The sequence below is a fragment of the Curtobacterium sp. NPDC090223 genome, assembly GCF_044746585.1.
Taxonomy (GTDB): domain Bacteria; phylum Actinomycetota; class Actinomycetes; order Actinomycetales; family Microbacteriaceae; genus Curtobacterium.
Genome location: NZ_JBIVCN010000006.1, coordinates 227,477 through 285,147 on the forward strand (window position 1 = coordinate 227,477; position 57,671 = coordinate 285,147).

Annotated in this window: 47 protein-coding genes and 2 tRNA genes (2 of these 49 running past the window's edge); 27 read left to right on the forward strand and 22 right to left on the reverse strand. The window is 71.8% G+C overall.

Annotated features, from left to right (window positions below):
- The 4 genes from ACIPJY_RS16080 to ACIPJY_RS16095 form a co-directional block, all read right to left on the reverse strand.
- Positions 1-424, reverse strand: the beginning of a protein-coding gene (locus tag ACIPJY_RS16080; protein WP_400465730.1) for a carbohydrate-binding protein. The gene continues 869 nt to the left of window position 1, outside the view; only the first 424 of its 1,293 coding nucleotides appear in the window; it begins with the start codon at positions 422-424; its stop codon lies beyond the left edge, outside the window.
- A gap of 159 nt (positions 425-583) precedes the next feature.
- Complete coding sequence (locus ACIPJY_RS16085; protein ID WP_400465733.1) at positions 584-1,750, reverse strand: Mrp/NBP35 family ATP-binding protein; 1,167 nt, start codon at positions 1,748-1,750, stop codon at positions 584-586.
- Positions 1,743-2,285 (reverse strand): DUF1003 domain-containing protein, encoded by a 543-nt coding sequence (locus ACIPJY_RS16090; protein WP_400465736.1) that lies wholly within the window; start codon positions 2,283-2,285, stop codon positions 1,743-1,745. Before ACIPJY_RS16090 ends, ACIPJY_RS16085 begins: the two co-directional genes overlap by 8 nt.
- The gene (locus ACIPJY_RS16095) at positions 2,269-3,585 is read right to left on the reverse strand and encodes a magnesium transporter MgtE N-terminal domain-containing protein (RefSeq protein ID WP_400465739.1); all 1,317 of its coding nucleotides are present in this window, start codon (positions 3,583-3,585) and stop codon (positions 2,269-2,271) included. The genes ACIPJY_RS16090 and ACIPJY_RS16095 overlap by 17 nt, the downstream gene beginning before the upstream one ends.
- Positions 3,586-3,689: 104 nt before the next feature.
- Between ACIPJY_RS16095 and ACIPJY_RS16100 the strand changes: the two genes are divergently transcribed.
- Positions 3,690-4,604 carry a general stress protein gene (locus tag ACIPJY_RS16100; RefSeq protein ID WP_400465742.1) on the forward strand — a complete coding sequence of 305 codons (915 nt, stop codon included), beginning with the start codon at positions 3,690-3,692 and terminating at the stop codon, positions 4,602-4,604.
- A 317-nt stretch (positions 4,605-4,921) separates the two neighbouring features.
- Here the strand turns inward: ACIPJY_RS16100 and ACIPJY_RS16105 are convergent, their stop codons facing one another.
- Together ACIPJY_RS16105 and ACIPJY_RS16110 are read right to left on the reverse strand one after the other, a co-directional pair.
- The gene (locus ACIPJY_RS16105) at positions 4,922-5,413 is read right to left on the reverse strand and encodes a GNAT family N-acetyltransferase (RefSeq protein WP_400465743.1); all 492 of its coding nucleotides are present in this window, start codon (positions 5,411-5,413) and stop codon (positions 4,922-4,924) included.
- A 9-nt stretch (positions 5,414-5,422) separates the two neighbouring features.
- On the reverse strand, positions 5,423-6,907 hold the full coding sequence (locus ACIPJY_RS16110; protein WP_400465746.1) for an aminopeptidase P family protein: 1,485 nt from the start codon (positions 6,905-6,907) through the stop codon (positions 5,423-5,425).
- Between the two features lie 68 nt (positions 6,908-6,975).
- Here ACIPJY_RS16110 and ACIPJY_RS16115 point away from each other — a divergent pair, with 68 nt between their 5' ends.
- On the forward strand, positions 6,976-7,848 hold the full coding sequence (locus ACIPJY_RS16115; RefSeq protein ID WP_400465748.1) for a PHP domain-containing protein: 873 nt from the start codon (positions 6,976-6,978) through the stop codon (positions 7,846-7,848).
- Positions 7,849-7,932: 84 nt separating this feature from the next.
- Here ACIPJY_RS16115 and ACIPJY_RS16120 read toward each other — a convergent pair whose 3' ends face one another.
- The gene (locus ACIPJY_RS16120) at positions 7,933-9,435 is read right to left on the reverse strand and encodes a DEAD/DEAH box helicase (RefSeq protein ID WP_400465751.1); all 1,503 of its coding nucleotides are present in this window, start codon (positions 9,433-9,435) and stop codon (positions 7,933-7,935) included.
- Positions 9,436-9,518: 83 nt separating this feature from the next.
- On the opposite strand from ACIPJY_RS16120, the gene ACIPJY_RS16125 reads away from it, so the two are divergent.
- Positions 9,519-10,235, forward strand: coding sequence for a ferritin-like fold-containing protein (locus ACIPJY_RS16125; RefSeq protein ID WP_400465754.1), 717 nt, complete (start codon positions 9,519-9,521; stop codon positions 10,233-10,235).
- A 53-nt stretch (positions 10,236-10,288) separates the two neighbouring features.
- Here the strand turns inward: ACIPJY_RS16125 and ACIPJY_RS16130 are convergent, their stop codons facing one another.
- Positions 10,289-10,606 carry a hypothetical protein gene (locus ACIPJY_RS16130; RefSeq protein ID WP_400465757.1) on the reverse strand — a complete coding sequence of 106 codons (318 nt, stop codon included), beginning with the start codon at positions 10,604-10,606 and terminating at the stop codon, positions 10,289-10,291.
- Between the two features lie 7 nt (positions 10,607-10,613).
- Positions 10,614-10,835 (reverse strand): DUF3107 domain-containing protein, encoded by a 222-nt coding sequence (locus ACIPJY_RS16135; protein WP_400465759.1) that lies wholly within the window; start codon positions 10,833-10,835, stop codon positions 10,614-10,616.
- Positions 10,836-10,939: 104 nt separating this feature from the next.
- Here ACIPJY_RS16135 and ACIPJY_RS16140 point away from each other — a divergent pair, with 104 nt between their 5' ends.
- The gene (locus tag ACIPJY_RS16140; protein ID WP_400465762.1) at positions 10,940-14,095 is read left to right on the forward strand and encodes a PD-(D/E)XK nuclease family protein; all 3,156 of its coding nucleotides are present in this window, start codon (positions 10,940-10,942) and stop codon (positions 14,093-14,095) included.
- Positions 14,092-17,337, forward strand: coding sequence for an ATP-dependent DNA helicase (locus ACIPJY_RS16145; RefSeq protein WP_400465765.1), 3,246 nt, complete (start codon positions 14,092-14,094; stop codon positions 17,335-17,337). The genes ACIPJY_RS16140 and ACIPJY_RS16145 overlap by 4 nt, the downstream gene beginning before the upstream one ends.
- A gap of 61 nt (positions 17,338-17,398) precedes the next feature.
- On the opposite strand, the gene ACIPJY_RS16150 is transcribed toward ACIPJY_RS16145, so the two are convergent.
- Positions 17,399-18,397, reverse strand: a complete 999-nt coding sequence (locus tag ACIPJY_RS16150; RefSeq protein WP_400465767.1) for a phosphotransferase — start codon at positions 18,395-18,397, stop codon at positions 17,399-17,401.
- A gap of 82 nt (positions 18,398-18,479) precedes the next feature.
- Between ACIPJY_RS16150 and nudC the strand changes: the two genes are divergently transcribed.
- Together nudC and ACIPJY_RS16160 are read left to right on the forward strand one after the other, a co-directional pair.
- Positions 18,480-19,415: an NAD(+) diphosphatase gene (gene nudC / locus ACIPJY_RS16155; RefSeq protein ID WP_400465770.1), complete on the forward strand. Its 936-nt coding sequence runs from the start codon at positions 18,480-18,482 to the stop codon at positions 19,413-19,415.
- A complete protein-coding gene (locus ACIPJY_RS16160; protein WP_400465773.1) occupies positions 19,412-21,157 on the forward strand; it encodes an ATP-dependent helicase in 1,746 nt (581 codons plus the stop codon). The genes nudC and ACIPJY_RS16160 overlap by 4 nt, the downstream gene beginning before the upstream one ends.
- Here ACIPJY_RS16160 and ACIPJY_RS16165 read toward each other — a convergent pair.
- Positions 21,042-21,899 carry a TOMM precursor leader peptide-binding protein gene (locus ACIPJY_RS16165; RefSeq protein WP_400465776.1) on the reverse strand — a complete coding sequence of 286 codons (858 nt, stop codon included), beginning with the start codon at positions 21,897-21,899 and terminating at the stop codon, positions 21,042-21,044. The genes ACIPJY_RS16160 and ACIPJY_RS16165 overlap by 116 nt on opposite strands.
- Before the next feature lie 192 nt (positions 21,900-22,091).
- On the reverse strand, positions 22,092-23,480 hold the full coding sequence (locus ACIPJY_RS16170; protein ID WP_400465779.1) for a zinc-dependent metalloprotease: 1,389 nt from the start codon (positions 23,478-23,480) through the stop codon (positions 22,092-22,094).
- A 154-nt stretch (positions 23,481-23,634) separates the two neighbouring features.
- Between ACIPJY_RS16170 and ACIPJY_RS16175 the strand changes: the two genes are divergently transcribed.
- From ACIPJY_RS16175 to ACIPJY_RS16185, 3 genes are all read left to right on the forward strand, one after another.
- Positions 23,635-24,744, forward strand: coding sequence for a PDZ domain-containing protein (locus tag ACIPJY_RS16175; protein ID WP_400465782.1), 1,110 nt, complete (start codon positions 23,635-23,637; stop codon positions 24,742-24,744).
- A 194-nt stretch (positions 24,745-24,938) separates the two neighbouring features.
- A complete protein-coding gene (locus tag ACIPJY_RS16180) occupies positions 24,939-27,986 on the forward strand; it encodes a UPF0182 family protein (RefSeq protein WP_400465785.1) in 3,048 nt (1,015 codons plus the stop codon).
- Between the two features lie 61 nt (positions 27,987-28,047).
- Positions 28,048-28,124 (forward strand) — tRNA-Met (locus ACIPJY_RS16185).
- Between the two features lie 839 nt (positions 28,125-28,963).
- Here the strand turns inward: ACIPJY_RS16185 and ACIPJY_RS16190 are convergent.
- A complete protein-coding gene (locus ACIPJY_RS16190) occupies positions 28,964-29,902 on the reverse strand; it encodes an aldo/keto reductase (protein ID WP_400465788.1) in 939 nt (312 codons plus the stop codon).
- Between the two features lie 104 nt (positions 29,903-30,006).
- Between ACIPJY_RS16190 and ACIPJY_RS16195 the strand changes: the two genes are divergently transcribed.
- Positions 30,007-30,609, forward strand: coding sequence for a TetR family transcriptional regulator (locus tag ACIPJY_RS16195; RefSeq protein WP_400465791.1), 603 nt, complete (start codon positions 30,007-30,009; stop codon positions 30,607-30,609).
- Positions 30,610-30,647: 38 nt separating this feature from the next.
- Positions 30,648-31,451 (forward strand): carbon-nitrogen hydrolase family protein, encoded by an 804-nt coding sequence (locus tag ACIPJY_RS16200; RefSeq protein ID WP_400465794.1) that lies wholly within the window; start codon positions 30,648-30,650, stop codon positions 31,449-31,451.
- A 76-nt stretch (positions 31,452-31,527) separates the two neighbouring features.
- Here ACIPJY_RS16200 and ACIPJY_RS16205 read toward each other — a convergent pair whose 3' ends face one another.
- Positions 31,528-32,766, reverse strand: a complete 1,239-nt coding sequence (locus tag ACIPJY_RS16205) for an aminotransferase class I/II-fold pyridoxal phosphate-dependent enzyme (protein WP_400465797.1) — start codon at positions 32,764-32,766, stop codon at positions 31,528-31,530.
- Between the two features lie 182 nt (positions 32,767-32,948).
- Between ACIPJY_RS16205 and ACIPJY_RS16210 the strand changes: the two genes are divergently transcribed.
- From ACIPJY_RS16210 to ACIPJY_RS16230, 5 genes are all read left to right on the forward strand, one after another.
- Positions 32,949-35,021 (forward strand): S1C family serine protease, encoded by a 2,073-nt coding sequence (locus ACIPJY_RS16210; protein ID WP_400465800.1) that lies wholly within the window; start codon positions 32,949-32,951, stop codon positions 35,019-35,021.
- A gap of 627 nt (positions 35,022-35,648) precedes the next feature.
- Positions 35,649-36,692 carry a glycosyltransferase family 2 protein gene (locus ACIPJY_RS16215; protein ID WP_400465803.1) on the forward strand — a complete coding sequence of 348 codons (1,044 nt, stop codon included), beginning with the start codon at positions 35,649-35,651 and terminating at the stop codon, positions 36,690-36,692.
- A 5-nt stretch (positions 36,693-36,697) separates the two neighbouring features.
- A complete protein-coding gene (locus ACIPJY_RS16220; RefSeq protein ID WP_400465806.1) occupies positions 36,698-37,525 on the forward strand; it encodes a CDP-alcohol phosphatidyltransferase family protein in 828 nt (275 codons plus the stop codon).
- Positions 37,522-38,430: a glycosyltransferase family 2 protein gene (locus tag ACIPJY_RS16225; protein WP_400465809.1), complete on the forward strand. Its 909-nt coding sequence runs from the start codon at positions 37,522-37,524 to the stop codon at positions 38,428-38,430. The genes ACIPJY_RS16220 and ACIPJY_RS16225 overlap by 4 nt, the downstream gene beginning before the upstream one ends.
- 28 nt (positions 38,431-38,458) lie before the next feature.
- The gene (locus ACIPJY_RS16230; RefSeq protein ID WP_400465811.1) at positions 38,459-39,691 is read left to right on the forward strand and encodes a CDP-glycerol glycerophosphotransferase family protein; all 1,233 of its coding nucleotides are present in this window, start codon (positions 38,459-38,461) and stop codon (positions 39,689-39,691) included.
- A 13-nt stretch (positions 39,692-39,704) separates the two neighbouring features.
- On the opposite strand, the gene ACIPJY_RS16235 is transcribed toward ACIPJY_RS16230, so the two are convergent.
- The 4 genes from ACIPJY_RS16235 to ACIPJY_RS16250 form a co-directional block, all read right to left on the reverse strand.
- Positions 39,705-40,007, reverse strand: coding sequence for a hypothetical protein (locus tag ACIPJY_RS16235; protein WP_400465814.1), 303 nt, complete (start codon positions 40,005-40,007; stop codon positions 39,705-39,707).
- A gap of 115 nt (positions 40,008-40,122) precedes the next feature.
- On the reverse strand, positions 40,123-40,893 hold the full coding sequence (locus ACIPJY_RS16240) for an ABC transporter ATP-binding protein (protein WP_400465816.1): 771 nt from the start codon (positions 40,891-40,893) through the stop codon (positions 40,123-40,125).
- Positions 40,893-41,717: an ABC transporter permease gene (locus ACIPJY_RS16245; protein ID WP_400465818.1), complete on the reverse strand. Its 825-nt coding sequence runs from the start codon at positions 41,715-41,717 to the stop codon at positions 40,893-40,895. The genes ACIPJY_RS16240 and ACIPJY_RS16245 overlap by 1 nt, the downstream gene beginning before the upstream one ends.
- A gap of 41 nt (positions 41,718-41,758) precedes the next feature.
- Positions 41,759-42,454 (reverse strand): NTP transferase domain-containing protein, encoded by a 696-nt coding sequence (locus tag ACIPJY_RS16250; protein WP_123654074.1) that lies wholly within the window; start codon positions 42,452-42,454, stop codon positions 41,759-41,761.
- A 299-nt stretch (positions 42,455-42,753) separates the two neighbouring features.
- On the opposite strand from ACIPJY_RS16250, the gene ACIPJY_RS16255 reads away from it, so the two are divergent.
- The 3 genes from ACIPJY_RS16255 (at position 42,754) to ACIPJY_RS16265 (ending at position 46,131) form a co-directional block, all read left to right on the forward strand.
- Positions 42,754-44,145, forward strand: coding sequence for an ABC transporter ATP-binding protein (locus tag ACIPJY_RS16255; protein ID WP_400465821.1), 1,392 nt, complete (start codon positions 42,754-42,756; stop codon positions 44,143-44,145).
- Positions 44,121-45,695 (forward strand): ABC transporter permease, encoded by a 1,575-nt coding sequence (locus tag ACIPJY_RS16260; protein ID WP_400465824.1) that lies wholly within the window; start codon positions 44,121-44,123, stop codon positions 45,693-45,695. The genes ACIPJY_RS16255 and ACIPJY_RS16260 overlap by 25 nt, the downstream gene beginning before the upstream one ends.
- 172 nt (positions 45,696-45,867) lie before the next feature.
- Positions 45,868-46,131 carry a DUF3039 domain-containing protein gene (locus ACIPJY_RS16265; RefSeq protein WP_071299074.1) on the forward strand — a complete coding sequence of 88 codons (264 nt, stop codon included), beginning with the start codon at positions 45,868-45,870 and terminating at the stop codon, positions 46,129-46,131.
- A 4-nt stretch (positions 46,132-46,135) separates the two neighbouring features.
- Here the strand turns inward: ACIPJY_RS16265 and ACIPJY_RS16270 are convergent, their stop codons facing one another.
- Positions 46,136-47,428, reverse strand: a complete 1,293-nt coding sequence (locus tag ACIPJY_RS16270; RefSeq protein ID WP_400465827.1) for a nicotinate phosphoribosyltransferase — start codon at positions 47,426-47,428, stop codon at positions 46,136-46,138.
- Positions 47,429-47,502: 74 nt separating this feature from the next.
- Here ACIPJY_RS16270 and murI point away from each other — a divergent pair, with 74 nt between their 5' ends.
- The 3 genes from murI to rdgB are packed head-to-tail and all read left to right on the forward strand — an operon-like array spanning position 47,503 to position 49,756.
- Entirely contained in the window at positions 47,503-48,366 is an 864-nt protein-coding gene (gene murI / locus ACIPJY_RS16275; RefSeq protein WP_400465830.1) for a glutamate racemase, read from the forward strand.
- 50 nt (positions 48,367-48,416) lie between these two features.
- Positions 48,417-49,148 (forward strand): ribonuclease PH, encoded by a 732-nt coding sequence (rph, locus tag ACIPJY_RS16280; protein ID WP_400465833.1) that lies wholly within the window; start codon positions 48,417-48,419, stop codon positions 49,146-49,148.
- Entirely contained in the window at positions 49,145-49,756 is a 612-nt protein-coding gene (gene rdgB / locus ACIPJY_RS16285; RefSeq protein ID WP_400465836.1) for an RdgB/HAM1 family non-canonical purine NTP pyrophosphatase, read from the forward strand. Before rph ends, rdgB begins: the two co-directional genes overlap by 4 nt.
- 139 nt (positions 49,757-49,895) lie before the next feature.
- Here rdgB and ACIPJY_RS16290 read toward each other — a convergent pair whose 3' ends face one another.
- From ACIPJY_RS16290 to ACIPJY_RS16300, 3 genes are all read right to left on the reverse strand, one after another.
- Positions 49,896-50,567, reverse strand: coding sequence for a DedA family protein (locus ACIPJY_RS16290; RefSeq protein WP_400465839.1), 672 nt, complete (start codon positions 50,565-50,567; stop codon positions 49,896-49,898).
- A 129-nt stretch (positions 50,568-50,696) separates the two neighbouring features.
- Positions 50,697-50,777: transfer RNA gene (locus ACIPJY_RS16295), tRNA-Leu, on the reverse strand.
- A gap of 231 nt (positions 50,778-51,008) precedes the next feature.
- Positions 51,009-52,292 (reverse strand): MFS transporter, encoded by a 1,284-nt coding sequence (locus ACIPJY_RS16300; RefSeq protein WP_400465842.1) that lies wholly within the window; start codon positions 52,290-52,292, stop codon positions 51,009-51,011.
- 56 nt (positions 52,293-52,348) lie between these two features.
- On the opposite strand from ACIPJY_RS16300, the gene mnmA reads away from it, so the two are divergent.
- The 4 genes from mnmA to ACIPJY_RS16320 all read left to right on the forward strand — a co-directional run.
- Entirely contained in the window at positions 52,349-53,455 is a 1,107-nt protein-coding gene (gene mnmA / locus ACIPJY_RS16305; RefSeq protein WP_400465843.1) for a tRNA 2-thiouridine(34) synthase MnmA, read from the forward strand.
- A 36-nt stretch (positions 53,456-53,491) separates the two neighbouring features.
- A complete protein-coding gene (gene ligA, locus ACIPJY_RS16310; protein ID WP_400465846.1) occupies positions 53,492-55,843 on the forward strand; it encodes an NAD-dependent DNA ligase LigA in 2,352 nt (783 codons plus the stop codon).
- A 181-nt stretch (positions 55,844-56,024) separates the two neighbouring features.
- Positions 56,025-57,392 carry an alpha/beta hydrolase gene (locus ACIPJY_RS16315; RefSeq protein WP_400465849.1) on the forward strand — a complete coding sequence of 456 codons (1,368 nt, stop codon included), beginning with the start codon at positions 56,025-56,027 and terminating at the stop codon, positions 57,390-57,392.
- Positions 57,393-57,470: 78 nt separating this feature from the next.
- Positions 57,471-57,671 carry the beginning of a transglycosylase domain-containing protein gene (locus ACIPJY_RS16320; RefSeq protein WP_400465852.1) on the forward strand. Its footprint extends 2,079 nt past the window's final position, so only the first 201 of its 2,280 coding nucleotides appear in the window; it begins with the start codon at positions 57,471-57,473; its stop codon lies off the right edge, out of view.

Sequence of the window (57,671 nt, forward strand, 5' to 3'; positions counted from 1 at the left end):
TCACCGCGGTGTTCATCACGTTGGTGTTCCAGTCGAGGTTCACGGTGACGTCCTTGTACGGGCTGAACACCAGCCCGCTCGCGGTCCCGGTGCTGCCGTTGCCGGGCGTCGTGGTCCCGCCGCCCGTCCCGCCGCCGCCGGTGCCCCCGCCGGTGCAGGCACCGGCCGAGGTCCACGGCTGCCCGCTGCCCGTCGCACCGGAGTGCGTCGCGGGGTCGTCGCCCTGCGTCCACCAGTTCGCGGTGTAGTTGGTGCCGTTCTCGCTGACGGTGGTCCCGCCGGTGTAGGCGGTCCCCGACGCCCACGCGGTCGCGCAGGCGGTGGTGGTCGCCGCGGTGGCCGGGACGGCCGCGAGCGTTCCCCCGACGACCGCCGCTGTCATGGCGCCGATGACGCCGATCCGGATCCTGGTGTTCCTGTTCACCTGAGTGCTCCAGTTCTTCGGCCGACGTCGATGTCGGCACGGTGGAGCTCCTGCGCCCTGATTCCGCAGGAGCATTGTGGAATGTCCCTGCATATTGCTCTCGACAACAGCGCACGTCCATGAGGGGACGTACAGGAAGCGTGAACCGGAGCGTCTCGCTCAGGACAGCGAGAGCCCCAGCTTCCGGCCGGAGAGCCCGCGGCCGAGCGCCACGATGCGGTCCGCGATGCCCGTGAGTGCGAGCGCTGCCGGGTCGGTCGGGTCCGCGAGCACGACGGGCTCGCCGACGTCGCCGCCCTGCCGGAGCGGCACCGACAACGGCACGCTGCCGAGCACCGGCACGGGGGAGTCCTGCCCGCGGGACAGCCGGGCCGCGGTCTCCGCACCGCCGCCCTCGCCGAAGAGGTGCAGCACGCTGCCGTCGGGCTGCACGAGCCCGGCCATGTTCTCCACGACGCCGATGACCCGCTGCCCGGTCTGCCGTGCCACGGTCCCGCTGCGCTCGGCGACGTCGGCCGCAGCGGCCTGCGGGGTGGTGACGACCAGGACCTCCGCGTGCGGGAGCAGCTGCCCGACCGAGATCGCCACGTCGCCGGTGCCGGGCGGCATGTCGAGGAGCAGCACGTCGAGGTCGCCGAACCACACGTCGGTGAGGAACTGGTTCACGGTGCGGTGCAGCATCGGTCCGCGCCAGGACACCGCGGTGGAGGCGTCGTCGACGAACATCCCGATCGACACGACCTTCACGTCGTGGGCGACCGGCGGCAGGATCATGCTGTCCACCCGCGTCGGGCGCGGCGCGACCCCGTGCTCGTCCGTCAGTCCCATCAGCCCGGGGACGCTGAACCCGTGCACGTCGACGTCGACGATGCCGACCCGGAGCCCGCGACGGGCGAGGGCGACGGCGAGGTTCACCGTGACCGTGGACTTGCCGACGCCGCCCTTGCCGCTCGTCACCGCGATGACCCGCGTGAGCGAGTCCGGGGTGAACTGCACGCCCTTCGGCCGGCCTGCGCGGAGCCGCGCCGTCAGCGCCGCGCGGACGGCCGGGTCCATCACCGAGACGTCCACCGACACCGCGGACACCCCGTCCACGGAACCGGCGGCCGAGCGCACGTCGCGCTCGATCGTGTCGGCGGCCGGGCACCCGACGATCGTGAGCTGCAGGTCGACGCGCACCGAGCCTCCCGGCTGGACGTCGACACCACGGATCATGTCGAGCTCCGTGACGGGCCGGCGGATCTCCGGGTCGATGACGCGGTCGAGCGCAGCGAGGACCCGCGCGCCGAGCGCCGCGTCGTCCTCCGGGTGCGTGGCGTCAGCCACGGACGTCCACCGCGCGCTCCGGGTCGCCGTCGTCGATCGCGTCGCGACGGTCGAGTTCCTCGAGCAGCGAGCGCAGCTCTGCACGGATGAAGTCCTTCGACGCCATGTCCCGCATCGCCAGGCGGAGCGCGACGACCTCGCGGGCGAGGTACTCGGTGTCCGCCAGGTTCCGCTCGGCACGCTGCCGGTCCTGCTCGAACTGCACGCGGTCGCGGTCGTCCTGCCGGTTCTGCGCGAGCAGGATGAGCGGCGCCGCGTACGAGGCCTGCAGCGAGAGCACGAGCGTCAGCGCCGTGAAGCCGATCGCGGCGGAGTCGAACTGCAGCTGCCGGGGGGTGAAGACGTTCCACGCCATCCAGACGACGCAGAACAGGGTCAGACCGACCAGGAACCAGGGCGTTCCCATGGCGCGTGCGATGCCCTCGGTGGCGCGACCGAACGCGTCACCACGACCCGAGCGTCGACGAGTCGGCAGGACGCGCGTGCGCATGCCCTTGGGGGAGTCGAGCCGGGTGTTCTCATCCGTTCGTGCCACGTGTGGTCCTCCTCCCCGCGCTCACGGGGGTCCTACGGCTCTTGGTGCGGGGGCGTGCGGTGTCACCGTCGCCCTGACTTCGCCAGTCGTCCGGCAGGACGTGGTCGAGCACGTCGTCGATCGTCACCACCCCGACCAGACGGTGGGCGTCGTCGACCACGGGGACGGACACCAGGTTGTAGGTCGCCATCACGCGCGTGACCTCGGCGGCGCTGGCGTCGACGCGGACCGGCTCGGTCTGCTGGTCGATGAGCGTGCCGAGGCGCTCGTTCGGCGGGTAGCGGAGCATGCGCTGGAAGTGCACGAGCCCGAGGAACCGGCCGGTGGGCGGCTCGTAGGGCGGCAGCGTGACGCAGACGCTCGCACCGAGGGCCGGCGCGAGCTCGTGCCGCCGGATCAAGGCCAGGCCCTCGGCGACGGTGGCGTCCGCGGAGACGATCACCGGCTCGGTCGTCATCAGGCCACCGGCGGTGTCCGGCTCGTACTCGAGCAGCATGCGGACGTCCTGCGCCTCTTCCGGCTCCATGAGCTGCAGGAGCGCTTCGCTCCGTTCGTCGGAGAGCTCGGCGAGCAGGTCGGCGGCGTCGTCGGGCTGCATCTGGTCGAGGACGTCGGCGGCGCGGGCGTCCTCGAGCGAGGACAGGATCGCCACCCGCTCGGCGTCCGGCATCTCCTCGAGCACGTCGGCGAGCCGGTCGTCGGGGAGCTCCTCCGCCACCTCGAAGCGGCGCTCAGCGGGCAGGTCGAGCAGCGTCGACGCGAGGTCGGCCGGCACCAGGTCGGAGTACGCGGCGATGACGTGCTCGGCGGACTGCGACTCGCCGGGGAGCTCGTCCTCGGTGACCTCGTTCCACGTGGCGAACGTCGTCGGGCCCTTGCCGAACGGCGACGGCGTGGTCTTCGGCTTGCGGAGGAAGAGCTGCGACACCTCCCAGTCGCCCTGGCCGCGGTCCTCGATCGCGATGTCCTCGATCGTGGCGCGGATGCGGTCCTTCGTGATGAGCACCTTGCGTCCGAGCATCTCGGCGATCACCCGCACCTCGCCGCCGCGCTGCTCGAACCGACGCATGTTGACGAGCCCGGTCGTGATGACCTGCCCGGCACCGATCGAGGTGATCCGGCCGACGCTCACGAAGATGCGGCGCTTGCCCGGGACCTCGACGATCAACCCCACGACGTGCGGGGGATCGGCCCGGCGGTAGACGACGAGGACGTCCCGGACCCTGCCGACGCGATCGCCCGCGGGGTCGAAGACGGAGCACCCGGCGAGGCGGGCGACGAAGACCTTCGTGGCGCTCACACCCGCAAGCGTAGTCGGTCGTCCGGTCCGTTCCCTGGCGGCCGCCCGGTCTGTTCCCTGGCGGTTCTCGTGCGATCGCAAGGGGGACGGTGGATGATGACTGTGTGAGCACTCAGAGCCCCTTCCGCGGTCGCACGGCGCAGGTCTTCCCCACGCTGCCCCGCGGAGACGTCCTCGGCACCTTCGACAGCTACCCCGAAGCGCAGGCGGTGGTGGCGAAGCTCGCCGAGTCCGACTTCCCGGTGAACAAGCTCTCGATCGTCGGCAACGACCTGAAGACCGTCGAGCGTGTCACCGGCAAGATGACCTACGGCCGCGCGGCGTTGGCCGGTGCGCTGTCCGGGCTGTGGCTCGGCATCTTCTTCGGCATCGTGCTGACCCTGTTCTCGCCGACCGCCGGTGGGCTCATCCTGGCCGCCGCGATCATCGGTGCGGCGTTCGGCATGCTCTACGGCATCGTCTCGTTCGCCATCACCAAGCGGCAGCGGGACTTCACGAGCGTGCACCAGGTGCTCGCCACGAACTACCAGATCATCGTCGACCCGCAGCTCGTCGGGCAGGCGCAGCGGATCCTGGGGCAATCCGGTGCGACGCCGCACGCCGCGTGGAACCCCGGGCAGCAGTCCGGTGCACCTGGCGCACCCGGCGCCCCGTTCCAGGGTCCGCCGCAGCAGCCGTGGCGTCCGGGGCCGCCGCAGGGATCGCCGTACGGCGGGCACTCCACACCCCACAACCAGCCCGGAGGCCCGGCGCAGTCCGGTCCCGCCGCTCCGGCCACGGGTACGCAGCCGCGGTACGGCACGAACGACGGTCCGCGGTACGGCGAGGTCGCGCAGCCGGGCGACGCCGGCCAGCCGGCCGCGCCGCCGCAGCAGCCGCAGCCGGCGGCGCCGTCCGGCGCTCCCGCAGCACCCCGGGCCGACGAGCCACCGCGCTACGGCGAGCGGATCCCGGGTGCGACGCCCCCGGGCGCCCCGTCGTCCCCGGACGCCCCGTCGTCCCCCGACGACAAGCGCTGACGCCACGCTGAGATCGCACTTCGTGTCGTGTGCCCTGCCGGGTGCCGACACGGAGTGCGATCTCACGTGGGGCGCGGGGCGCGGCGCGGCGCGGCGCGCGGGGCGCGGCGCGGCGCGCGGGGCGCGGCGCGCGGGGCGCGGCGCGGCGCGGCGCGGCGCGCGGGGCGCGGCGCGCGGGGCGCGGGCGCGGCGCGGCCGGTCGTCCCCTCGACGTGACACGACTTGCCGTGCGCGATCGTCGAGGTGCGACGAGTGATGCGTGCGGGCGGCCGAGATGCCGCAATTCTGGAACCTGGGAGGGCCGCGGCCGCTCCGCGCTACAAGACCTTGGAGTAGCAGGCGGAGAGCGGGGCGCCGACGTACGGGCCGAAGTTCGCGATGCGCGTGAACCCCTCGCGCTCGTAGAACCGGATGGCGCGCTTCTGCTCCGTGCCGGTCTCCAGCACGAGCGCCGGTGACCCGAGGTCGAGCGCGGCCTCTTCGAGACGCCGGAGGATCCCGGTCGCCACACCCGCACCGCGGGACTCCCGCCGCACGTACATCCGCTTGATCTCGGTCACGCCGTCATCGACGACGCGCAGGCCCCCGCACCCGAGCGGCGTGCCGTCGGCATCACGTGCGACGAAGAACACCGCGATCGACTCCGCGGTCGGCTTCGCACCCGGCTCGGTGTCGCCACCGTAGGTGCTGTCGATCTCGATGCGCTGGGCAGCCCGCAGCCGCATGGCGTCGGGGGAGTCGAAGTGCTCGACGTCGATCGCGATCTGCTGCGGAGAGGTGCTCTGCGGTGTCGCCTCGGGTGTGCTCACCCGCTCAGGCTAGCGCCCGGTGCGGGCGATCCACCCCTCCACTTCCGAGGGGGTCCGGGGGATGCCGATCGACAGGTTCTCGGCGCCGTCCGCGGTCACGAGGATGTCGTCCTCGATGCGGACACCGATGCCGCGGAAGTCCTCCGGGACGGTGAGGTCGTCCTGCTGGAAGTACAGGCCGGGCTCGATCGTGAACACCATGCCCGGCTCGATGACGCCGTCGATGTACATCTCACGCCGCGCCTTCGCGCAGTCGTGGACGTCGAGACCCAGGTGGTGGCTCGTGCCGTGGACCATGTAGCGGCGGTGGAACTGGTTGTCCGGCTGCAGCGATTCCTCGGCGGAGACCGGCAGGAAGCCCCACTCGGCCGTCTTCCGCGCGATGACCTCCATCGCGGTGGCGTGCACCTGGCGGAAGGTGATGCCCGGCTTGACGATCGCGAAGGCGGCGTCGGCGGCTTCGAGGACGGCCTCGTAGACGAGGCGCTGCACGTCGGTGAACGTGCCGCTGACCGGCAGGGTGCGGGTGATGTCCGCCGTGTAGAACGAGTCGACCTCGACGCCGGCGTCGATGAGGATCAGGTCACCGGGCTGCACGGCGCCGTCGTTCCGGGTCCAGTGCAGGATGCAGGCGTGGTGCCCGGACGCGGCGATGGTGTCGTACCCGACGGTGTTGCCGTCGGCGCGCGCACGGCGGTTGAACGTGCCCTCGACGATGCGCTCCCCGCGGGGGTGGGCGAGCACCGCGTCGAAGTCGGCGATGACGTCGTCGAACCCGTGCTTGGTGGCGTCGACGGCCTTGCGCAGCTCGTTGACCTCGAACGGGTCCTTCACGAGGCGGAGCTCGGAGAGGTCGCGGGCCAGGACGTCGTCGGAGGCGGGAACTTCGTCAGACGCAGCCAGACCGCCGACGGGTGAGCCGATCCGGTCGTCGAGCGCCCGGGTGAGGTCGACATCGGCGTCGCGGACCACGAGCACGGTGTCGTCGAGGGCGTCGGCGACACCGGCGAAGTCGCCGAGGTCGGCCGTCGCGATGCCGAGGTCGGCTGCGACCTCGGCCAGGGAGGGACGCGGCCCGACCCAGAACTCGCCGATCTCGGGGTTCGCGTAGAACTCCTCGGAGTCGCGGCCGGCGGTGGCGCGGAAGTAGAGCGTGGCGTCGTGCCCGGAGCCGTTCGGGGTCATCACGAGGACGGAGCCGACGACCGTGTCGGTGCCCCAGCCCGTGAGGTGGGCGAACGCCGAGTGCGGGCGGAACGGGTAGTCGCAGTCGTTCGAGCGGACCTTCGCCTGCCCGGCCGGCACCACGATCGTGCGGCCCGGGTGGAGCTCGGAGATGCGGGCCCGACGCGCGGCGGCGAACGTCGCTTGCTCGCGGGCAGCGGGGACGGGACGGTCCCGCTCGGCCCACTGGGACCCGATGAAGTCCTTGAAGGTCGAGGAGCCGGGGGTGGTGGAGCGGTTGCTCGTCGCGCGGGGAGTCGTGTCGGCCATGCCCCCATCATCGCACCGCGCCAGCGCCCCGGCCTGTGCACCCGCTCACCTGTGGATAGCATTGGGCCGTGCCCGACCCGTTCATCGACCTGCACGCGCACTCGAGTGTCTCCGACGGCACCGAGCCGCCCGCCGCGCTCGTCCGGGCCGCAGCCGCCGCCGGCCTCGACGCCGTCGCGCTGACCGACCACGACACCACGTCGGGCTGGGCCGAGGCGTCGGCCGCCGCACGCGAGCTGCCCCTCACCCTGGTGCCCGGGCTCGAGCTGAGCACCCGCGTCGGCTACCGGAGCGTGCACGTCCTCGGGTACCTCGTCGACCCGGACGACCCCGCCCTCGTCGCCGAGACCACCCGCATCCGCGACGGCCGGCTCTCCCGAGCGCGCCGCATGGTCGAGCGCATCGGGCAGGACCACCCGATCACCTGGGACGACGTCATCGCGCAGGCCAGCCCCGGCGCGACGATCGGCCGTCCGCACATCGCCGACGCGCTCGTCGCCCGCGGCCTCGAGTCCGACCGCAGCGCCGCGTTCCGGGGCATCCTGCACCCGGCGTCCGGCTACTACGAACCGCACGAGGCGCCGACACCGCTCCGGGGCGTCGAGCTCATCCGGGGCGCCGGCGGCGTGCCAGTGATCGCGCACCCGGCCGCGACGTCGCGGGGCATCGTCATCGACGAGCCGGCCCTGCGCGAACTCGTCGACGCCGGGCTCGGCGGCCTCGAGGTCGACCACCGCGAGAACCTCGCCCACGGCAAGCGCACCCTGCTCGAGTGGGCGGACCGCTACGGCCTGTTCGTCACGGGCTCCAGCGACTACCACGGCACCGGCAAGCCGAACCGGCTCGGCGAACACCGCACGGCCCGTGGCGCCTTCGACGCGATCCTCGGTCAGGCCACCGGCAGCACGCCGGTCGTCGGCCCGGGCTCGCGCCTCGCCTGACCTGTCACCGCCGCGACCGGGCAGACGTCGTGGGGACGACGAAGGGCCCGTCGCGTCAGCGACGGGCCCTTCGTCCTGGAGGCGTTACTCGCCGTCCGACGCCGGCTGCGGTGCCGAGGCGGTCGCCTCGCCACCGGTGCCGGCCCCGCGACGACGGCGCCGGCGACGGCGCTTGGTGGCGGAGCCGTCACCGTCCGTGCTGTCCGGACCGGTGCTCTCGGCCTTCGGCGCGGAGTCCGCAGCCTGCGCTGCGGAGCGATCCGGGCCTCCGGTGCGGGTGCGACGACGCGGACGCGAGTCGCTGGACTCGCCGGGACCGTCGGACTCGCGCGCCGCACGCGGCTGTCGGGGCGGACGCGCACTGCTGCGCTCCGGCGTACCCGCCGTGGCGGCGTGCGACGAGGAGCCGGGGAGACGGCCCTTCGTGCCCTTCGGGATGTCGAGCTCCTCGAAGAGGTGCGGCGACGACGAGTAGGTCTCGACGGGCTCGGGGATGCCGAACTCGAGGGCCTTGTCGATGAGCGTCCACTTGTGCAGGTCGTCCCAGTCCACGAACGTGACCGCGATGCCCGTCTTGCCCGCGCGGCCGGTACGACCGGCGCGGTGCAGGTACGTGTCCGGGTCGTCTGGGATGGTGTGGTTGATCACGTGCGTGACGTCGTCCACGTCGATGCCGCGCGCCGCGACGTCGGTGGCGATGAGCACGTCGCGCTTGCCGGCCTTGAACGCCGCCATCGCGCGCTCGCGCTGCTCCTGGTTGAGGTCGCCGTGCACCGCTGCGGCGTTGAACCCGCGGTCCTTCAGCTCTTCGACCAGCTTGGCGGCCGCACGCTTGGTGCGCGTGAAGATCACCGTCTTGCCGCGGCCGTTGGCCTGCAGGATGCGGGCGATGACCTCGTCCTTGTCGAGCGAGTGCGCGCGGTAGATGAGGTGCTTGATGTTGGCCTGCATGAGGCCCTCGTCCGGGTCCGTGGCGCGGATGTGCACCGGACGCGTCATGAAGCGACGGGCGAGCGCGACGATCGGCGCCGGCATGGTCGCCGAGAACAGCATCGTGTGGCGCACGTCGGGCACGGCCTGGAAGATCCGCTCGATGTCCGAGAGGAACCCGAGGTCGAGCATGCGGTCGGCCTCGTCGAGGACGACCTCTTGCACGTGGGAGAGGTCGAGCAGTCGCTGCCGCTGCAGGTCGATGAGGCGCCCAGGGGTGCCGACGACGATCTGCGCGCCGGCCTTGAGCTGCTCGATCTGGCCCTCGTACGCCTTGCCGCCGTAGATCGAGACGATCGTGGTCGGGCGGTTCGAGGTCGCGAGTTCGAGGTCCTCGGTCACCTGCACCGCGAGTTCACGGGTCGGGACGACCACGAGGGCCTTCACGCCGTGCGCGGGGTCGGCGCCGAGGCGCTGGATGAGGGGGAGACCGAACCCGAAGGTCTTGCCGGTCCCCGTCTTGGCCTGGCCGATGATGTCCTGGCCGGTGAGGGCGAGCGGGATCGTCTGCTCCTGGATCGGGAAGGGCTCGATGATGCCCTTGCCGGCGAGCGCATCGACGATGTCCTGCTCGATGTTGAGGTCTGAGAAAGTCAAAAAGGTCACCCTGTCCTATCGGGGAGTCCGAACCAGTCTACCGGCGCGCGGAGCGGGCGGGTCGTTCCCCCTATGCTGGAGGCGTGGTGTCGTGGTGGAACCGGAAGCGCGCGGCGCAGCTCGCAGCAGCATGGCTCGCGTCGCGGAACCCGAAGAACGCCGCCCAGGTGGAGCGTCTGCAGCTCGACGACGTCAGCCCCGAGCTCGACGTCTACCTCGGGCAGGCCGCCTACCTGCAGCTCTCGCTGTACGAGACGATGGGGCGCGCAGGGGCATCGGCGCCGACCCTCTCCGGACGGCTGGTGACGGGCGTGCTCGCGACGACCGCGCTCGATCGGCACCGGTCGATCGTCGCCGAGATCGAGCGGACCGGGGCCGACCCCGCCGAGCTGATGGCCCCGCACCGGGAAGCCATCGACCTGTTCCTCGAGCGGACGAGCGGTGCCGACTGGTACGAGTCGATGCTGACGGGCTACGTCACCGCCGGCATCCTGAACGACCTCTTCGCGAACCTGCTCCGGTCGCTGCCGAACGACGTGCAGCAGCGGCTGCAGGGCGTGTTCGACGCACGAGAGGAAACGGCCGTCGTCGAGGAGCTCAGCGCCCGGATCGAGGAAGAGCCGCAGGTCTCGTCGCGCCTGGCGATGTGGGGCCGGCGGCTCGTCGGGGACACGCTGCTCGTGGCCCGGTCGGCGCTGGCGTCCCACGCACGACAGGACCAGTCACGGCTCGAGCCGGTCTGGACCGAGCTGATCGCGACGCACACCCGGCGGATGGACGCACTCGGCCTGACGGCCTGAGCGGGGTGACGGCCTGAGCGGCTCGTCCCACGCGGGCCGGTCGGCCCGATGGGTCAGGCGCCGCGTGCCGCTCCGGCGCCGCCGCGGTTCTTGACGCTCTCGTAGAAGGCCGCGTCGTTCGCGGTGCGACGCCGGCCGAGCAGCCACTCCGCCAGGAGCGCGACGACCCCGGCACCGACGAGTGCGACGACCCAGATCCAGGTGGCGTCGTACTGCCAGCCGGCCCAGGTCAGGACCTCCCAGAGGACGGCTGCGGTGATGCCGCCGGCCGTCGGACCGAGGAGCTGTCCGCGCGTGGAGCGCCAGGGCAGCAGGACGTGTGCGATGGCGCCACAGATCACGCCGCCGAGGACAGCGAAGAGGAGTTCCACGCCGGTGTTACGCGACGAAGCCGATGCGGCGGGCCTCTTCGGAGCCGAACTCGACGTAGGCCAGCGCTGCGGCGGCGACCACGTACTTGCGGCCCTTCTCGTCCTGCAGCGCGAGGTGCGTCTGGGATCCGAGCGCCTCGGAGACGGCCTTCTCGATCTCCTCCGCGGTCTGCTTCGTCTCGAAGGCGATCTCGCGCGGGCTGTTGATGATGCCGATCTTGATGTCCACGTGGCCACCATATCCGAGCGGTGTCCGCCGAGACCGTCCGTTCGCCTTGGGCGCACGGCCCGTCGGTCGCCCGGGATGTCGGTCGCGCTCGGTACGGTACGCAGGTGCCCACGACCACGCTGACGCCAGCACCCGCGCCGACGCACGTGTCCCGTGCGCTCGTCGCGGATCCCGGACAGCAGGCCGTGCTCGACCTGGCCGACGGGGTGCACGCCGCCGTGTTCGGCGCACCGGGCACCGGCAAGACCTCGACGCTCGCCCGCCTGGTCGCCGCTCGGCTCCGGCGTCCCGACGCGATCACCCCGGACGGCCACGCGACGGTGCTCGCACTGACGTCCTCGCGCACCGCCGCGACCGCGCTCCGCGACCACCTCGCCGCGACCGTCGAGCGGGTCACACCGGGTGCCCTCGCCCGGACCGTGAACTCCCTGGCGTTCCAGATCGTCGCCTTCGCGGCCGCCGCGCAGGGCCAGCCCGCACCGACGCTCCTCACCGGCGGCGAGCAGGACCGCATCCTCGCCGACCTGCTCGCCGGCCACGAGACCGACGGCACCGGGCCGGACTGGCCGCAGCCGATCACCGCAGTCGTCCGGGAACGCGCCGGGTTCCGGACCGCGCTCCGCGACGTCATGATGCGCGCGGTGGCCGCCGGCGTCGAACCGGACGACATGCGCGAACTCGCGGATGAAAGAGGCCGGCCGGAGTGGCGGGCGGTCGGCGACCTCGTCGACGAGTACCGGGGAGCGCTGACGGCCTTCCGGACGACGAGCCTCGACGCCGCCGAGCTCGTGGCGTTCGCCACCGCCGCCGTCCTCCGCGGGGAGCTCCCGCCCGCGGTGGCCGCCCTGCGCCTCGTGGTCGTGGACGACACGCAGGAACTCGTCGAGGGGGAGATCGCACTCCTCGGCGCCCTGGCCCGTTCCGGCGTCCAGGTCGTGGCCTTCGGCGACCCGGACATCGCCGCGTCCGCCTTCCGCGGTGCCGAACCGGACGTCCTCGGCCGCCTCGCGTCCCGGCTCGGCGTCGCCCGGGTGCAGGACGTCGTGCTCGGGACCGTGCACCGGCACCCGGCGCCGATCCGGGCGCTGGTCAGCGGGATCACCGGGCGCGTCGGTGCCGCGGCCGCCGGACGCCAGCGGACCGCCGTCGCCCGCGACACCGACGGTCGGCCGGACTCCGTGCTGCACCTCGAGGGCGGCAGCCGGTCCGCGCTCGTGGTCGCCGTCGCTCGTCGGCTGCGCGAGCACCACCTGATGGACGGGGTCCCGTGGCACCGGATGGTGGTCGTGACCCGCAGCGGTGCGGCGATCCCGGAACTCGTCCGAGCGCTCTCCGTCGCCGAGGTCCCCGCCACCGCCGGCGCCGCACCGACCCGGCCCCGTGACGACTCCGCAGCAAGGTCGTTGATCGACGCCGCGGCGGTCTCGCTCGGGGTGCTGCCGCTCGACGCCGACCTCGCGACCGCGTTCGCGACCGGTCCCCTCGGCGGACTCGACACGCTCGCGATGCGGCGGCTCCGGCTCGCCCTGCGGCGCGAGGAACTCGCCGGCGGCGGCACCCGGACGGCCGACGAACTGCTCGTCGACGCGCTCGGCGCACCGGAGCGGCTCGCCACCGTCGACGCCGCGTTCGCCCGACGTGCCACCCGGCTCGCACGGAGTCTCGTCCAGGCCCGCACCGACGCCGACGCCGGTGCCAGCATCGAGGAGATCCTCTGGGGCCTCTGGGAGCGCAGCGGTCTCGCCGGGGTGTGGGGCGGACAGTCTCTCGCCGGCGGTGTCGGCGCCGGAGAGGCCGACCGACACCTCGACGCCGTGGTCGGGTTGTTCACGGCGGCGAAGCGGTTCGTCGAGCGCACGCCGGACGCCCCGGCGCGGGTGTTCGTCGACGACCTGCTCGGAGCGGACCTGCCCGAGGACAGCATCGGCCCCGACCGGACGGCCGGGCGTGTCCGGGTGCTGACGCCGTCCGCGACGATCGGTCTGGAGTGCGACGTCGTCGTGGTCCTCGGCCTGCAGGACGGCGTGTGGCCGAACACCCGGGTGCGTGGCAGCCTCCTCGACCCCGACGGACTCGTCCGTGCGGCCGAGGGCACCGACCAGGCGGTGGTGGACGACCGCGCCGCCGTGATCGCCGACGAGCTCCGGCTGTTCGCCAGGGCGGTGTCCCGCGCCACCACCCAGGTCGTCATCGCCACGATCGCCAACGACGACGAGGCACCGTCGCCGTTCGTCCGGCTCGTGCCCGTGCCGCCGGACCGCCAGCCCACCGCGCACCCGCTGTCCCTCCGCGGGCTCGCGGGCTCGCTCCGACGACGGGTGGTCGCGACGGGTGACCACGAGGCCGCGTCCGCACTCGCGCGGCTCGCCGAGGCCGAGCTCCCCGGGGCGTCCCCCGACGACTGGTACGGCACCGCGGAACCGACGACCGAGGACCCGCTCGTCGACCTCACGGTGGACGCCGTCGAGGACCCGGTCAGCGGCGAGCTCGTGCCGCCGACCGTCGGGGTGTCGCCGTCGCGGATCGGCACCTTCGAGGAGTGCCCCGTGCACTGGTTCGTGCAGACGTTCGGCGGCGGGGCACCGAGCCCGGCGATGGGCATCGGGACGATCGTGCACGAGGCCATGGAGCACGCGACCGAGATCGACGTCGAGTCGCTCTGGGAACGGGTGGAGTCCCGATGGGGCGAGCTGACGTTCGAGTCCCCGTGGATCGGCGACCGGGAACGCGCCAGGACCCGCCGGATGATCGAGGGACTGAGCGACTACCTGCGCACGTTCGCCAGCGCCGGACGACAGCTGCTCGGCGCCGAGACGTCGTTCGCGCTCGTCACCGGCCCGGCACGCGTGCGGGGCAGCATCGACCGGATCGAGATCGACCCGGACGGCCGTGTCAGCGTCGTCGACCTGAAGACCGGTCGGGGCATGCCGAGCGAGAAGAACGACATGCCGGAGCACCCGCAGCTCGGCGCCTACCAGCTCGCGGTGGAGGACGGCGCGGTCGAGGGCGTTCCGGCCGGGTCGCCGATGACCGATGCCCGGCTCGTGTTCGTGCAGAACCCGAAGGGCGGGCACGCGTACTCGGAGCGGACCCAGCACGCGTTCGATCCCGATGCGCGCGAGGCCTACCGGGAACGCCTGCACGAGGTGGCACGCGGCATGGCCGGACGCACCTTCGTCGCGAACGTGGACGACCACTGCGAGAAGGCCCGGACCGGTGTCGAGTGCCGCATCCACGTCGTCGGAGAGGTGACCTGGTGACCGACGAACTCCTCGAGGACGACGTCCTCGTCCGACACGGCGCCGACGCGATCGCCGACGCCCTCGGCCGTCCGCGTCCCACCGAGCAGCAGCGCGCCGTGATCGAGTCGCCCCTCGCCCCGGCGCTCGTCGTCGCCGGAGCCGGCAGCGGGAAGACCGAGACGATGGCGTCCCGGGTCGTGTGGCTGCTGGCCAACGGGCACGTCCGCCCGGACGAGATCCTCGGCCTCACCTTCACCCGCAAGGCCGCCGGTGAGCTCTCGATCCGCATCAACGACCGCATCCGCGCGCTCGAGGACGCCGGGCTGATCACCCCGGGCGACGCCTTCGAGGCCCCGACCGTGTCCACCTACAACGCCTTCGCGAACAGCGTCTTCCGCGAGAACGCGCTGCTGGTCGGGCGCGACGGCGAATCCCAGGTGCTGACCGAACCCTCGGCCTGGCAGCTGGCGCGTCGGGTCGTCGTCGCCGCGCAGGACGACCGGCTCGCCGGGCTCGACCGCAACGTGGACACCATCACCGCGGCGGTCGTCGCGCTCGCCGGAGCCGCGTCGGAGCACCTCGTCGAACCGGAGCGGCTCCGTCGCTTCGCGATCGAGTTCTCCGGCCTGCTCGAGCTCCCGGGCAACCGCGGGAAGCCGTACGCCGCGATCACCGCCGCCGTGTCCGCGATCGGCGCGCTCGAACCCCTGACCGACCTGGTCGAGGAGTTCCGCCGGCAGAAGGTGGACCGTGGGTTCGTCGAGTTCTCCGACCAGATCGCGCTGGCGCTCGCCGCAGCCGAGGCCGCACCCCGCGTGGTCGACGACCTCCGCGGGCGGTTCAGGGTCGTGCTCCTCGACGAGTACCAGGACACCTCGGTCGTGCAGACCCGGTTCCTCGCTCGGCTCTTCCACGACCACCCGGTGATGGCCGTCGGGGACCCGCACCAGTCGATCTACGGGTTCCGTGGCGCGAGTGCCGCGAACCTCGCCCGGTTCCCGCGGGACTTCGGAGCTGCGTCCGGCGGCGGCGCCACCGAGGCGCCGCGCACCTTCGCGCTCTCGACGAGCTGGCGGAACCCGGTCGACGTGCTCGCCGGCGCCAACGCCGTGGTCGCGCCCCTGTCCGCGGCGTCCGAGGTCGACGTCGAGCGGTTGTCGCCGCGGCCGGGCGCGGACGCCGGCGTCGTGCACGCGGTGTTCACCGAGACCCTGCCGGAGGAAGCCGCTGCCGTCGCCGCCTGGTTCGAGGACCACCGCCGACGGAACCCCGGCGGGTCGATGGCCCTGCTCCTGCGCGCCCGGAAGGACCTGGCGGCGTTCACCGGGGCGCTCGGTCAGCGCGGTGTGCCGTACCACGTGCTCGGGACCGGCGGGTTGCTGCAGCGACCCGAGATCGTCGACCTCGTGGCCTGCCTGCGGGTGCTCCACGACCCGGCCGCCGGCAACGACCTGATCCGGCTGCTCGCCGGTGCCCGGTGGCGGGTGGGTGCGGCGGACGTCGTCGCCCTGCACGCCCTCGCGCAGTGGCTGTTCAAGCGCGACCACACGCAGCAGCGCCTCGACGACGACGTCACCGCCGCCTTCCGCGCATCGGTGGCGGTCGGCGAGCACGGGTCGGTCGTGGACGCCCTGGACTTCGTCGCCGTCGCGCCGGACGAGCACGGCGCCCTGCAGGGGATCACCCCCGCCGGCCGCGACCGGATGCGCCGGCTCGGCCAGCAACTCGCCGCGCTCCGTTCCCGGGCCGCGGGCGACCTGGTCGACTTCGTCACCCTGGTGATCCAGGAGATGCACCTCGACATCGAGGTCGCCGCGCACGAGCAGGGGAGCGGGGCGTACCTCGACGCCTTCGTCGACGAGCTCGCCGGGTTCGTCGGGACGGACGACCGCGCGGACCTCGGCGCCTTCCTCGGCTGGATCGATGCCGCAGCGCGCCGCGACGACATGGGACCACGATCCGAGGAACCCGAGGCCGGGACCGTGCAGATCCTGACGATCCACGGGTCGAAGGGCCTCGAGTGGGACGCCGTCGCCGTGCCCCGGATGGTCGAGGGAGCGCTGCCGGCCCGCCCGCAAGAGGGCTCGTCGGGCTGGATCGGCTTCGGCCGCCTCCCGTACGAGTTCCGCGGCGACGCCGACGAGCTCCCGCGTCTCGACTGGCGCGGCCACGACGCCCAGAAGGACGTCACGCTCGCGATCGACGCCTTCAAGGACGAGGTGAAGGCCCGCAACGAAGACGAGGAACGACGACTGACCTACGTCGCGCTGACCCGGCCCCGCCACGAACTGCTGGTGAGCGGGTCGTTCTGGGCCGGTGGCGTGAAGCCGATGCAGCCGAGCCGGTACCTCGCGGACCTCGTCGAGGCGGGCGTGGTGTCGGCGGACCTGGTCCCAGAGACCACCGCCCACGAGGACAACCCCCTCGGCGACGCCGGTGCGACGCAGGAGTGGCCGCACGTCCCGTTCGGGGACCGGGCCCCGCGCGTCGCCGCCGCGGCCGACCGGGTCCGGAACGCCAACCCCGGCGCGGCCGGCCGGTTCGCCGCCGACATCGACCTGCTGCTCGCCGAACGCCGCGCCGCACGGTCCGCGAAGCACCGCGTGGTGGTCCCGCACCGGGTGCCCGCGTCCGGCTTCAAGGACTACCTGACCGAGCCGGACGCCGTCGCGGAGCGCCTGCGCCGGCCGATGCCCGAACGTCCCTACCGTGCGACCCGGCTCGGCACGCTGTTCCACCAGTGGGTCGAGCTCCGCGCGCGGTCGGGTGGTGCGCTGGAGACGCTCGGGTCGCCGGAGCTGCTCGACGTGTGGGACGGCGAACGCGACGTCGACCCGGACGAGTCGGCCGTGCCGGACGCAGCGGTGAGCGACGACGACGCCCGACGGCTCGGCGAGTTCCAGGCGACGTTCGCCCGGTCCCGGTGGGCGGGCCTGACCCCGGTCGAGGTCGAACGCGAGATCCACATCCCGTTCCTCGGGCACAGCGTCGTCTGCAGGCTCGACGCGGTGTACGAGATCGACGGGCGGATCGAGGTGGTCGACTGGAAGACCGGCAAGGCGCCGTCCGGGGCCACCGACCTGGAACGCCGGCAGCTGCAGCTCGCGCTGTACCGGGTCGCGTACGCGGAGTTCACCGGCCGCGCGATCGAGGACGTCGACGCGGTGTTCTACTTCGTGGCCGACGACCTCGAGGTCCGGCCGACCGAACTGCTCGACCGCGCCGGGCTGGAGCGCGCCTGGACGGCAGCGATCGGCTGACGGCAGCGATCGGCTGACCGCGCCGGTCAGCGGGGTGGGGCGTCGTTCGGTGGACGACGAATCAGCCGTGCCGACGTTCGGTCGACGACAGCAGCTGCTCGACCTCGCCGATCTCCATCGTCTCCGGGGACACCGACTGCAGCGGTGCCGCGAACGGCGCGTGCACGGCGTCGACGAGACGGTGCATCATCGCCACGGCGTCGTCGACGACCGAGGTGCTCTTCGCCTGCACACCGTGCAGGAGCCACTGTGCCGTCTCGAGCTCGTGGTAGACCCGGGCGCGCTGGGCGAGCTGACGATCGCGTCCGCCGCCGTTCGCCTCGTACGCGCTGAGGACGGTGTCGAAGGCGTCACGGCGTCCGGCGAGCACCCACGCGAGGTCCTTCGCCGGGTCGCCGAGCCGGAGCTCGCCCCAGCCCAGGACACCGGTGACATCGTCGCCCTGCACGAGCAGCACGTCGGGGCCGAGCGCGCCGTGCACGACGGTCGGCGTGAACTGCCACAGCTGCTGGTCGCGGGCAGCGCCCTCCCAGCGCTCCTGGAGCGCAGCGGGGACGAGCTTGGTCGCGACGGCGCGGTCCATCACGGACACGGCGGACCGGAGCACCTCGAACGGCGTGAGGGAGGGCAGACCGGCGTCGGTCACGAAGCTCGTCGGCAGCAGGTGGACCGCCGCGACGGCACGGCCGACGCTGGTCGCGAGCTCTGGACGCTCGCCGAGCGCTCCGAGGGACGGGTGGGAGCCGGGGACGAACCCGGTGACGATGGCACGGGTCGAACCGATCGGCGCCTGGCCGCGGTACTCCGGGACGGTGAAGGGCAGGCGCGACCGGATCCCGGCGCTCAGTGCCCGGATCGCGAGGAGGTCGGCCGACTGCCGTGCTTCGGCCCGCTGGTTGCGGGGACGACGGATCGCCGACTCGATGCCGTCGGAGTCGCGGATGACCGCCGACTCGTAGTCACCGGCCGCGACCGAGCCGAGGGTGCGCGTGCCCGTGACGACGAGTCCGGGGACGGCCGTCGTCGCCAACGCCGCTAGAGTGAACTGGGATCCCGCCATGCCCCACAGGGTAGGTCCGCCGACGTCTGGATCGGTGCGCGCCACGCTGGTCCGGTCCCGACACCGACCCGAGGAGTCATCCGTGACCGTGGAGTTCGCCGCCCGGCTGCCGCTCGCCCGCAACGAGCTCGACCGCGATGCCGAGTACCGCAGCACCCCCGATCTCGGACGGGCCCTGCGCGACGACGCCGCGACCCGGTTCCTGCCGGTGCACGGGGCCGCGATGCTCCGGAACGCCGACGGCACGCTGCGCTTCGTGACCGCGGCGGACGTGCCCGAGAGCGCGCCGCTGGTCTACCTCGGCCGCTCCGTGTCGGACGCTGCGGACGCCGCGGCGGGCACCCGGTTCGCCGCCGTGCTGGTCGACGCGGACACCGCTCGGCGGATCGAGCCGGACGACACCGCGTGGGAGAGCCTGCGGATGTTCGGCACCGAGCTGTCCCCGCGCGACCAGGGCCTGGCGGTCGAGGCCGTGGCGATGGCGAACTGGCACGCCGTGCACGGCTTCTCGCCTCGAACCGGGTCGACCACGGAGGTCGTCACGGGGGGCTGGGTCCGTCGTGACGACCAGGGCCACGAGCTCTTCCCCCGCACCGACGCCGCGATCATCGTCGGCGTGGTCGACGGGGACGACCGCATCCTGCTCGGCTCGAACGCCGCCTGGGACCAGGACCGCTACTCGCTGCTCGCGGGCTTCGTCGAACCGGGGGAGTCGCTCGAGGACGCCGTCCGCCGTGAGGTCTTCGAGGAGTCCGGCGTGCACGTCGAGGAGCCGGAGTACCTCGGCTCGCAGCCGTGGCCGTTCCCGGCCTCGTTGATGGTCGGCTTCCGCGCCCGTGCGGTGGACGGCGACCCGTCGACCGCCCGCCCGGACGGCGTCGAGATCCTCGACGTGCGCTGGTTCTCCCGCGAGGAGATCCGCGAGCGTGCCGGTGACACCCTGCTCCTGCCCGGACGGACGTCGATCGCCCGGGCGATCATCGAGGAGTGGTACGGCGGCCCGCTGGACCTGCCGTGAACACGAACCCGGTCGCACCGACACCGCCGTCGCCCGACGCGCTGCTCGCCGCGCTCGACGCCGAGCAGCGGACGGTCGCGACGACCCTGCTCGGCCCGGTCGCCGTCCTCGCCGGCGCCGGCACCGGCAAGACGCGGGCGATCACCCACCGGATCGCCTACGGCGTCGCGACCGGGACGTACTCGCCCGCGCACGTCCTGGCGCTGACGTTCACCACCAGGGCAGCGGGGGAGCTCCGGTCCCGCCTGCGCGCGCTCGGCGCCGGGACCGTGCAGGCCAGGACCTTCCACGCGGCCGCGATGTCGCAGCTGAGCTACTTCTGGCCGGACACCGTCGGCGGCCACGCGCCGAAGATCGTCGAGTCGAAGGCGCGGATGATCGCGCACGCCGCGGACACGGTCGGGATGCACGTCGACAAGCCGGTGCTCCGGGACCTCGCCGCCGAGGTCGAGTGGCGGAAGGTGCAGCGGCTCACCCTCGACGAGTACGAGAGCGCTGCGGCGGACCGGGTGATGCCGCGCGACACCAGCCCGGCGCGGGTCATCGACCTGATGCGCGCGTACGAGCGGCTCAAGGACGACCGCCGGCAGATGGACTTCGAGGACGTCCTGCTCGCGACCCTCGGCATGGTCGAGACGGAGCCGCGCGTCGCCAGCTACGTGCGGCAGCAGTACCGGTTCTTCGTGGTCGACGAGTACCAGGACGTCTCGCCCGTGCAGCACGACCTGCTGCGGGCGTGGCTCGGCGACCGCCAGGACCTCTGCGTCGTCGGTGACGCCAGCCAGACGATCTACTCCTTCGCCGGCGCGTCGAGCAGGTACCTGCTCGGCTTCGGATCGGAGTTCCCGCGAGGGTCCGTGCTGCGGCTCGAGCGGAACTACCGGTCCACGCGCGAGGTCGTGCACGCGGCCAACGCCCTGATGCGCGGCCAACCGGGGGCACTCGACCTCGCCGCACAGGACCCGGTACCCGGCCCCGAGCCCGTCGTGGTGCCGTGCGTGCACGACGGCGACGAGGCGGCGACGATCGCGCGACGCATCACCGAGCTGGTCGGCGAGGGCGCGGCGTACGGTGACTGCGCCGTGCTCTTCCGTGTCGGCGCCCAGTCCGCCGCGCTCGAGGCCGCACTCGGCCGTTCCGGGATCCCCTACCGCGTGCAGGGCGGGACGCGGTTCTTCGACCGCCCGGAGGTCAAGCTCGCGGTGCACCACATGCGCGGCGAGGCGATCCGGCAGACCGACGACGAGCTGACCCGGCGTGTCGGGCTCGTCCTGCAGGTCAGCGGGTGGACGCCCACACCGCCGGAGGGCACCGGCGCGGTGCGGGAGCAGTGGGACGCGTTGCAGGCGATCATGGGCCTGGCCGAGGACGCCCCGGCCGGCACCACGATGCAGCAGTTCACCCAGGACCTGGTCGACCGTGCCGCGACCCATCACGAACCCGAGCTCGACGCGGTCACACTCGCCACGCTGCACTCGTCCAAGGGTCTGGAGTGGCCGAACGTCGTGATCGCCGGTGCCGCGGAGGGGCTGCTCCCGATCTCACACGCGACCACCGACGCCGAGGTCGACGAGGAACGCCGGCTGTTCTACGTCGGACTCACCCGCGCCCGCCGGACCGTGACGATCACGTGGTCACGACAGGGCTCCACGCGGGGTGGCGCACGAGCTCCGAGCCGGTTCCTGGCAGCGATCGACACGTACAGCGGGGGTGCGCCCGCGCCGGTCGACGCGACACGCTGAGGTCGTCGCGCTCGAAGAGGAGCTGGTCGTCCCCTGGTACCGGGGTGCGCAGCGGCAACCGCTCGATGACCAACCGGGTGACCGCCGCGGCCACGGCGCCGATCCGGTAGGGGGAGAGCGGTGCGGCCGGCCGCCCCCACACCTGCGCCGCGATCGCCGGCCACGCCGGATCGGCGTCGACGCGCGCGTACTCGAGGCACTGCATGCAGGGCCCGGTGCCGGGGACGACGAACGGCCCGACCCGGACGCGCCCGTCGCTCACCACGACCGGCAGGTGCGGGGTGCCGCGACGTGTCCACGCGGCACGGAGCGCCGGGTCGACGACGTGCTCGGCGACCACGACCGCGACCTTCGGTTCCGGGTCCGGCACGGTGACCGGCCCGCCCCGGGGCGCAGAGGTGCGGACGACGGTCACGCCCTCTCCGGTGAGGAACGCGTCGAGGGTGTCCGGCAGGGCACCGACGCCGTGTACCTCGGCTCGGGCGAGGGGTTCCGGGAGCATGTCGAGCACCGCGGGACTGGCAGCGCCGAGCACGCGCGCCGCGACCTCCGGAGGGCACCGGACGCTCGCGGCGACGCCGGCGAGGGCGTCCCGCGGGGTCTCCCGCCGGAGCGCGAGGAGGAACCGTTCCTCTGCCGTGGTGGGCACGCCGACCACGGCGCGCGGGGGATCGACACCGAGCTGCACGGTGGCCGGGTCACGCCAGACGAACTCGAGTGTCGGATCGATGCGGATGCCCATGGGTCCACGGTGTCGGACCGGGGGCGACGTCGGGACGGGCCCACGGGATCTGTGGACAACCACGTCGCCCACAGGCGGCCGCGTGGCGGCGGCGACCCGAGCCTCCAGGCCGAGCCGACGCGACCCGCCGACCAGGCCGAGCCGACGCGACCCGCCGAGCCGACGCGACCCCGACCCGCAGAGCAGACCGGACTAGCGCGAACCGTCCTCCGGACCGTCGTCGTCGGCCACCCCGCCGGACTCGTCCTCACGCGGACGCGATCCCGTCGAGTCGTTGAGCAGGTCCTCGAGCGCGCGGTCGAACTCGTCGTCCTCCGGCGTCTGGCCGGGGTTCCGGAGCCGTGCGACCAGGGCGTCCGGGGCGTCGATGTCGTCGGACACCGGCACCAGGTCGAAGTGCTCCCAGAGCGCGTCGCGCTGCTCGGCACCGAGTTCGTCGGTGACCCGCTGCCACATCGCCGCGGCCTCGCGGAGTCGGCGAGGACGCAGTTCCAGCCCCACGAGCGTCGCGAACGCGGACTCGGCGGGACCACCGGCCGCACGGCGGCGGCGGACCGTCTCGGCGATCGCGCCGGACCGGGGGAGGCGTGCCGTCGCGGCCGCCGTGACCGTGTCGACCCAGCCCTCGACGAGCGCGAGCATCGTCTCGAGCCGCGCGAGCGCCGCGTCCTGCTCCGGGGTGCGCGGCGGGATCAGCGCACCGGAGGCCAGGGCGTCGCGGAGCTGCTCCTGGTCGGTGGGGTCGATGTCGGCGGCGAGTTCCTCGACCCGGTCGAACGGGATGTGGATGCCGCGGGCGTACTCGGTGATCGAGGAGATGATGTGTAGCCGGAGCCACCGTGCCGAGCGGAACAGCCGGGCGTGTGCGAGCTCGCGGACGGCGAGGTAGATGCGGACCTCGTCCACCGGGACGTCGAGCCCCTCCGCGAACTCGGCGACGTTCTGCGGCAGGAGCGCCGCAACCTGCTCGTCGAGGAGCGGGATGCCGACGTCGCCGCCGGACACGACCTCTTTCGAGAGCTGCCCGACGACCTGGCCGAGCTGGATCGCGAACAGTGCGCCACCGACGCCGCGCATCGCCTTGGAGACGTCGCCGAGCATGGCCTTGAGCTCTTCCGGCGCGCGCTGGTCGATCGCCTCGGTGAGGGCGTCGGCGATGCTCGCCGCGACCGGCTCCGCGATCTGCGACCAGACCGGCGCGGTGGCCTTCGCCCACTGCTCCCGCGTGTAGAGGCTCGGGGTCGCCGTGAGCTCGGCGACGCTCGTGACCTCGTCCAGCCAGAGCGCGGCGACCTGGAACGCCTGGTCGCTCGCCTGGCTCGTCGCCGGGTCGACCCCGTGGGCGCCGTCCTTGGCGATGGCGACCGCGCGCTCGGCGGTCACCGAGAAGTCGATGCCGTCGCCGCCGTTCTGCGCGGCCTGCTGCAGCTGGCTCATCAGGTTCGCCACGAAGGCGGGGTCGTTCGGCAGGCCGGCGGCACCGGCGAGCTGCGACGGGTCGATCTGCCCCTCGCCGGCGAGGAGCTTGCGGAGCATCTCCTGGAAGTCGTCGTCCGGCCCCGGCTGCGGTTCATCAGGCATGCCGACTACGCTAATCCCCGCTCGTGGGACCGCACCTGGGACGGTCCCGTGGGAACGCCCATCCGGCTGCGCCGAGGGCGAACAGCCCCTCTGCAAGGACGGGCGAACAGCCCCTCTGCAAGGGAGGGCGAACAGCCCCTCCGGAAGGACCCCGTTGACCCTCTTCGCGCCCGCGCCCCGTCGCCGCTCCCGCACCAGGACCGTCGGCTGGGCCTTCGTGATCGGGGCCGTCGTGCTCGCGATCGTCGCCAGCGTCCTCCCGAGCCCGTACGTCATCGAGCTGCCCGGACCGGTGTTCAACACGATCGGCACGCAGCAGCAGGGGACCGGCAAGGACGCCAAGCAGGTCAAGCTGATCCAGATCGACGGGCGCGAGACCTACCCCACCTCGGGCGCGCTCGACATGCTCACCGTGAGCGTGGAGGGCACCGCGACCCAGCGTCCGGCGTGGACGAGCGTCATCCGCGCGCTGTTCACGAAGTCGCAGGCGGTCGTCCCCGCCTCGGCGATCTACCCGCCCGGCACCACGACCGAGCAGGTGAACGAGCAGGACGCCGCCGACATGACGAACTCGCAGCAGTCCGCCGTGGCCGCCGCGATGATCCAGCAGGGCATCGACGTCCCGACCGAGCTCGAGGTCGGCACGGTCGGCAAGGACACCGCGGCGGACGGCGTGATCCGGAAGGGAGACGTGATCACCGCGTTCGACGGCACCTCGCTGACGACGAACGCCGACGCGACGACGCTCCGGGACCTGGTCGGGAAGCACGGCACCTCCTCGCCGGCGACCGTGACGATCACCCGCGACGGCACGTCGAAGGACGTCGAGGTCACACCCCGCGAGCAGAGCGGCACCGCACTCCTCGGCGTCGGGGTCGTCGAGCACTACGACTTCCCCTTCGACGTCTCGATCACGCTGCAGGACGTCGGCGGTCCGTCCGCGGGCATGATGTTCGCCCTCGGGATCATCGACGAGATCACCCCGGGCAAGCTCAACGGCGGCAAGCACGTGGCCGGCACCGGCACCATCACCGCGGACGGCGAGGTCGGCGCGATCGGCGGGATCCGCCAGAAGCTGTACGGCGCGAAGGACGCGGGAGCCACCGTGTTCCTGGCGCCCGCGTCCAACTGCGACGAGGTCGTCGGCCACGTCCCGGACGGGCTCGACGTCTACGCCGTGAAGACCCTGGACCAGGCGGTCACCGACCTGGACACGATCGCGAGCGGGAAGAGCACGGCCGGTCTGGCGACCTGCGGGTCCTGACCACCCCGGACCCAACCACGTCCGCGACGGACGTCGCGGTGCGGGGTCTGCCGAGCCTCCAGGCCCGGACGGGAGGTCGCGCTCGCCTTCCTGAGATCGGGTACAGGTTCGCGGTCGCTCCAGTCCAATAGGATCGGAGGCACTGACGGCCCGGTGCGCCGGGCCGCCGGTCCGACACGTCTGGAGCACATCACGTGACGACTGCCTCGTCCACCTCGTCCACCGCGGGACGGCGTTCGCCGCGTGTCCCGATCGTGGTCACGATCATCGTGCTCGCCGCACTGGTGATCGCCTTCTTCATCTTCGCCAGCCTGTACACCGACTACGCGTGGTTCGCGCAGCTCGGGTTCCAGCAGGTCCTGACCACCAGGTGGATCGCCGGAGCCGCGATGTTCTTCGCCGGCTTCCTCGGCATGGCCGTCCCGGTGTACGTGAGCATCCTGCTGGCGTTCCGGTTCCGGCCCGTCTACGCCAAGCTCGGGTCGCAGCTCGACCGCTACCAGCAGGTCATCGAGCCGCTCCGCCGTGTCGTGATGATCGGCATCCCGGTCGTCCTCGGCATCTTCGCCGGGCTGGCGACGGCGCCGCGCTGGAGCATGGTCCTCGAGTACTTCAACCGGACGCCGTTCGGTCAGAAGGACCCTCAGTTCGGGCTCGACATCGGCTTCTACGTGTTCGAGCTGCCGTTCTGGCGCTCGGTCGTGGCGTACTCCTCCGCCGTCGTGCTGATCGCCGGCCTCGCCGCGCTCGCCGCCTCGTACCTCTACGGCGCGATGCGCTTCGGCGGGCGAGAGGTCCGCATCTCCCGTGCCGCGCGCGTCCAGCTCGCGATCACGGCCGCCGTCTACATCGCCCTGCAGGCCGCCAGCCTCTGGCTCGACCAGTACGCCGCGCTGACCAAGAACAACTCGCTGATCACCGGTGCGCAGTACACCGAGGTGAACGCCACCATCCCCGGCCGCGAGATCATGGCGGGCATCGCGGCGATCGTCGCGATCCTGTTCATCGTCACCGCGATCATCGGCCGCTGGCGGATCTCGATCGTCGGCACCGGGCTGCTGCTCGTCTCGGCGATCGTCATCGGCGGCATCTACCCGTGGATCGTCCAGCGCCTGCAGGTCGCCCCGTCCGAGCGCTCGTTCGAGTCCGCCTACATCCAGCGGAACATCGACGCCACCAGGGACGCCTACGGGGTCGCCGGGGTGAAGGAGTCGAACTACGACGCCACCACCGAGACGGCCACCGGCGCCCTCGCCGAGGACGCCCAGACGACCACGAACATCCGCCTGATCGACCCGAAGATCGTCTCGGACACGTTCAGCCAGCTCCAGCAGTCCCGGCAGTACTACCAGTTCCCGGACGAGCTCGACGTCGACCGCTACGACATCAAGGGCCAGACCGAGGACACGGTGATCGCGGTCCGCGACATCGACCTCGACGGGCTGAGCGCCGCGGCGAACACCCAGTACAACCGCACGTTCGTCTACACCCACGGGTTCGGCGTCACGGCGGCGTACGGCAACCAGCGCGCCAGCGACGGCAAGCCGGTGTTCCTGGAGTCGGGCATCCCGACCACCGGGGCCCTCGGCGACTACCAGCAGCGCGTGTACTTCGGCGAGACCTCGCCGCCGTACTCGATCGTCGGTGCGCCGAAGGGCTCGAAGAACGTCGAGCTGGACTACCCGTCCGGTTCCGACGACTCGAACGACTCCAACGGCGGCAACGCGACCACCACGTACCAGGGCAACGGCGGGCCGAGCATCGGCAACTTCTTCAACCGCCTCGTCTACGCGGCGAAGTTCCAGTCGGAGCAGATCCTGCTGTCGAACGCGGTGAACCAGGACTCGCAGATCCTCTACGACCGCGACCCGATCACCCGCGTGCAGAAGGTCGCGCCCTACCTGACGCTGGACAGCGACGCCTACCCGGCGATCGTCGACCACCGGCTGCAGTGGATCGTCGACGGCTACACCACCTCTGACGCGTACCCGTACTCGCAGAGCCAGAGCCTGTCGGACAGCATCAACGGCACCGAGTCCTCGACCTACCGCACCGACCAGGTGAACTACATCCGGAACTCGGTGAAGGCCACGGTCGACGCCTACACGGGCAAGGTCACGCTCTACACCTGGGACACCAAGGACCCGGTGCTGAAGACGTGGCAGAAGATCTTCCCGACCTCGATGAAGTCCGTGTCGTCGATGAGCGCCGAGCTCCTCGACCACGTGCGCTACCCGACCGACCTCTTCAAGGTGCAGCGCTCGATCCTCGGGACGTACCACGTCACCAACGCGAACTCGTTCTACTCCGGTGACGACGCGTGGACGACACCGTCCGACCCCACCAGCGGGTCGAACGACAGCGACACCACCGCGACGGACTCCACGACGACGACGAACGCCCTCGGGACCCAGACGACGACCGCCAAGGCCGACCAACAGGACCCGTACTACCTCACGATGAAGGTGCCGGGCCAGGGGACCGCGTACACGCTCTACACGACCTACATCCCGCAGCAGACGGGGTCGAACGCGCGGAACGTGTTGACGGGGTACCTCGCGGTCGACTCGGACGCGGGCGGCGCCGGCAAGGGCAAACGCTCGTCCGGGTACGGGAAGCTCACGCTGTTGACGATCCCGAAGACCGACAACATCCCGGGTCCGTTGCAGGTGCAGAACCTGTTCAACTCGGACACCACCGTGTCGCAGGAGCTCAACATCCTGAAGCGCGGGAACAGCACCGTGAAGCAGGGCAACCTGCTCACGCTGCCGGTCGGTGGCGGGTTCCTCTACGTGCAGCCCGTCTACGTCCAGTCGACCTCGAGCGGCTCGTACCCGCTGCTGCAGAAGGTCCTCGTGGCGTTCGGCGACAAGATCGCGTTCGAGGACACCCTCGACGAGGCCCTGAACCAGCTCTTCGGCGGCGACTCCGGTGCTGCCGCGGGTGACCAGGGCGCGGCGAGCGGGTCGGGCAGCGGGTCCTCGGACAGCGGCTCCGACTCGGGGTCCTCGGACAGCGGTTCGGGCTCGGGTTCGACCGGCTCCGGGTCGTCGGGCTCGACCGGCACCACGCCGAGCCCCGCGCTGCAGCAGGCGCTGTCGGACGCGAACGCCGCGCTGCAGGACCGCACCCAGGCGTACGAGGACAACGACCTCGTCGCTGCGGCCGAGGCGGACAAGCGACTGCAGGAGGCGATCCAGGCGGCCATCGACGCCGAGGGTGACACCGCTTCGGGCAACTGACACACGGGCGGGGCACTCGATTTGGTGCCCCGCCCGAACCCGTGTACGCTTCTAGATGTGCCGCGGGGTGGAGCAGTTCGGTAGCTCGCTGGGCTCATAACCCAGAGGTCGTAGGTTCAAATCCTGCCCCCGCAACCAACTCGACACGAAAGGCCCCGGTCCTCACGGACCGGGGCCTTTTTCGTGCGCTCGGGGTGGGGTGCGCGGGGTGCGCTGGTGTGCGTGGGGTGCGCTGGTTTCGGCGTGGGGCGCATGGGGTCCGCGGGCTTCGGCGTGGGGCTTCGGCGTGGGGCGTGGGGCGTCGGCGGGGGCGTGGGGTGTGGGGCGTGGGGGCGCGCCGTGTGGGCGCGCGCCGTGTGGCCGTTGAGCGGGCGAAATGCCGGGGTGGCCTCTGGGTCAGACCCGGGTATTTCGCCCGCTCGTCCATGGGCTCGTGCTGCGGGGGTGCCCGGAGGGCTTCATCCACGGGTGCGCGGAGCGTCGAGCGGGCGAAATGCCCGGGTGCGCTCCGGGTGGGACCCGGGTATTTCGCCCGCTCGTCCATGCGGTCGTACTGCGGGCCGCCCGAGAGCCCCGCGGGAACCGGGTGTGCCGCCCACCTGTGCCACGCAGGTCGAGCGGGCGAAATGCCCGGGTGCGCTCCGGGGGAGACCCTGGCATTTCGCCCGCTGGTCCGTGGGCTCGTGCTGCGGGGGTGCCCGGAGTGCTTCATCCACGGGTGCGCGGAGCGTCGAGTGGGCGAAATGCCCGGGTGCGCTCCGGGTGGGACCCGGGTATTTCGCCCGCTCGTCCATGCGGTCGTACTGCGGGCCGCCCGAGAGCCCCGAGAAGCCCGCGGGAACCGGGTGTGTTGCTTACCTGTGCCACGCAGATCGAGCGGGCGAAATGCCCGGGTGCCCTCGTGGGGAGACCCGGGCATTTCGCCCGCTCGTCATCCGGTCGCTCGACGGGTGCGCGCACCGGCCGCGCCGTCGTGGTCAGCCAGCGCGCTTGCCGAGGACCCCACGCCCGAGTTCGTCGATCCGCGCGAGTTCGTCTGGCGTGAACGTGACGTCCGCCGCGGCGACGTTCTCCGCCACGCGTCCGGGGTTCCGCGATCCCGGGATCGGCACGATGTCGTCCCGCTGCGCGAGGATCCAGGCCAGTGCGAGCTGGGAGAGCGAGATGCCCTTCGCATCGGCGAGTTCGGTCAGCCCGGCGACGACGCCGGCGTTCGCCTCGTAGTGCTCCGGTGCCCACCAGTCGAGCCATTGCCGGATGTCGTCCGGGGCGTACGCGCTCCTCGGTGCCACGGCGCCGCTGAGGAATCCGCGTGCCAGGGGTGAGTACGCGACGAGTCCGATCCCGAGCTCGTCGACGACGGGGAAGAGATCCTCGGACTCACGCGAGAAGATCGAGTACTCCGTCTGCAGCACCGAGATCGGGTGCACGGCGTTCGCACGCCGGATGCTCTCGGCATCGGTGTTGGAGAGTCCCAGGTAGCGGACCTTGCCGGCCTGGACGTACTCCTGCATGACGCCGACGACGTCCTCGATCGGGACGGCCGGATCGTGGATGTGCTGGTAGAGCAGGTCGATCGAGTCCGTGCCCAGATTGCGGAGGCTCGCGTCGACGACCTCGCGGATGTGGTCGAGCTGCGAGTTCGGCGCGAAGGTCTCCGGTGTGAAACCGAACTTCGTCGCGATGGTGACCTCGTCGCGGATCGGAGCGAGGGCGGTGCCGAGGAGACGTTCGCCCGTGCCCCAGCCGTAGAGCTCCGCGGTGTCGAAGTGGGTGACGCCGAGTTCGTGGGCGCGACGGATTGCGGTGATGGATTCCGAGTCGTCGCCTGGCCCGTAGGCGTAGGTGGTGCCCATGGCCCCGTAGCCGATCGAGCTGACGGCGAGTCCCTGCTGGCCGAGGGTGCGTTGCTGCATGCGGTGTCCTTCCAGACGGGATGGTGATGCGTGTGGCACTGTACGCCATAAGTGTCATAGTCTGTCAACAACGACGTGATCTGCCAGATTGCTACAATGGCGTCGTGAGTGACACGAACACCGAACCGCGCCCAGGGCTCCGCGACATAACGCGTGATGCCGTCCGCGCGCGCATCGCCGCGGTCGCGGTCGCCCGGTTCGATGCCGACGGGTTCGAGCACGTCACCGTCGAGCAGGTCGCCGCCGAGGCCGGGATCTCTGCGCGAAGCTTCCACCGGTACTTCCCGGCGAAGGAAGACGCCGTGATCGGGGATCCGCGACGCCATCGGGCGGCACTCGCGAATGCGTTCCGGGCGCGCCCGACGGACGAGCCGGTGTGGACCGCGCTGCGCGAGGCCTTCGCCGAGATGCTCGACCGCGGGGGCGATGATCCCGAGACGGGCCGACGCTCCGTGCGCGTGATGACCAGCACCCCGTCCCTCCGCGCGCGGAACCTCGAGAAGCACCAGGCGTGGGCGGAGGTCCTCACGCCGCTGGTCGTGGAACGCATCGACGGTGCTGGCCGCGAACTCCGCGCGCGGACCATCGTGCAGGCATCACTGGCGTGCTTCGACGTCGCGATCACCACGTGGGCGACCGAAGCCGAGGACGACGTGGTCGGTCTCCTGCGTCGGGCCTTCGACGTCCTGGACGTCCCGCGGACGTAGCCGGGCCAGGCCAGCACGGGCGCGGTTAGCCTGGTCCCGTGACGACCCTGACGATCGCAGCCGCGCAGTTCGCTCCCGTCGACGATCCCGCAGCGAACCTGGAGACCGTACGCGCCGCCGCGGTCGAAGCTGCGGGACGGGGAGCCGCGCTCCTCGTCACGCCCGAGTACACGTCGTACTTCAGCGCGGAGATCGACGACCGTTTCGTGGCGGCCGCGCAGCCGCTCGATGGTCCGTTCGTCTCCGGGCTGCGAGAGATCGCCCGGCAGACGGCAATCGCGCTCGTCGTCGGCACGGCGGAGAGTGCCGACACCCCTGGCATGTTCCGGAACACCTTGGTGGCGATCGGTACGGACGGGTCGGTCCTGCAGTCGTACCGGAAGATCCACCTCTATGACGCCTTCGGGTCCCGAGAATCCGATCGCATCGAGCCTGGTGACGCGTCGCAGCTCCCGGTGTTCGAGCTCGACGGAATGCGGATCGGCCTCGAGACCTGTTACGACCTGCGTTTCCCGGAGGTCACTCGGCGGCTGGCCGCGGCTGCGGCGGACGTCGTGCTGCTCCCTGCCGAATGGGTCCGCGGCCCGGGCAAGGAGCACCACTGGCGCACGCTGCTGACAGCACGGGCGATCGAGAACACGGTCTGGGTGGTCGGGGTCGGGCAGGCCCCGCCGGTGGGCATCGGTGGATCGGTCGTGCTCGATCCGGCCGGCGTCGCGACGGCGGCACTCGGCGCAGCTCCGGGAATGCTCGTCGCGACGGTCGACACCACCGTCACCGACGATGTCCGGCGGATCAACCCGTCCCTGTCACTGCGGCGCTACGACGTCGCTGAGCGCTGAGCGCTGACCGCTGACCGCTGACCGCTTCACCGCGGATCGCTGACCGCCCACCGCTGAGCGCGTCGCCCGGCGACGCTCAGGCGCGACCGATCACCGAGCTTTCCGCGTTGCCACGACCTGCTCCGCGGAGTCCGGCGAGCCGGGCCGCCGCCTCTTCGAGCACCGACCGGCGCTTGCAGAAGGCGAACCGGACGAGGGACCGGTACCCGGAGGCGTTCCCCGGCCGCACGAACGCCGAGACGGGGACGCCGACGACCCCGGCGATGCCCGGCAACTCGAGACAGAACGTCCGAGCGTCCGCGTACCCGAGCGAAGCGACGTCGGCGATGACGAAGTAGCCGCCGTTCGGCCGCATCACCTCGAGCCCCGCGGCCGCGAGGCCGGACGCGAGCAACCGGTGCTTCGCGCCGAGCTCGGCAGCGATCCCGCTGAAGACCTCGTCCGGCAGGCGCAAGCCCACCGCGACGGCGGGCTGGAACGGCGCGCCGTTCACGAACGTCAGGAACTGTTTCACGGACGTGATCGCGTCGACCAGCGCCGGGGGAGCCGTGAGCCAGCCGATCTTCCAGCCCGTGGTGCTGAAGGTCTTCCCAGCGCTCGAGATCGTCACCGTCCGTTCCCGAGCGCCCGGCAGGGTGGCGATCGGCACGTGCGGGACGTCGAACGTCAGGTGCTCGTAGACCTCGTCGGTGATGATCACGGCGTCGTACCGTGCCGCGAGTTCGACCACGGTGCGGAGCACCTCGACGGGGAGCACCCGGCCGGTGGGGTTGTGCGGGGTGTTCACGAGGACCGCGCGGGTCCGGTCCGAGAACGCGGCCCGGAGCGTGTCCTCGTCGGGCAGGAAGTCGGGAGCTTTCAGGGGGACCGTGACGTGCGTGCCGCCGGCGAGGACGATCAGGGCTCCGTAGGCGTCGTAGAACGGCTCGAACGTGATCACCTCGTCACCCGGCTCGACGAGGGCGAGCAGTGTCGCTGCGAGCGCCTCGGTCGCGCCGGCGGTCACCAAGACCTCCCGGTCGGGATCGACCTCGAGGCCGTACCAACGCTGCTGGTGCTCGGCGATCGCCAGACGCAGGTCCGGCGTCCCGCGTCCCGGCGGGTACTGGTTCACCCCGTCCCGGATGGCACGGACCGCCGCGTCGAGGACCTCGACGGGGCCGTCCTCGTCGGGGAAGCCCTGCCCGAGGTTGATCGCGCCGGTGCTCGCAGCGAGCGCACTCATCTCGGCGAACACCGTGGGCGCCGGGACGCCGTCCGGGCCGAGGAGCATGGCGCCCTCTGCGGCTCGCAACCAGGGTCCTGACTGCCGCATGTGGTTCCCTCCGACGAGCGATCTCGCTGAACGGACCCCAACCTAGTGCGTCACGGCGCGCTGCCCGAAGATCCGATCCACAGCGCACGCATAAGATCGCCATAGTGCACTCGCAGGGCCGTCAGGAGCATCGCCCAGGTGCGTGCGACAGACTGCACGAGCTTGAAAGGAGCACGTCCAGCATGACCGACACCACGCCCAACGGGCACGGCGACGACAACCGTCCGGACGACACGACCCCTGAGGTCGACGCCGACGATGCCGCGCAGCAGGCGGGCGACGCTGGCGCGTCGACGCCCAGCGACTCCGAGACCACCACGACCGGGGCGGAGAACCCTGACGAGCACGCGCGGCACGCCGACGCGGAGCACACCGACGTGATCGACCCGGTGCCGGCGGACGAGACGACCCAGTACACGGCGCCGTACCCCACGGCGCAGTACGGGCAGGACGCCAGCTCCGGCACGAGCCAGGGCGGATACGGCCAGGACCACTCGCCGTACGGCCAGACCGGCCAGTCGAGCCAGGCAGACCAGTCGAGTCAGTACGGCCAGACGAGCCAGGCAGACCAGTCGAGTCAGTACGGCCAGACGAGCCAGTACGGCCAGTCGGCCCAGGCCGATCAGAGCCCGTACGGCCAGACCAGCCAGTACGGCCAGACGAGCCAGTACGGGCAGACCAACCAGTACGGCCAGCAGGACCGACCCCGCTACGGGGAGTACGCGCAGCCCGCCTCCGCGCAGGCGCCGGCATCCGCCTCTGAGCAGCCGACCCACGGCCAGCAGCAGTACGGCCAGCAGCAGTACGGGCAGTCACAGTACGACCAGTCGGCCTACGGACAGCAGCAGTACGGGCAGCAGTCCTACGGACAGCAGTCGTACACGCAGCCGACCGGCCAGTCCGCGCAGGCCCCGTCGAGCGCGTACGGCGACGACCACCGCGCCGACGGCTCTGACCAGCGCAGCAACGGTTACTACTTCTCCGGCGCAGCCGCCACCGGCGCGGCCGGTGCCGGGGCGACCACGGACACGGCCACGAAGCCGAAGTCCACGCGATCCCGGATCGTCCTGCCCCTCGTGGGCGGCCTCATCGTCGGCGCACTCGTCGGCGGCGCGGCCGGTGGCGGATGGGTCGCAGCGACCTCGAACGGCGGCACCACGTCGAGCTCCTCGAGCTCGAGCGGCGGCAACCTCACGGTCAACGACTACGACTCCGCGACGGTCGTCACCGCGGTCGCCGCACAGGCCACGCCGTCGGTCGTGACGATCAACGTGTCCTCCTCGAGCGAGGCCGGCACCGGCTCCGGCGTCGTCCTCAGCAAGGACGGCTACATCGTCACGAACACCCACGTGGTGACGCTCGACGGCGACAGCTCGACGGGCACCATCCAGGTCACGACCTCCGACGGCAAGATCTACGTCGGCAAGCTCGTCGGCACCGACCCGACGGTCGACCTCGCGGTCATCAAGATCGACGCGAGCGACCTCAAGCCGATGACGTTCGCGGACTCCTCGAAGCTCAACGTCGGGGACACCGCGGTCGCGATCGGTGCGCCGCTCGGCCTGTCGAACACCGTCACCGACGGCATCGTGTCGACCCTGAACCGCAGCATCCAGGTCACCTCGAGCGACCCGAACGCCGGCGGCGACTCGAACGAGGGCCAGGGCAACAACGGCAACGGCCCGTTCGACTTCTGGGGCAACGGCGACAACGGTTCCAGCACCGGCACCACCGCGACGGTGTCGCTGCCGGTCATCCAGACCGACGCGTCGATCAACCCGGGCAACTCGGGCGGCGCGCTGCTCGATTCCAAGGGCAAGCTCATCGGCATCAACGTCGCGATCGCGAGCGCCGGCAGCACGGACTCGTCCGACTCGCAGTCGGGCAGCATCGGCGTCGGCTTCTCGATCCCGGCCAACCTGGTGAAGCGGGTCGCGAACGAGATCATCGACAACGGCTCGGCGACCCACGGTCTGCTGGGCGCGACGGTCGGTGACGCGAACGAGGACGCCAAGGCCACCCAGATGGGTGCGCTCATCAAGTCGGTCTCGTCCGGCGGCGCAGCCGCCGGTGCCGGCCTGCAGAAGGGCGACGTCGTCACCAAGATCGGTGACGCGACCGTCTCGGACGCGACCGACCTGACCGCGCAGGTGCGCTACTTCGCCGGCGGTGCGAAGACGACGATCACCTACGTCCGCAACGGCCAGTCCCACGAGGCCGACGTGACCCTCGGGACCTACGACAGCAAGAGCTGACGCAACCCCAGATCGGACGGGAGGCCCGGTGCCAGCTGGCACCGGGCCTCCCGTCCGTCGTGTGCTCACCTCCGCAGCCCCCGCCCCGCCTCCCACGAGCGGGCGAAATGCCGGGGTGGACCGCCTTCCGGACCCGGGTGTTTCGCCCGCTCGGCCGCCCGCTCCGGTGAGCGGGCGAAATGCCGGGGTGCGCAGTGACCCGGACCGGGGTGTTTCGCGCGATCGACTGCGCGCTTCGGTGAGCGGGCGAAATGCCGGGGTGGGCAGTGACCCGGACCGGGGTGTTTCGCCCGCTCGGCCGTGTGCTTCGGTGAGCGGGCGAAATGCCGGCGTGGGCAGTGACCCGGACCGGGGTGTTTCGCCCGTTCGACCGCTCGCTCGGTGAGCGGGCGGAATGCCGGGGTGCTCCGTGACCCGGACCGGGGCATTTCGCCCGCTCGGATGCCGCTCGGCTGCGCGCTCCGGTGAGCGGGCGGAATGCCGGCGTGGGTCGCCGTCCGGACCCGGGTGTTTCGCCCGCTCGGTGGGTCGCTGGGCGGGGCGTGGGGCGGTGGGGGAGCGCGCAGGTGGGGCGGTCGGCCTCTTGATAGGCTGCGAGTCGCTCACCGCCAGGACCCCGAGGAACGCATGCAGACAGACGGACAGCCCCTGCCGGGCGTCTCGTACGTGATGCCCGTCCTCAACGAGGTCACCGAGGTCCGGGCCGCCGTCGCGAGTCTGCTCGACCAGGACTACGAGGGGCCGTTCGAGGTCGTCCTGGCGCTCGGGCCCTCGATCGACGGCACGAACGAGCTCGTCGCCGAGATGAGCGCTGCCGACCCGCGGATCCGCGCGGTCGAGAACCCCGTCGGCTCGACGCCCGCCGGGCTGAACGTCGCGATCCGTGCGTCCGAGCACCCCATCGTGGTGCGCGTCGACGCGCACTCGGTGCTGCCGAGGGACTACACGCGGATCGCGGTGCGGACGCTGACGGAGTCCGGCGCGGACAACGTCGGCGGCATCATGCGCGCCGAGGGTCGCACCCCGTTCGAGAAGGCCGTTGCGCTGGCGTACGGCAGCCGGGTCGGCCTCGGCGGCACCCCGCACCACGTCGGCGGACAGGCCGGTCCGGCCGAGACCGCGTACCTCGGTGTCTTCCGACGGGACCGCCTCTTCGCGGTCGGCCTGTTCGACGAGGGCATCAAGCGCGGCCAGGACTGGGAGCTCAACCGGCGCCTGCGCACCACCGGCGGGACGGTCTGGTTCACGCCGGAGCTCGTCGTGACCTACCGCCCGCGGCCGAGCCTCAAGCGCCTGGTCCGGCAGTTCGTGGCGACCGGACTCTGGCGGGGCGAACTGGCTCGGCGTTTTCCGGCGGGCAACGGCCTGCGGTACTTCGTGCCGCCGGCGATGGTCGCCGCGGTCGGGCTCGGCCTGGTCGCCGGCGTCGTCGGCATCATCGGTGCACTGTTCCACAGCGGAGCGGCGTGGGCGCTGCTCGGCTTCGCCGTGCCCGCGGTCTACCTGCTCTTCGTCGTCGTCGGGACGATCGCGGTCTCCCGGCGCTCCGACGCCGCCACGCGAGCATGGCTCCTCGTCGTGCTGCCCTGCATCCACATCGGCTGGGGGGTCGGGTTCATCGTCGGGTTCCTGACGCGGACCTCCGAGCTGACGACCCACACCGGACGGTGACCTCCTTGACCGACCCCCAGCCCGAACCCACAGAGCGCGGGTACGCCCACCCGACGTCGATCGCGGAGCTCCGCGCCGTCGCCCAGCCCCACGAGGTCCGCTCGCGCGCCAACGCTGAGCACTGGACGGCATCGCTGTACCTCCGGGACATCTCGCCGTACCTGACGTGGGTGCTCCTGAAGACCCGGATCAGCGCGAACCAGGTCACCGGCCTGATGATCCTGGTCGGCTGGTCGGTCGCCGCGGCCCTGCTCATCCCGGGGATCTGGGGTGCGGCGCTCGCCCTCGTGCTCGGGCAGCTCCAGATGCTCGTCGACTGCTCGGACGGCGAGGTCGCCCGGTGGCGCGGCACCCGCTCGCCGGCGGGGGTCTTCCTGGACAAGGTCGGGCACTACACGACCGAGGGACTCATCCCGGTCGCCCTCGGGATCCGAGCGGCCACGTGGCCGATCCACGACGCGGACTGGACGTGGACGACGATCGGCTGCGCGCTCGGGCTGGTCATCGTCTGGAACAAGGCGCTGAACGACATGGTGCACGTGGCCCGCGCCAACTCCGGGCTCGACAAGCTCGTCGACCGTCGCGACGCCTCGACGGCGCCGTCCGGTCGGCGGCTGGCCTCCCTGCGCCGCGTCGCACGGTTCCTGCCGTTCCACCGCCTGTACCACTCGGTCGAGCTCTCGATGCTGGCGTCCGTCTTCGCGCTGCTCGGGCTCGTGATCGGGGACCCGCTCGCCGACCGGATCCTGGTCGGCGTGCTGCTGCCGCTCGCCGTGGTGGCGACGGCCGGGCACTTCCTGGCGATCATCTCGTCGAAGCGGGTGCGCGCGTGACGCCCGGCACCGTCCGTCGCCACGCGGTCCCGCACCGCGAGCGCCCACGGGTCGCCGTCGTGAGCCTCACCCAGGGCACCCGACCGGACGACCTGCGCCGCGGCCTCGAGAGCGTCCTCGCCCAGCAGGAGGTGGAGCTCGACGTCGTGTGCGTCGGCAACGGCTGGGAGCCGGTCGACCTGCCGGACGGCGTCCGCGCGCTGGCACTGCCCGAGAACGTCGGCATCCCGGCCGGCCGGAACGCCGGCGCCGAGATGGTCGACGGCGACTACGTGTTCTTCCTCGACGACGACGCGTCGATCCCGTCGGAGACCTTCCTGCGCGACGCCGTCGCACTGTTCGAGCGGGACCCGTCCCTCGGGCTGGTGCAGCCGCGCGTCGTGGATCCCTCCGGTGCCGCGAACCCGCTCCGGTGGGTGCCGCGCATCCGGAAGGGCGACCCGACGGAGTCGTCGCCGGTGTTCTCGGTGTGGGAGGGCGCGGTCGTGCTGCCGATGGACGTGTACCGCGTCGTCGGGGGCTGGGGAGCGCCGTACTTCTACGCGCACGAGGGCATCGAGCTCGCGTGGCGGGTCTGGGATGCTGGCCGACGGGCCTGGTACGCCGGGGAACTCGTCGCCCACCACCCCGCGATCGACCCGGCACGGCACACCGAGTACTACCATCTGAACGCCCGGAACCGCGTCTGGCTGGCCCGTCGGAACCTGCCGCCTGTGCTCCGGCCGCTGTACGTCGGGTCCTGGGCCGCGATCCAGACCGCCCGGTGGTGGCGGCACCCGGCGCGCCTGCGCGTCTGGTTCGACGGTGTCCGTGAGGGCTGGACCAGCGACTGCGGTCCGGCGTCCCCCATGGGCTGGCTGACGATCGGCCGGATGACCATCGCCGGTCGCCCGCCCGTCGTCTGAGCGCCCCACCCACGAGAGAGAGGTCCGCATGCCGATCACCACCGACGTCCGCACGGCGTACCGCCTCGTGCGCAGGCTCCTGCACTCCCGCGGACAGCGACGCCAGCTGGCTCGACGGCTGTCCGCCGAGCAGCCGCTGGCACCCGGCAGCATCGAGATCGCGGTGTACTTCGCCGACGGGCCCGTGAACATGTACCAGGTCCGGCAGTGGTACGCCCCGCTCGCGGAGCTGTCCCGCACGCGGCCCGTCGCGATCATCTCGCGCAGCCCCGGCACGATGCTCACGCTGCTCGACGAAGCACCCGTGCGGTCGGTGTACGCCCGGCAGGTGGTCGACCTGGAGCGGTTCGTCGAGGAGCAGGCGCCGAAGGTCGTGCTCTACGTCAACCAGAACGCCCGCAACTTCCAGATGATGCGGTACGGGCGGATGTGGCACGTCTTCGTGAACCACGGCGAGAGCGACAAGATGTACATGACGACGAACCAGTTCAAGGCGTACGACTACGCCCTGATCGCCGGTGACGCCGCTCGTGACCGGCTCGAAGAAGCCCTGTGGGACTACGACCTCGAGCGGCGAGCGATCCCCATCGGGCGTCCGCAGGCCGACCACTTCGCCGGCGAGCCCCCGTACCCGCACGACGGCCGCACCGTCGTGCTCTACGCGCCGACGTGGGAGGGCGACCGGGCAGCGGCCGCGTACGGGTCGATCGCGACCCACGGCACCACGATCGCCGAGCGGGTACTGGCGTCTCCTCGGCACCGGCTGGTGTACCGGCCGCATCCGCGCAGCGGTGTCCGGGACCCGGAGTACAAGGCGGCGCACGAGCGCATCGTCGCCGCCATCGCGTCGGCGAACGCCGCGGACGCCTCGGCGCACCACGTGTACGACGACGGCGCGGAGCTGGGCTGGCAGCTCGCGGACGCCGACGTCGCGATCACCGACATCAGCGCCATGATCTACGACCGACTGGCCGTCGGCAAGCCGCTCATCGTGACGCGCCCGGTCGACCCGGAAGCGGACGTCGACGAGCGCGGGTACCTGGCAGCCGCGAACTGGCTGCTGGCACCCGACGCGGCCGACGTGGTCGCTCGGGTGGACGCGGCCGCGCACGACGCCGACGAACTGGCGCAGCTGCAGCACTGGGTGACCCGGTACTTCGGCGACACGACGCCGGGCACCGCCACCGCGCGCTTCCACGACGCGATCGAGCGGCTGGTCTCCCGCTGGCACGAGGTCGCGCGGGAGCGTCAGGAGCGCTGACGTCGGCCGGTGGTCACGGGGCGAGGCCGGCGCCGGCGAGGGACATCCGCCACAGGTACTCGGAGCGGTCCGGACGACGCCACCGCACGATGACGACGCCGGTCTCTTCTGCGGAGGCGCCGAAGACCGCGATCCCGATGCTGCGCCCGGGATCGAGGTGCCGGACGACGAGGGGCGGGCAGTAGCCCGTGCCGAGGTGGGTCAGGCTCAGACCGTCGATCGGCTCGTCGCCGATGTTGACGAGGTCGTAGCGGTGTGGCGCTTGGGTGCGGTCGACTGCGAACGGTACCGGGTAGGCGGTGGGTGTTGGGTGCATGGGGGAAACGGTAGGGGGAGGGTCTGACGGTGGGGGGCCGGTCCTGCCGTGGGGACCCGTGCTTGTGGAGGAGGGGTCGTGGGGGCGAGGGTGTGGTGGGACGGGGACCCCGAGGTCAGACGCCGTACTCCGCGTTGTAGCGCGCGAGGGCGTCCTCGATGGGGCCGTCGAGCTGCAGCCGGCCCTTGTCGAGGTACAGGCCGCGCTGGCAGAACCGGCGCAGGTCCTTGTCGCTGTGGGAGACGAAGAACAGGGTGCGGCCGCCGGCGAGGAGTTCCTCGATGCGCTTGTAGCACTTCTCGCGGAAGGCCTTGTCGCCGACCGCCAGGACCTCGTCCACCAGGATCACGGGCTCGTCGAGCCGCGAGATCACCGAGAACGCGATCCGGACCTTCATGCCGCTCGAGAGGTGCTTGTACGGGGTGTCGACGAAGTCGCCGATCTCCGCGAAGTCGATGATCTCGTCGAAGCTGTCCCGGATCTCCGCGCGGGACATCCCGTGCAGACCGGCGGTCAGGTAGACGTTGTCGCGCACGGTGAGGTCGCCGACGAAGCCACCGGTGATCTCGATCAGGGGTGCCACCCCGGCACCGACGCGGACGCGGCCCTCGTCGGGCAGCATGACCTGCGCCACGAGCTTCAGGAGCGTCGACTTGCCCTGCCCGTTGCGGCCGACCACGCCGATCGCCTCGCCGGGGCGGACGTCGAACGACACGTGCCGCAGCGCCCAGAACTCGTCGCCGCGCTTCCGGCGGTTGCTGCCGGCGAACAGGTCCTTGAAGCTGCGGCTCGCGCGTCGGTTCCGCTTGAACCGGATCCCGGCGTCCGTGACGGAGATCACCGGCGCCACGGCCTTCGTCTGACCGGTGGACTGCGTGGCGGTCATCAGAGCTCCTTGAGGACGCGGTGCTCGCTGCGCCGGAACACCGTGAGCCCGATCGCCAGGACGATGCCCGTCGTGACGGTCGAGGCGAGCACCTGGAACCAGTCGAGCTGGCCCGGGAAGAACGCCGATCGGTAGATGCCGAAGATGCCGGTCAGCGGGTTGATCGCCGCGAGGTCGTGCAGGACGTCGGGGAGTGCGCTCGGACCGTAGATGATCGGCGACGCGTAGAACGCGAAGCGGAGGACGAGCTTCACCGCGCGCTCGAGGTCGCGGAAGAACACCACGAGCGGGGCCACGATCAGCCCGATGCCGTACGCCAGCGCCGCCTGCAGCACGATCGCGAGCGGGTACAGCACGACCTGCCAGTGCACGTGCGCCCCGGTTGCGATCACGAAGACCGCGAGCACCGGGATGCTCAGGAGGAACTCGATGCCCTTCGACGCGTCGATCCGCAGCACCCAGATGCTCCGGGGGATCGTCGTCGAGCGGATCAGCTTCGACTCCTTGATGAACGCCCGGGTCGAGTCGGAGACCGCGCCGGTGAACCACATCCAGGGCAGGAGTGCCGCCAGGAGGAAGACGATGTACGGCTCTTCGCCCACCGAGCCGCGGTGGAAGACCTGCGTGAAGACGAACCAGTAGATCCCCGACATCACCAGGGGATCGAGGATCGACCAGAAGTAGCCGAGCGCCGACGTCGAGTAGCGGACGCGCAGGTCGCGCTTGGTCAGCAACCAGAGCGCATGACGATAGCGCCGACCGGCACTCCGGGTCGCCGCCGGGGCGGCGGCCACGGGCGCGGTCGGCGCACTCGCTGTCGTCATGGGGTCCTTCCGGCCTGGATCGCCGAGAGGAGACCGGCTGCTCAGGCGAACAGGTTGTTCGCGCGCTCGAGGTCCTCGGCGAAGTCGATCTCGACCGCGTACAGGTCGGAGATGTCGATCGGCGTCCAGCGTAGCCCGTCCTCGCCGATGGCAGCCTCGATGCCGCCCTCGAAGTACTCCTGGTCGTCGACGCGACCGAGCTGGCGGATGAGGGCCTGCTTGTCGGCGGACGAGACGTAGTTGATCCCGACGGCTTCACCGAGGCCACCGACGACCTGCTTCGAGAGCTTGTGGATGAAGCCCTCGGCGTCGACGGTGTACTTGACCTCTTCGTCGGACACCTTCTCGGTGTTGACGCTGACGAACGAGCGGTCCTGGTCCATCATGTCGGCCGCACGGACGAGCGCGCGGGGGTCGAAGACGACGTCGCCGTTCATCCAGAGGACGCCGCCCTTGCCCGTGGCCTTCAGCGCACGGAGGAGGCTCTTCGAGGTGTTGGTGGAGTCGTAGGACTCGTTGTAGACGAAGTTCGCCTCGGGGAAGGCCTCGACGATGTACTCCGACTTGTAGCCGACGACGACGGTGATCCGGGCGCTCGAGCCGAACGCCGCGCGGATGTTCTCGAACTGCTGCTGCATGATGGTGCGGCCGTCGCTGAGCTCGGTGAGCGGCTTCGGCAGGCTGCGCCCGAGGCGGCTGCCCATCCCCGCTGCGAGGATGACGATCTGCGTGGTCATGTTGGTCCCTTCCGGTGTCCGCCCGCGCACCGATGGGCACGGACAGGCCACGTCGAGTCTGCTCGCAGTCGATCCGAATCAGCCGAGAGTCACGTCATCGTCGCGTCGTGGACGGTGTCGGACATCGGGCCGTGTGCACGGTCCGAGCAGGTTTCCAAGTGGTGAACACTCCGTCGTGCCCCGGTGAATCATACGGAAAGACCCTCCACCGGGGTACGGGCTGAGTGGGTTCGTAGTCATTTCGTGACACTGGGTGTCCGCCCCCGCCGATGACCCCACCGCGTTGGTACGGTGGGGCCGTGGTGGCTGCAGCAGGGGACGACGAGGACGTGTACGCCACGTCCGACGCTGCGTGGCTCACCGAGGTCGACGACGAGACGGACGAGCTCGACGACGTCGACCAGGACGACGGGGACGACACCGCCGACGACACGGCGGGCGTCTCGACACACAGCGACCCGGGGGACAGCGATGCGGACGACCGCCCCGACCAGGACGGCATGACGGACGACAGCACCACCACGACCGACGACACCACCAGGACGGACGACGACGCACGGGCGTCCGACGAGACGGGCTTCCTGCCGGCGGCGGCCCCGTCGAGCACGACGAAGTCCGCGGGCACGGGGACCGGAGCCACGAAGCCCGGAGCCAGCAGGCCCAGGGCGACGAAGCCGGGCTCGGCGAAGCAGCCCAGGGGGAAGCGCCCGAGCCGTGCGACACGCCCGCAGGGCGCCGCGGCTGCCGACGCGACCACCGAGACAGACGCGACCACCGAGACAGCCGCGACCACCGAGACAGACGCGACCACCGAGACGACGGTGGACGACGTCGTCACCGGCACCGAGCCTCCCGCCCGTGACGCGCAGACCCGGCCCGCCCCCAAGAAGAAGGCCCGCACCGCCGCACCGAAGCAGGCGACGAAGCAGCAGCCCGTGGTCCTCCGCGCCAGCGGCCTGGTGAAGCGGTACGGCCAGACCCTCGCCGCCGACGAGGTCGACCTGGAGATCCGCCAGGGCTCGATCTTCGGAGTCGTCGGCCCGAACGGCGCCGGCAAGACCACGACCCTGTCGATGCTCACCGGCCTGCTGCGTCCGGACGCCGGCACCGCCACCGTGCTCGACCACGACGTCTGGGCGGACCCCGCCGCGGCGAAGCGGAGCATGGGCGTGCTGCCCGACCGGCTGCGTCTGTTCGACCGGCTCACCGGCGCGCAGCTGCTCTTCTACTCGGCGACGCTCCGCGGGATCGACGGCAAGACCGCCCGGTCCCGCAGCACCGACCTCGCCGAGGCCTTCGGGCTCGGGGACGCGCTCGGACGCCCGGTCGCGGACTACTCCGTCGGCATGGCGAAGAAGATCGCCCTCGCCGCCACCCTGATCCACTCCCCGCGCGTGCTCGTGCTCGACGAACCGTTCGAGTCCGTGGACCCGGTCAGCTCGGCGACCATCACCGAGATCCTCCGCCGTTACACGCAGGGCGGCGGCACGGTCGTGCTGTCGAGCCACTCGATGGAGCTGGTCCAGCGCACGTGCGACTCGGTCGCCATCATCGTCGGTGGCAAGGTGCTCGCCTCGGGCACGATGGCGCAGGTCCGTGGCCGGAAGAGCCTCGAGGACAAGTTCGTGGAACTCGCGGGTGGCCGCGTCGTCGCAGAGAGCATGGAATGGTTGCACAGCTTCTCCGGCTGAGGGCCGACCTGCTCGCGGGCGAGGTCCGCGGGAGTGCCAGGCGCTCGGTCCTCGTCGTCGTCGGCAGCCTCGCCGGGCTCGTCGCCGCGGTGCTCATCGGCATCGCGATGTCGTCGTTGCGCACGGCCGACCCCGCGGTGGCGCGTGCCGTCATCGTCCCGGTCGGCACCCTGATCACGGTCGGGTTCACGATCATCCCGCTGGCCGTCGGCGGCGCGGACCAGTTCGACCCGCGCCGCTTCGCGGTCTTCGGCGTCGGACGACGCGACCTGGCGATCGGCCTCGGCGTCGCCGGGCTCGTCGGCGTCCCGATCGTCGGCGTCGCGATCGTCGCGGTGTCCCAGTCCGTGGCGTGGATGCGCGGTGCGGGCTCCGGCGTGCTCGGCGTCGTCGCCGCACTCGTCGTGATCGCCACCTGCGGGCTGCTCGTCCGGGTCGGCTGCACGGTCGGGTCCTGGCTGATCGGGTCGCACCGGCCGAGCCGGGACGCCGGGTGGCTCGTCGCCCTGGTCGTCGTCGTGCTGCTCATCCCGACCGTCTCGCTGCTGCTCCGCGTCGACTGGCTGGACCCGCGGAGCGCCGAGCTCCAGCGGATCGCGGACGTCTCCGGGTGGACCCCGTGGGGCGCGGCGTGGGCGGTCCCCGCGGACGTCGCCTCCGGCCACGTGGGCGAGGGCGTCCTGAAGCTGCTGCTCGCGCTCGTGGTGCTCGGGCTCCTCGCCGCCGCGTGGTGGGGGCTCGTCGGCCGGATGCTCGTCACGGTCGACGACCGCACCCGGGTGCGGAGCTACCGGACGCTCGGCTGGTTCGACCGGCTCGGGGCGACGCCCGTGGCCGCCGTGGCCGCCCGGGCACTGACCTACTGGGGCCGCGACCCGCGGTACCGCACGTCGTACATGATCTTGCTCTTCGTGCCGATCGTGGTCGTCCCGCTCGGGGTGGCCGGGGTGCCGTGGCACTGGACGGCGCTCATCCCGCTGCCGCTGATGGCCGTCATCGCCGGGTTCCTGCCGCACAACGACGTCTCCTACGACAACACCGCGGTGTGGTTGCACGTCGCGTCGGGCGCCCCGGGGTGGAGCGACCGACTCGGCCGGCTGACGCCGGTGATCGTCGTCGGTGTGCCCGCGATCGTCGCGGGGTCCGCGGTGTCGGCCTGGTTGTTCGGCGACTGGGTCGCGTTCCCGGTGCTCATCGGCGTGTGTGTCGGGGCGCTGTTCGCGGGGCTCGGCATCTCGAGCGTGGTGTCCGTCCTGCTGCCGTACCCGACCGTCCGCCCGGGGGACCGTCCCTTCCAGCAGCCGCAGGCCGCCGGCGTGGTGTCCACCGTGTCGCAGTCGTCGACGATCATCGGGATCCTGCTGTTCTCGGTCCCCGCAGCATGGTCGGCGGTGCTGGCGCTGTCCGACGGCGCGGAGCCGTGGGCGATGCTGACGCTGGTGGTCGGCGCGGGGATCGGCGTCGTGGTGCTCGCCGTCGGCGTGATCGCGGGCGGGACGCTGTTCGACCGGCACGGCCCGGACCTGCTGGCAGCGGCACAGCGGAACTAGCGCACGCGCACGCAACCCGAGCGCGCACCCAGCCCGAACGCGCACGCAGCCCGACCGAGCACGCAGCCCGCGCACGCAGTCCGACCGCGCACGCAGTCCGACCGCGCACGCAGCCCGAGCGACCACGCAGCCCGAGCAAGCGAGCAACCCGCACCCGACGTACGCTTGTCCCATGAGCATGACGGAACCCGGTGGCGGCGGACTCGACGTGATGGACCGCGAGCTCGAGAAGCTCCTCGAAGAAGAGGCGATCGAGCCCGGCGACCACGAGCGCTTCTCGCACTACGTCAAGAAGGACAAGATCCTGCAGTCCGCCCTGAGCGGCAAGCCGGTGAAGGCCCTGTGCGGCAAGAAGTGGATCCCGGGCCGCGACCCGGAGAAGTTCCCGGTCTGCCCGGACTGCAAGGCCATCTACGAGAAGATGAAGGCCGAGTAGCCCCTCAGACGATCAGCGTCGGGATCGCCGGGTCGCCCCGCCCGATCCGCGCGGCGTCCGCCGGCAGCTCGGCCTTGGCGCCCCTGTGGTGCGCGCGCGCGGCCTCGACCCCGCGGACCCCGAGGAACGCCGGGTCGACCTCCCCGTTGGTCACGACCGGCACGAGCAACGGCCGCTCGTCCGGCCCGACCGATCCGGACGTCCGCACGACCTCGGCCGTGGCGATCCCGTTGCGCAGTCGCCGGCCGGCCTCTTTCCGGCCGCCGATCGACGCCTTGTCGGCCGACTTCTTCGCCACCGACACCCACTCGCCGCCCGCGGTGTGGTGCGCGACGAGCTTGAACACCATGCCGGCGGCCGGGTGGCCGGAGCCGGAGACGACCGAGGTGCCGACACCGTAGGAGTCGACGGGAGCCGCCCGGAGTGCCGCGATGGTGTACTCGTCGAGGTCGTTCGTCACCGTGATCTTCGTGCCGGTCGCGCCGAGGCGGTCGAGCTGGGCGCGCACCGAGGCGACCACCGACGGCAGGTCGCCGCTGTCGATGCGGACCGCACCGAGCCGCCCGTCCGTCAGGCGGACGGCGGTCTCGACGGCGGCCTCGATGTCGTACGTGTCGACGAGCAGCGTGGTGCCGTCGCCGAGTGCGTCGAGCTGCGAGCGGAACGCGGCCTCTTCGGAGTCGTGCAGCAGCGTGAAGGCGTGCGCGGCGGTGCCCATCGTCGGGATGCCCCAGCTGCGGCCCGCCTCGAGGTTGCTCGTGGCACCGAACCCGGCGATGTACGCGGCGCGGGCGGCGGCGACCGCGTTCCACTCGCCCGTCCGGCGGGAGCCCATCTCGGCGAGCGGGCGGTGGTCGGCGGCGGACACCATGCGCGCGGCCGCCGAGGCGATCGCGGAGTCGGCGTTGAAGATCGACAGTGCCAGGGTCTCGAGCACGACGGCCTCGGCGAAGGTGCCCTCGATCTGCAGCACGGGGGAGTTCGGGAAGAAGACCTCGCCCTCCCGGTAGGCGCGGACGTCGCCCGTGAACCGGTAGTCGGCGAGCCAGGTGGCGGTGCCGGCGTCGATCACGCCGCGGTCCCGCAGGAAGCCGATCTCCTCGTCGCCGAACCGGAAGTCGGTGAGCGCGGTCAGGAAGCGGCCGAGTCCGGCCGCGACGCCGTAGCGCCGCCCGTCCGGCAGCCGCCGGGTGAACACCTCGAACACGCAGCGGCGGTCGGCGGTGCCGTCCTTCAGGGCCGCGTCGACCATGGTGAGTTCGTACTGGTCCGTCAGGAGCGCGCTGGTCACCTCCACGACACTACCCAGAAGGGCGGACGGGAGGCTGTGCTCGGGTCGGTCCTGTCGGCGTGCGTCGGTACGCTGGTCACGTGACGGATGCACCGATCGGAGTCTTCGACAGCGGCGTCGGCGGCCTGACGGTCGCCCGGGCGATCATCGACCAGCTCCCGCGCGAGAGCATCCGGTACGTCGGCGACACCGTGCACTCGCCGTACGGCCCGAAGCCGATCGCGGACGTCCGCCGGTACGCGCTCCAGGTGATGGACGACCTGGTCGAACAGGGCGTCAAGGCGCTCGTGATCGCCTGCAACACCGCGTCCTCGGCCGTGCTCCGGGACGCCCGCGAGCGCTACGAGCAGGCCTACGGCATCCCCGTGGTCGAGGTCATCCAGCCCGCGGCCCGCGCCGCCGTCAAGCAGACCAGGACCGGCCGGATCGGCGTGATCGGGACCGTCGGCACGATCGGGTCGCGCTCCTACGAGGACGCCTTCGCCGTGGCGTCCGACGTGTCGCTGACCCTGGCGGCGTGCCCGCGGTTCGTCGAGTTCGTCGAGGCCGGGGACACCTCGTCGCCCGAGCTCCGCGAGATCGCCGCCGGGTACCTCGCGCCGATCCGGGCCGCCGACGTCGACACGCTCGTGCTCGGCTGCACGCACTACCCGCTGATGTCCGCGGCCATCCAGTACGTGATGGGCCCGGACGTCACGCTGGTCTCCAGCGCCGAGGAGACCGCCAGCGACGTCTACCGCCGGCTCGTCGAGCACGGGCTCGAGCGCACGACGACCGAGCCCCCGACCTACGCGTTCGAGGCGACCGGCGACGACAAGGCCGGGTTCCTGCGGCTCGCCCGCCGGTTCCTCGGCCCCGAGATCGTCAGCGTCGGCCACCTCGAGACCGGCGCCATCACGCTGCCACGTCCCCACGGCGCGGCGGCGACCAGCCACCGGGCGTGACTCGCTCCGACAACCCGCACCGAGCCTCCAGGCCGGACCGAAAGGACCCCATGACCAACCGCATCGACGGTCGCACGACGACCGAGCACCGCCCCGTCACCATCGAGCGGGGCTGGAGCAGCCAGGCCGAGGGCAGCGCCCTCATCTCGTTCGGCAACACGAAGGTGCTCTGCACCGCCTCCTTCACGAACGGCGTCCCGCGCTGGATGGCGGGCAAGGGCTCCGGCTGGGTCACGGCCGAGTACTCGATGCTGCCGCGCTCCACGAACGAGCGCATGCAGCGTGAGTCGATCAAGGGCAAGGTCGGCGGCCGCACCCACGAGATCTCCCGCCTGATCGGGCGCTCGCTGCGTGCCGTCGTCGACATGAAGGGCCTCGGCGAGAACACCCTGGTGCTCGACTGCGACGTGCTGCAGGCCGACGGCGGCACCCGCACCGCGTCGATCACCGGCGCCTACGTGGCGATGGCGGACGCGATCGAGTGGGGGCGCGGCAAGGGCTTCATCGCGAAGAAGGCGACGCCGCTGGTCGACAGCGTGCAGGCGATCTCGGTCGGCATCGTCGGGGGCGTGCCGATGCTCGACCTGGCCTACACCGAGGACTCCGCGGCCGACACCGACATGAACATCGTCACGACCGGGTCGGGCAAGTTCATCGAGGTGCAGGGCACCGCCGAGCACGCGCCGTTCGACCGCGACGAGCTGAACGTGCTGCTCGACCTGGGCCTCGCGGGGAACAGCTCGCTCGCGGCGATCCAGCGCGACGCCCTGGGGCTCGCGTGACCGACACCGGCCCCGTGCGCTCCGTCGTCCTGGCGACCCACAACCAGGGCAAGGTCGTCGAGCTGCGGGAGATCCTCGGCGACGCCCTGGGCGCCGGGGTGGAGCTGCAGGGCTACGACGGTCCCGAGCCCGTCGAGGACGGCGACACCTACGCGGCGAACGCGCTCATCAAGGCGCGGGCGGCGGTGGCGCACACGGGGCTGCCCGCCCTGGCCGACGACTCCGGGATCGCGGTCGACGTGCTCGACGGCGCGCCCGGCATCAACTCCGCCCGGTACGCGGGGACGCGGGTGGACGCGGACAACATCGCGCTGCTCCTCTCGACGCTCGACGGGGTCGTGGAGCGCACGGCGGCGTTCGTGTGCGCGGCGGCGTTCGTGACGCCCTCGGGAGCGGAGCACGTGGTCGAGGCCGTGTGGAACGGCGAGGTCCTGACCGCCCCGGTCGGGGACGGCGGCCACGGGTACGACCCGGTCTTCAAGCCGGACGACGCGGACCGGTCCTCGGCCCAGCTGACGCGCGCGGAGAAGAACGCGCTGTCGCACCGGGCGAAGGCGTTCCGCGGGATCGCGCCCGTGGTGCGGGAGTACTTCCAGGCGACCGACTGACCGCGGGCGGGCGCCGGGCGTGGGGCCGGCTGGGCGCCCCGTTCTGCGCGCGGCGCCCCCGTGTACGCGAAACGCCGCCGAATTCGGCGGCGTTTCGTGCATTCGGGGGTGTTTCGGCAGCGCCGGGGCGCCGGGCGGCCTACTCCGTGGACTGCTTCTTCGCCTTGCGGGCGTTGCGCAGGTACGTCAGCGCCATCGGCACGACGGTCACGACGACCGCGAGCAGCAGGATGACGTCGATGTACTCGCGGACGATGTGCGCCACGAACGGGATGTGGCCGATGAAGTACCCGAGGAACGTCACGCCGACGCCCCAGATCACGGCGCCGATCGCGTTGTAGAGCGAGTACTTCTTGTAGTTCATGCGCCCGACGCCGGCAGCGATCGGCGCGAACGTGCGGACCACCGGGACGAAGCGGGCGAGGATGACCGCGAGCGCACCGAACCGGTGGAAGAAGGCGTTCGTGCGGTCGACGTTCGCCTTGGAGAACAGACCGCTCTCCTTGCGCTCGAAGATCGGTGGGCCGGCCTTCTTGCCGATGTAGTACCCGAGCTCGCCGCCGAGGAACGCCGCGGCGCCGATCATCAGCGCAGCGACCCAGATCGGGATGCCGCCGATCTCCCCGCCGCGGTCGAACGCGAAGAGGCCCGTGATGACGAGCAGACTGTCGCCGGGGAAGATGAAGCCGATCAGCAAACCGGTCTCGGCGAAGACGATCGCGCACACGACGAGCACGGCGACGGCCCCGAAGTGGTCGAGGATGTACTGCGGATCCAGCCAGGGGATCAGGGCGAGTGCGACGGAGTGCATGCTTCTTCCGGTCGTGCTGGTGCGGTGACGGGAGGGTCACCCGCAGGACGAGAGTACCGTGCGGGTCCGCCCGGGCCGTCCTCCGCCGGTATGAGATGCGGGAGCACGCGAGCGCGTGCGGGTCCTCGGTGCGGAAGGAGGGACTCGAACCCTCACGCCTGGGGCACAGGAACCTAAATCCTGCGTGTCTACCGATTCCACCACTCCCGCGAGCACCGACATCGTACCGGGGCGCACGCCGGTCGCACCGTGCGAGGCGGAGGCGAGCACAGCCTCCCGGCACGCGCAGCGACGCGGCACGCGCAGCGACCCGGCACGCGCAGCGACCCGGCGCGCGCAGCGACCCGGGACGCACCGTGCGGCGTTCCGGACACGGTGGCAGGGCCGCGGCACCGCACCGTGTCCGAGACCTCGCACACTGCGGGACCGCGCCGCGCGCGCTCAGCGCAGCCGGCGGGGGAGGTACCGGGGGACGTAGCGGAGCAGGACGCCCGCCCCGACGAGCCCGAGCACGCCCATCACCCCGCTGGCGAGCGCGATCGAGGCCACCGCGGTGATCCCGGAGATGACGAGCGGTGCCGCCGCCTGGCCGAAGTCGCCGGTGAACCGCCACGCACCGAGGAACGGTGCCGGGTCGTCGCGCGGGGCCAGGTCGGCACCGAGCGTCATCAGGATCCCGGAGCCGACGCCGTTCGCGAGCGACATCCCCATCGCGATCCCGACGAACCACCCGACCCGGGCGTCCAGGTGCCCGCTCCAGGCGAGCAGGAAGTAGCTGACGCTGAGCCCGAGCATGCAGGGGAGGGCGCTCGCCAGCCGTCCCCAGCGGTCCATGATCTGGCCGCTCGTGTAGAAGAGCGCGAAGTCGACGGCTCCCGCGATGCCGATGACCAGCGCCGCCGTGGCGTCGTCGAGACCGACGCTCACCGCCCAGAGCGGCAGGATGACCTGGCGGCCGGCACGCATGGCGCCGATCAGTCCGGCGCCGCTGCCGAGCCGGAGCAGGACCCGGTGGTGCTGCCGGATGGTGCGGAACAGACCGTGCGCCTCCTGCTGGACGAGGATCGCCCCGGTGTCCGTCGCGTCACCGACGGCGTCGCCGTCCGGACGGGAGGACCGGCTCGGCCACCGCAGACCGCGCACGCCCGTCGCCGGGTCGCGCAGCACGATGAGGGTCACCGCCGCCGCGAGGCAGCAGACGATGTGGATCCAGAAGGCGCTCTGCGTGGTGCCCGTCACGTGCACGACGCCGGCTGCGATGAACGGGCCGACGAAGTAGCCGAAGCGGAACACGCCCCCGAGGCTGGAGAGGGCTCGCGCTCGGATCCGGACCGGGATCGCCGTGGTCATGTAGGCGTGGCGGGCGAGCGCGAACACCGCGGTGGACACCCCGACCAGGAAGACGCCGACCGCGAGCACCACGGGGTTCGGGGCCGCGGTGCACACGAGCAGGCCGATCACCGAGATCAGCGCTGCGCCGATCATCGCGTTCCGCTCGCCGATCCGGGCGACGACGACGCCGGACGGCACGTCGCCGATGAGCTCGCCGACCAGGATCAGCGACGCGACGAACCCGGCGATCGCCAGGCTGGCGCCGAGGGAGTCGGCGGCGATCGGGATGATCGGGATGATCGCGCCCTCGCCGATGGCGAAGAGCGCCGCGGGCAGGAACCCGGACAAGAGGACGGACCGGAAGTCGAATGAGTCGTTCTCGGTCGTGGCCATCGCCCGACCAACGGTACGCCAGCGGTACCGGTTGCACGGCGGGTTACCCTTGACGCATGCGTGTTCTCGCGGCGATGAGCGGTGGTGTCGACTCGGCGGTGGCCGCGGCCAGGGCGGTCGACGCCGGCCACGACGTGGTCGGGGTGCACCTGGCGTTGAGCCGGATGCCCGGGACGCTCCGGACCGGCAGCCGCGGGTGCTGCACCATCGAGGACTCGATGGACGCCCAGCGCGCGGCCTCGGCGCTCGGCATCCCGTACTACGTGTGGGACTTCTCGGCGCGCTTCAAGGAGGACGTCGTCGACGACTTCGTGGCCGAGTACCAGGCCGGCCGGACCCCGAACCCCTGCATGCGGTGCAACGAGCGCATCAAGTTCGCCGCGCTGCTGGAGAAGGCGCTCGCCCTCGGGTTCGACGCCGTCTGCACCGGCCACTACGCCTCGATCGTCACGGCGGCCGACGGCTCCCGCGAACTGCACCGGTCGGCCGCGTGGGCGAAGGACCAGTCGTACGTGCTCGGCGTGCTCACCGCCGAGCAGCTGCAGCACGCGATGTTCCCGCTCGGTGCCACCCCCTCCAAGGACGAGGTCCGCGCCGAGGCCGCGGCCCGCGGACTCACCGTGGCGCAGAAGCCGGACTCCTACGACATCTGCTTCATCCCGGACGGCGACACCCGCGGCTGGCTCGCCGACCGCGTCGGTACCGCTCCGGGTGAGGTCGTCGAGCGCGACGGCACCGTGGTCGGCACGCACGAGGGCGCCACCGGCTACACCGTCGGGCAGCGCCGCGGACTCGCCCTCGGGCGCCCGGCACCGGACGGCAAGCCGCGCTTCGTGCTCGAGATCCGTCCGAAGGACAACACCGTGGTCGTCGGACCGAAGGAGGCCCTGGCCGTCTCGTCGATGTCCGGCTCGCGGTTCACCTGGGCGGGCACCGCTCCGGCCGACCCGACGGTGCCGTTCTCGTGCGACGTGCAGATCCGCGCGCACGCCGACCCGGTGCCCGCGACCGCGCGGGTGCAGGACGGCACGCTGGTCATCGACGTCGACGAGCCGCTCTCGGGCGTCGCGCCCGGACAGACCGCGGTGGTCTACGTCGGGACGCGGGTGCTCGGGCAGTGCACCATCGACGCCACGGTCAGTGCGGTCCCGGTCGACGCCTGACGCTCCGGGTCGGTGGTCCACGGTAGAACTGTGGGTATGAGCGAGACCGACGCCACGTTCGAGACCATCGACCCCGACGGGCTCGACGCCGCCCAGGCTGCGCGCGAGGTCGACCGGCTGCGCTCCAGCATCAACGAGCTCCGGCACGGCTACTACGAGGAGAACGGCTCGGCCGCCTCGGACGCCGAGTACGACGCCCTCGTGCACCGCCTCGACGCGATCGAGCGCCGCTTCCCGGAGCTCCTCACCGCGGACAGCCCGACGCAGACCGTCGGCGGGCAGGCCGAGACGACCCAGTTCGCCCCGGTGGAGCACGCCGAGCGGATGCTGAGCCTGGACAACGTGTTCTCGCCGGAGGAACTCACCGACTGGGCGGTCAAGGTCCAGCGGGACGCCGGCGCCGAGCGTGTCCGGTTCCTCACCGAGCTGAAGATCGACGGGCTGGCGATCAACCTCCGCTACGAGAACGGGCGCCTCGTCACGGCGGCCACCCGCGGGGACGGTGTCGTCGGGGAAGACGTCACCGGCAACGTCCGCACGATGGGCTCCATCCCGGACCGGCTGTCCGGCACGGGCCACCCGCCCCTGGTCGAGGTCCGCGGCGAGATCTTCTTCCCGGTCGAGCAGTTCGACGAGCTCAACGCGAAGCAGCTCGCGGCGGGGGAGCGCCTCTTCGCCAACCCGCGGAACGCCGCCGCCGGCTCCCTCCGGCAGAAGGAAGAGGGCAAGTCCGCGGCCAAGCGCGAGCTCATGGTCGACCGGCTGCGGCGCCTGCGGATGCTCGTGCACGGCATCGGCGCGTGGCCGGTGCGCGAGCTCGAGCGGGACACCGACGTCCGCTCTCAGTCCGAGGTGTACGAGCTCCTGCACACATGGGGCCTGCCGACCGGCACCCACCACCGGGTCTTCGACTCCATCGACGACGTGCTCGGCTTCGTCAAGGACTACGGGGAGCGCCGGGCGTCCGTCGAGCACCAGATCGACGGCATCGTGATCAAGGTCGACGACCTCGGCCTGCACGAGGAACTCGGGTCGACGTCCCGTGCGCCGCGCTGGGCGATCGCGTACAAGTACCCGCCGGAAGAAGTGCACACGAAGCTCCTCGACATCGTCGTGAGCGTGGGCCGCACCGGGCGCGCGACACCCTTCGCGGTGATGGCCCCGGCCGAGGTCGCGGGTTCCGTCGTCCGCCAGGCCACGCTGCACAACCAGCAGGTCGTCAGGGCGAAGGGCGTCCTGATCGGGGACACCGTCGTGCTCCGGAAGGCCGGCGACGTCATCCCCGAGGTGCTCGGCCCGGTGGTCGAGCTGCGGGACGGCAGCGAGCGCGAGTTCGTGATGCCGACCGCGTGCCCGGAATGCGGCACCACCCTGGCCCCCGCGAAAGAAGGCGACATCGACCTGCGCTGCCCGAACGCGCGGAGCTGCCCCGCGCAGGTCCGCGGTCGTGTCGAGCACATCGCGTCCCGTGGGTCGCTCGACATCGAGGGCCTCGGCGAGGTCGCCGCGGCCGCCCTCACGCAGCCGCTCCACCCCGAGGTCCCGCCCCTCGTGACAGAGGCGGGGCTGTTCGACCTCACGATGGAGGACATCGTCCCGATCGAGGTGATCGTCCGCGACGCCGAGACCGGCATGGAGAAGACCGACGACGACGGCGCACCGAAGCGCGTGACGCCGTTCAGCCGGGCACGCAAGAAGACCGACCCGCCCTTCGACGCCGACGCCCGTGGCGCCGACTACACCGGTGAGCCGAGCCGGTACCCGTCGAAGAACGCGTTCGAGATGCTCGCGAACATCGACGCCGCGAAGACGAAGCCGCTCTGGCGCATCATGGTCGGCCTGAGCATCCGGCACGTCGGACCGGTCGCCGCCCGGGCGCTGGCGAACCACTTCGGTTCCCTCGACGCGATCCGCTCCGCCTCGCGCGAGGAACTGGCCGCCGTGGACGGTGTCGGCGGGATCATCGCGGACGCCCTCCTCGCCTGGTTCGAGGTCGACTGGCACCGCGAGATCATCGACCGCTGGACGGCGGCGGGCGTGCAGTTCAGCACGCCGGGGCACCCGGGCCCGGGCGCGGCGAGCACCGAAGGCGGTGTCCTCAGCGGGCTCACCGTGGTCGCGACCGGCTCGCTGGAGGGGTACAGCCGGGAGGGCGCGCAAGAGGCGATCATCGCCGCCGGCGGCAAGGCGGCATCGAGCGTCAGCAAGAAGACGGACTTCGTCGCGGCCGGCCCCGGCGCCGGATCGAAGCTCACGAAGGCCGAGCAGCTCGGGCTCCGCATCATCGACGCCGAGCAGTTCCGGCTCCTCGTGACCGAGGGACCGGGTGCGCTGCCCGAACCGCCCGACGCGCCGTCCGACACCACGGAGGCGCCCGCCGAGGGCTGACGCGGGCACACAAGCACGTCGCGGGCTCGTCCGCACACCGCGACGCGCTGCTCGGTGCACCCAGTTCAGGGGGCAAGTTGCATCGAGCACGACGGTTCCGGCCGGATTTCCTTACACTCGACAGAGCATCACCTGTCGTCTGCAGGGGGACGATGGGAAGGCCTTCCCGGGGGAGACCGGTTTGCTGCTCGTCGCCGCTGCTCTGCTCACCGCCTCGATGCACTCGCTCGGAGTGGTCGGGTCGCCGGTCGCGCCCACGGCCAGCTCGGTGTCCGTCGTCCAGACCGCCGCGATCGTGCACGACCCCGCGGACTCGTCCCGACCGGTCATGACCGGGGGACAGGACACGGTCGACGTCGCCGACCTCCGGGCCGCTCGCGGACGGACGTTCCTGGACGACCTGGTCGCGATCGCCCCGCACGAGCTGGCGCACGCCGCCGCCGACGGCGACGTCGTCGCGACCGTGATGGACCACCCGCCGACCGCGGCCGAGGTCACGACCTGGTGGTCCGGCCTGGGTGCGGTGGAGCGCACCCGGCTCGAGCGAGACGCCCCCGTCGTCGTCGGCAACCTCGACGGCGTGCCGTACACGGTGCGGGACCGGGCGAACCGGGCGGTGCTCGCCGCCGGGCTCGCCGACCCGCACACGGTGGCGTCCGAGTCCGCGATGCTCGGGCAGGTCCGCGACTCGCTGCGCCGCGCGGCCGACACCCCGCCGAAGTCCCTGATCACGCTCGACACCCGCGGTGCCGGGCGTTCCGCCATCGCGATCGGGGACCTCGACACCGCCGCGGACGTCACGGTCGTCGTCCCCGGCATGTTCTTCACGGTCACCGGGCAGATGGTCGACTTCACCGCCACCGCCGGCGACCTGTACGCCGAACAGGCGACGCTCTCCCCGGTGGCCGCGCCGGCACCGGGCACCGGCGTCGCGGTGGTGGCCTGGATGGGGTACCGGACGCCCGACCTGTCGAACATCCTCTCGCTCGACCTCGCGAAGACCGGAGCGGCCCGGCTCGAACGGACCGTCGACGGCATCCGGCAGCTCCGCGACGGACGGCAGCCGCGGCTCGGCATCGTGGCGCACTCCTACGGTTCGACGACGGCGCTGATGGCCCTGGCGTCCGGGCACATGAGCGCGGACAGCCTCACCGTGCTGGGGTCGCCGGGGAGCGACGTCACCAACGCGTCCGAGCTCGCGGTGTCCGCGGGCGAGGTGTTCGTCGGCGGTGCGCACTGGGACCCGATCGCCGGTTCCGGGTACTTCGGGACCGACCCGGGCGTCGCCGGGTTCGGCTCGACGGTGCTCGACCTGGCCGGTGGTGTCGACCCGCAGGACGCCGGCGACCTGTTCCGACGTCCGGTCGGGCACAACGACTACCTCAAGCCCGGCACCGCGTCCCTGCACGACGTCGCCCTCATCGCGGTCGGCCGCGGCGACATGGTCCGGGACGGCATCCGCCAGGGCAACGGCCGCGGCGAGGGCGTCGTCGGGGCATCGCCGGACATGTACCTCGTCCGGCCGCAGGACCTGCAGCCACGCGACTGAGTCTCAACCTGAGGACCGGTGCAGCTTCTGCGGCGCTCGCAGCGGTCTCGACCCAGGGCGGCTCCCTACCGTGCTCCCATGCGTGTCGTTCGGTGGCCAGGCGCCCTCCTGATGTTCGTCGTGATGTCGGTGCTCGCCGGGCTGCTCGTCGCCGTCGCCGTGACGCCGGCCGTCGCCGTGGCGGGGGAGAGCGCCTCCGGGGCCGCCGCGTTCTTCGAGGACCTGCCGAGCTACCTCGACGTGCAGACCCCGCAGCAGGTCTCGACCGTCTACGCGAAG

What these genes read in the sequence shown, in the direction of transcription:
- ACIPJY_RS16110 (WP_400465746.1), bottom strand. Translation starts at nt 6,907, where the DNA reads ATGGCCGACACGACTCCCCGCGCGACGAGCAACCGCTCCACCACCCCC.
- ACIPJY_RS16150 (WP_400465767.1), bottom strand. Translation starts at nt 18,397, where the DNA reads ATGGCGGGATCCCAGTTCACTCTAGCGGCGTTGGCGACGACGGCCGTC.
- ACIPJY_RS16165 (WP_400465776.1), bottom strand. Translation starts at nt 21,899, where the DNA reads ATGGGCATCCGCATCGATCCGACACTCGAGTTCGTCTGGCGTGACCCG.
- ACIPJY_RS16170 (WP_400465779.1), bottom strand. Translation starts at nt 23,480, where the DNA reads ATGCCTGATGAACCGCAGCCGGGGCCGGACGACGACTTCCAGGAGATG.
- ACIPJY_RS16190 (WP_400465788.1), bottom strand. Translation starts at nt 29,902, where the DNA reads ATGCAGCAACGCACCCTCGGCCAGCAGGGACTCGCCGTCAGCTCGATC.
- ACIPJY_RS16205 (WP_400465797.1), bottom strand. Translation starts at nt 32,766, where the DNA reads ATGCGGCAGTCAGGACCCTGGTTGCGAGCCGCAGAGGGCGCCATGCTC.
- ACIPJY_RS16210 (WP_400465800.1), top strand. Translation starts at nt 32,949, where the DNA reads ATGACCGACACCACGCCCAACGGGCACGGCGACGACAACCGTCCGGAC.
- ACIPJY_RS16215 (WP_400465803.1), top strand. Translation starts at nt 35,649, where the DNA reads ATGCAGACAGACGGACAGCCCCTGCCGGGCGTCTCGTACGTGATGCCC.
- ACIPJY_RS16230 (WP_400465811.1), top strand. Translation starts at nt 38,459, where the DNA reads ATGCCGATCACCACCGACGTCCGCACGGCGTACCGCCTCGTGCGCAGG.
- ACIPJY_RS16235 (WP_400465814.1), bottom strand. Translation starts at nt 40,007, where the DNA reads ATGCACCCAACACCCACCGCCTACCCGGTACCGTTCGCAGTCGACCGC.
- ACIPJY_RS16240 (WP_400465816.1), bottom strand. Translation starts at nt 40,893, where the DNA reads ATGACCGCCACGCAGTCCACCGGTCAGACGAAGGCCGTGGCGCCGGTG.
- ACIPJY_RS16245 (WP_400465818.1), bottom strand. Translation starts at nt 41,717, where the DNA reads ATGACGACAGCGAGTGCGCCGACCGCGCCCGTGGCCGCCGCCCCGGCG.
- ACIPJY_RS16250 (WP_123654074.1), bottom strand. Translation starts at nt 42,454, where the DNA reads ATGACCACGCAGATCGTCATCCTCGCAGCGGGGATGGGCAGCCGCCTC.
- ACIPJY_RS16260 (WP_400465824.1), top strand. Translation starts at nt 44,121, where the DNA reads ATGGTTGCACAGCTTCTCCGGCTGAGGGCCGACCTGCTCGCGGGCGAG.
- ACIPJY_RS16265 (WP_071299074.1), top strand. Translation starts at nt 45,868, where the DNA reads ATGAGCATGACGGAACCCGGTGGCGGCGGACTCGACGTGATGGACCGC.
- rph (WP_400465833.1), top strand. Translation starts at nt 48,417, where the DNA reads ATGACCAACCGCATCGACGGTCGCACGACGACCGAGCACCGCCCCGTC.
- ACIPJY_RS16290 (WP_400465839.1), bottom strand. Translation starts at nt 50,567, where the DNA reads ATGCACTCCGTCGCACTCGCCCTGATCCCCTGGCTGGATCCGCAGTAC.
- ACIPJY_RS16300 (WP_400465842.1), bottom strand. Translation starts at nt 52,292, where the DNA reads ATGGCCACGACCGAGAACGACTCATTCGACTTCCGGTCCGTCCTCTTG.
- mnmA (WP_400465843.1), top strand. Translation starts at nt 52,349, where the DNA reads ATGCGTGTTCTCGCGGCGATGAGCGGTGGTGTCGACTCGGCGGTGGCC.
- ligA (WP_400465846.1), top strand. Translation starts at nt 53,492, where the DNA reads ATGAGCGAGACCGACGCCACGTTCGAGACCATCGACCCCGACGGGCTC.